This window comes from Pseudomonas sp. ADAK21 (assembly GCF_012935735.1).
Taxonomy (GTDB): Bacteria; Pseudomonadota; Gammaproteobacteria; order Pseudomonadales; family Pseudomonadaceae; genus Aquipseudomonas; species Aquipseudomonas proteolytica.
The window spans coordinates 5,615,247-5,668,089 of record NZ_CP052857.1 but is presented as its reverse complement, the minus strand read 5'-3'; the positions used below and the strand labels follow the sequence as shown (position 1 = coordinate 5,668,089).

The window sequence follows — 52,843 nt, the reverse complement described above, 5'->3', positions numbered from 1 at the left end:
GCCTGCGCAATCGCTGGTTGTTAGCGATCAGCCTGTTGTTCGCGGTGCTGGCCATCGGCATTGCCTGGCTCGGTGCGGCGGCGTCCGGGCAACTGGGCTTCACCTCGATCCCGGCGACCATCGCCAGCCTGGCCAGCCTTGCGACCTTCCTGATGCCGTTGATTGCGCTGTTGCTGGCCTATGACGCGATTGTGGGCGAGGACGAAAGCGGCACCTTGCTGCTGTTGCTCACTTATCCCCTGGGGCGCGGGCAGATCCTGCTGGGCAAGTTCGTGGGGCACGGGTTGATCCTGGCCCTGGCGACCTTCATTGGCTTTGGCTGCGCCATGCTCGCCATTGCGCTGCTGGTGGATGACGTCGAGTTCAGCCTGCTGCTGTGGGCGTTTGGTCGATTCATGCTGACGTCGACTTTGCTCGGCTGGGGCTTTCTGGGGCTGGCGTATGTGTTGAGCGCCGTCTCGGCAGAGAAGTCCACGGCGGCCGGGCTGGCCCTGGGGGTGTGGTTCTTTTTTGTCCTGGTGTTCGACCTGGCGTTGCTGGCGCTGCTGGTCATCAGCGAGGGCCAGTTCAGCCCGACGCTGCTGCCATGGTTGTTGCTGTTCAACCCGGCGGATGTGTACCGGCTGATCAACCTGTCGGGTTTCGATACCGGGCCGGCATCGGTGGGCGTGATGGCGTTGGCGGGCGACCTGGCAGTGCCGACGGCGGTGTTGTGGCTATGCCTGGCTTTATGGGTCGTAGGGCCACTGGCCTGGGCCTATTGGCTGTTTGGGCGGCGCGCAGCCTGAGTTTTTATTAGTGGAGCGGATGAGCATGAAAATCGGGTTGGTATTGCTGTTGAGCCTGCTGTTGGTCGGGTGTGACAAACCGGTGGCGGCGGGTGTGGGTGATGGGCCGGTGGCGTTTCATCCGGCCGATGAGTGCCATGTGTGCGGCATGGTGATCAGCGAATTCCCGGGGCCCAAGGGCGAGGTGGTGGAGCAGGGCGCGGCGAAGAAGTTTTGCTCGACCGCAGAAATGCTCGGCTGGTGGTTGCAGCCAGAAAACCATCATGCCCAGTCAAAGCTGTATGTGCATGACATGGGGCGCAGTCATTGGGACACCCCGGATGATGCCCATCTGATCGACGCCAAGACGGCGTACTACGTGCTGGGCACCGGGCTCAAGGGCGCCATGGGCGTGGTGCTGGCCTCGTTTGCCGAGCAGGCGGTGGCACAGAAAGTCGCGGCGGATACCGGCGGGCGGGTGTTGCGCTTTGAGGAGATTGACCTGGCACTGTTGCAGCAGCCGAGTGGCATGGCCCATAGCGGTCATTGAGGCTGCTCTCCTGTGGGAGCGGGCTTGCCCGCGATAGCGGCAGTTCAGTCAGCATTTCTGGCAGCTGACACACCGTTATCGCAGGCAAGCCAGCTCCCACAGCCTAGCGGTTGACCAACTTCGCCGGCAAGGCGATCACCAGCAAACAACTGAGCACCAGGCTCCCGGCAAAGAACCACATCGCCCCGGCGCTGCTGCCGGTCAGGTCGATGGCCAGGCCCATCAGCGAGTTGCTGACCAAGCCGGCGATGTTCGCCAGGGAACAGGCCAGGGCAAAGCCAGTGGCTGCCGCGGTGCCGGTGAGGAAGGTCGCTGGCAGGCTGAAAAACACCGGCACTGCGCCAAGGATCGCCGCCGAAGCCACGGCAAACAGGGCCACGGTGGCGACCACGTTATGGGTGAAGAAGGTGCTGCTGGCCATGGCCACGGCGCCCACCAGAAAGGGCACGATAATGTGCCAGCGGCGCTCACGGTATTTGTCGGAGCTGGCGCCGATCAGCAGCATGCCGGCCAGCGCGGCGACGCTGGGCAGGGCGGTGAGCAGGCCGATATGGAAGGTGTCGCTGATCCCCGCGTTACGGATCAGGGTCGGCATCCAGAAACCCATGGCATAGGCACTGAGCAGGATCGAAAAATCGATCCCGCCGAGCATCCACACCTTAATGTTGAAGAACCCATCACGAAAGCGCCGCGGGCTGTGGCTGGCCTGGCTGGCGTCGGCGTGCAATTGCTGTTGCAGCAGGGCCTTTTCCTCGGCAGACAACCATTTGGCCTGGTGATAGGTATTGGGCAGCGCCCAGAACGCCAGCACCCCCAACAGCACGCTGGGCAATGCTTCAAGCAGGAACAGCCATTGCCAACCGCGCAGGCCGGCCAGTTGGTCGAAGTGGCTCATGATCCAGCCAGACAACGGCCCACCAATCACACTGGACAGCGGCAGGCCGATCATGAACAGCGCAATCACCCGCCCCCGGCGATGGGTGGGGAACCAAGTGGTCAGGTAGTACAGCACCCCCGGCAGGAACCCCGCCTCGGCGACGCCGAGCAAAAAGCGCAGGACATAGAACTGGGTAGTGGAGGTGACCAGCAGCGTGCAGGCCGAGAGCAGGCCCCAGGTGATCATGATGCGGGCAATCCAGATCCGCGCGCCGACCCGCTCCAGGATCAGGTTGCTCGGCACTTCAAACAGGATATAGCCGACAAAAAACAGGCCGGCGCCCAGGCCGAACGCGGTTTCGCTGAACTGCAACTGGTCTTGCATCTGCAGCTTGGCAAAACCGATGTTGATCCGGTCCAGATAGGCGGCCAGGTAGCAGAAACACAGGAAGGGAATCAGCTTCCAGGTGATCTTGTGGTACAGCGCATGGATCGGGTCGGCGACCGTGGGCATCGGTGAGTCTCATGGCAAGGAGTGGGGCGGGGCGAATATAGCATTCCGGCACCGACAAGCTCTGTCTGAAACGCGCCACCTGACTGGGGTTGGCGTGCGAAAGCAGCTACGTTTAATGCTTCTAATAAAACAGAGTATCCACGGATGAACTACCAACCCTTTACCCGAACCTTGATCGCGACGGCCCTGGTCCTGACATTCAGCGGTGTGCAGGCGGCCTCCCAGGCCCCGGTGGCCGGTGAAAACGGCATGGTGGTGACGGCCCAGCATTTGGCGACCCATGTGGGCGTCGATGTGTTGAAGGCCGGCGGCAACGCCGTGGATGCGGCTGTCGCCGTGGCTTACGCCCTGGCGGTGGTTTATCCGGCGGCGGGTAACCTGGGGGGCGGTGGGTTCATGACCGTGCAACTGGCGGACGGGCGCAAGACCTTCCTCGACTTCCGCGAAAAAGCCCCATTGGCGGCCACCGCCGACATGTACCTGGACAAGGACGGCAACGTCGTCCCCGGCCTCAGCGCCAAGGGCCACCTGGCCGTCGGCGTGCCCGGCACGGTCTCCGGCATGGAGCTGGCCCTGAGCAAATACGGCACCCTCAAGCGCGCCCAAGTCATCGCGCCGGCAATCAAGCTCGCAGAAAACGGCTTCGCCCTCGACCAGGGCGATATCGACATGCTGCACAGCGCCACCGAAGAGTTCAAAAAAGACCAGGACCTGCGCGGCATCTTCCTCAACAAGGGTGAGCCACTGCAGGTCGGGCAGAAACTGGTGCAAAAAGACCTGGCCCGCACCCTGCGGGAAATCTCCGCCAAGGGCACCGATGGCTTCTACAAAGGCTGGGTGGCCAAGGCCATTGTCGATTCCAGTCAGGCCGGCAAGGGCATCATCGCCCAGGCCGACCTGGACAAATACCAGACCCGCGAACTGGCGCCCATCGAGTGCGATTATCGCGGCTACCACGTAGTCTCGGCGCCACCACCCAGCTCGGGCGGCCTGGTGATCTGCCAGATCATGAACATCCTCGAAGGCTACCCCATGGCCGAACTGGGCTACGGCTCGGCCCAGGGTACCCATTACCAGATCGAAGCCATGCGCCACGCGTACGTCGACCGCAACAGCTACCTGGGCGACCCGGACTTTGTACAGAACCCGGTGGAGCACCTGCTGGACAAGAACTACGCCGCCAAACTGCGCGCCGCCATCGAGCCGCAAAAGGCTGGCGACTCCACGGCCATCAAGCCCGGCGTCGCGCCCCATGAAGGCAGCAACACCACCCATTACTCCATCGTCGACAAGTGGGGCAACGCAGTCTCGGTGACCTACACCCTCAACGACTGGTTCGGCGCCGGCGTCATGGCCAGCAAGACCGGGGTGATCTTGAACGATGAGATGGACGACTTCACCGTCAAGGTCGGCGTGCCCAACATGTACGGCCTGGTTCAGGGCGAAGCCAACGCCATCGCCCCAGGCAAGGCGCCACTGTCGTCCATGAGCCCGACCATCGTCACCAAGGACGGCAAGGCTGTGATGGTCATCGGCACACCGGGCGGCAGCCGCATCATCACCGCCACCTTGCTGACCATCCTCAACGTCATCGACTACAAGATGAACATCCAGGAAGCCGTCAACGCCCCGCGCTTCCACCAACAGTGGATGCCCGACAGCACCAACCTCGAAACTTTCGCCCTGAGCCCCGACACCCAGAAAATCCTCGAAAGCTGGGGCCACAAATTCGCCGGCCCCCAAGACGCCAACCACCTGGCCGCGATCCTCGTCGGCGCCCCATCCCTGGACGGCAAACCCGTGGGCAACAACCGCTTCTACGGCGCCAACGACCCACGGCGCAACACCGGGCTGTCATTGGGCTACTAACCCCAGGCAGGGCAGGGGCCAGTCGCCCTTGCTCTGCTTCACAGAAGAATATTTTTTGAAATCAAGGGGTTGCCAGTCCCGGCAAATCAGTACATAATTGCCGCCATCGAACGCACTGAGGCATAAAAAACTTCAATGTTTTCAATGAGATAGAGTAGAGGCAAGCTTCACATAGCCCACTCAAGTTTATATGCGGTGAATGTCGGTGGTTTTGGCATTGATCGTTTGAGGCCGAGTAGCAAAATGGTTATGCAGCGGATTGCAAATCCGCCTACGCCGGTTCGATTCCGACCTCGGCCTCCACTCTTGAAAGCCCCGTAGATTAACGTCTACGGGGTTTTTTATTGCCTGGGATTTGAGAAGTGTTCCGCAACCCCATGCTTTTTTGATTGAAGTCCGAGTGCATAACAGCAACAGACGGAGAGAGTTACTTCGTGGGGTTCACGATCTCTCCTATTTGGCGGGTGAGCGTCAGCCGTTTCGGGCTGGCCTGTTAATCAGCTTTCCTGACGCTGCAGATCCAATGGCCAAGCAGGTGCAGTTGTGGGATTGGGGAAGACAAGCAAGGAACAAGATTGGTAGCATCAAGCCACTATTACTCGGAATGTTTCATAAGGATGTGAGCAGATGAACAAAAAACTGATCGTAGGCGTATTCGTTGGACTTGGGGTGATGCTCAGTTCGATGAGTGCGAACGCTGCAGACAACCTGTTCAAGAATTATGTGTATGGCTCTGCTTTGGCTGACTATAAAGAAGCAGATGGCTATTACGACTGCTCTGAGGACGTGGGGGGTGTTGCACTTTGCATTGATGACGTGAGCTTTATCGACCATAAGTTTACTGCTGCTTTGGTTTTCTCAGGCTCAAAGCTAATTATGGTTTCGTTAATCAGTGCTTTCGATCCTGATCTTTTCGCCACATCTGTTGGAACGTTGGCGCAAACCTTCAAGCTGACGACATTGTCCGACGGGCGTACTCAGTTTGACGTAATCCAAGCAGCCGCCACATCCACCAGAGATGAGCTCGCCACGAAGCTGGCAAATTTTGAAGGTGGAGCGATGAGTGGTGGAACAGTGTCGTACACGTTCTATGAAGGCGTAGATAAGGCCAAGAGGTATACCAGCATGGCTAGCCAAGTGACGGCGCTACCGGACAATACCCGTGCCGCTGAGGTATTGATTGCCGGTGAGGGTGCTGACGCAGGACTAGTTATCAGATTTGGTTTCCCTAAACTGGAAGCTAATAAAATTTCTGCTGCTGCAAAGAAACCCGCCGAGGCGTTCTAATCTTTTTATACCGAACAGCCTCGCTTATGCGGTAATGCCATTCAGTTAAGCGGATTCTGCTTTCTGTAGGAGCGAGCTTGCTCGCGAAGGACGTCAACGATAACGCGTGTTTGCTAGGTAAGCGCGGCGCTCTCAAGTTCTTCGCGAGCAAGAACTAGGCGTACCCTCGCTCCTACAAAAAGGCTCAACTGAACAGCATTACGCTTATGCGGGCCTTTTTTTACTGCAGAGCGCTGGAGCGCCAATCAGCGAATACTCCTGCCACCTTCAACCCACCTGCTCGAACCGCCGCCGCTTCAGGAACAACCCCACCCCCAGTGCAACGGCAAAGATCGACAGCAACCCCAGGTCAAACCCAAACAAGCGGGTTTGGCTCGCGGCAACGCAGCCGACTGCACCTATCGCTATCAGCAGTACCCCTAACCATTTGCGAAGGGGGTACGGCTTAACAAATCGGTCGAGCAGGAAGAACAGCACCAGTGCAACGACCAGTTGGGTAATGTCAGACATGTGTTTCTCCCGTCAGGTCTTGATGATCAGTGTCGAGGCGCTGCGTTGCGGGCCGATGCCGCCATTCACCTGCGCCTCAATGCTCACCAGTACGTCGCCTGCGTGATAGGTGGGCAGGGTTTCATTCACGTACATGCGCACACCGGCGCCGACAGGGGCGCCCACGTAGGGGGAGGCAACATAAGAGGTGGCGCCAGCGAACGCCGAGGCTGCAAGGTTGGCGATTTTGGTGCGTTGAGTGTTGAGAACATCGCCCTGTTGCCGGGTCAGTGGCTTGGAGATGCCGATCATCATCAGGCACGGAAGGTTCTTGGCCAGCATCTTGTCGTACACCTCGACGACCTTGCGGTTGACCTCGTAGTGAGCGCTTTTCGCCTCGCCAAAATGCAGCTCGCGCAGGCGTCCGCGTTCGCTGTCGGTGAGGGTGACCTGCGAGACGTTGAACACGATCCCGTGATTGCCCATGTATTGGAAAGTCCCTTCGAACTTCATCGCACGCATCCTTTCGAGCCAAAGGCGGGGATTGTCTAGAAAGCACGCGCTGGATTCAAATCATTTCACCTGGCCGATCAGCCTGGATGCCCGGCCAGGAACACGTTAGATTCAGCCTCTAAAGGATGACTCACCCCCCGTGGAGTAGAATTTTGCGCAAACTGATTGTGGTGCTCATGCTCGGGTTCCCGTGCAGTTTTCCGGTAATCGCGGGTGATGGCAGGGCGGTGGAAGTCTCGGCCTTTGGGGCGGTTGTTTCGTCGAGTCTTGCGGTGACTCTTTTCCCCGTCACGCTGACTGAAGACAGTCAAGGAAGTAGCCGCAATAGCTCAAAGGGAGGCGACTCCAAGATAGTTGCCGCTCGCAATGATGCTGCCGCTTTCGTCGCGAGTGATGGGGTTATTAGAGGCGCGAGCCTGGAGGCGGCGTTCGAGGTTTTGCGGATTGGGCATGAGCCGGCCACAGCCAGCGACATGACGCTGGCTGAAGCCGTTTTGGTTTACGAATCACGCTAGCGAAATAGGGCCTCGACCACTTTTAGCCAGTCTGCCCACTGGGTTTGTGCGTCCTGCAGTCCCGTGGTGCCGTGGGGTTAAATCTTGAATTGCTTCAACAGACCTTCAAGGCGATGACCTATGGCGTATAGCTCATCGACGGTTTGCACGCCGTTTTGGGTCTGGTCGGCGACGCTTTCAATCGCGCGGGCTATTTGATGGACGCTTCGGTTGATTTCCTCGGCCACTGACGTCTGCTCCTGCGCGGCACTGGCGATGTGTGCGTTCATCGCATTGATGGTAACGATCAGTTCGACCGCTTTGCCCAACGACTGGCCAGCCTGTTCTGCGTGCAGGCTGGCGCCATTGCCCGCTTCGCCGGAGTGGCTCATCGCGGTCACGACCTTGGTGGTGGCCTGGTTGAGCCGCTCGATCATGGCTTGGATCTCCTGGGTGCTGAGCTGCGTCCGGCTGGCCAATGCGCGCACTTCATCGGCCACCACGGCAAACCCGCGCCCGGCGTCGCCGGCCCGTGCCGCTTCGATCGCGGCATTGAGTGCCAGCAGGTTGGTTTGCTCGGCGATCGAGCGGATGACATCCAGCACGCTGACAATGCCTTCTACATCGCCTTGCAGGCTTTGCAGCGATACGCCGCCCGTGGACAGGTCTGCGGTCAGCGTGCCCAAGCGGGCGATGCTTTCATTGACGACCTGCCTGGCATGCTGGGCCTGTAGATCGGTTTCGGCGGCTGCATCTGAAGCGCTCTGGGCACTTACGGCCACCTCATGCGCAGCGGATGACATTTGATTGATTGCTGCGGCGACCTGATCGGTTTCCTGGCGTTGCTGCTCCATGACGTGGTCGATGCATTTGCTCTGTTCGGCCACTTGGGTGACGGACTCATTCAACTCACGGGCCATGCTGACGATCTGGCTGACCAGCCCATGAATCTTGTCGCAAAAGGCATTGAACGACACGGCTACCTGTCCGAACTCATCGTGGCTGGTGGGTAGACGCCGCGTCAGATCGCCTTCGCCAGCGGCGATTTCATCGAGGTGCTCGCGAATCCGTGACAGGGGGCGCAGGCTGTTTTTCACCAATACCCAGCCCAGCCCGCCGATGATGCCCAGTGCAATCAAGGCGATGACGGTTATCCCATAGACGAGGCTGCGCACCCGTTGATGGATTTCGGCGCGCACCTGGGCGACCTGGCTTTCGATGCTGTCGAGGTTGATCGCGGTGACTACCACCATGTCCCAGGCGGGCAGGTAAAAACTGTAGGCCAGTTTCGCAACCACATTGTCGGTATTGATCAAGGCCCCTGAATACGTGACGAAGTGGCTGCCGTTTTTCGCGGCGGCGACCATTTCCCGGTTCAGGTAAACCCCGTTCTTGTCTTTGCGGTCACTCATGTTGGTGCCGACGCCTTCGCTGCTGTCGCCACGAAACAGGCGCACGACCTGGCTGTCGTAACCGATAAAATAGCCGTCGTCGCCGTACTTCATCTTGGACAGTCGTGCGATCGCCAGCGCACGTGTGGCCTTTTCGCTCGTCTGGGCCTGCGCATAAAGGTCCGCCACCGAGGTTTGTGCAAGGGAGGCGTAGTCCTTCAGGCGGTCCCGACTTTCATCGAGCAAACGCTCGCGGGTCACCGTGACTTCCTGCTCGGCGCTCGCCAGCAGGTTGGCGCTTGTTGTCAGGGCCAGCACCGTGGACAACAGCACCACGGGGGCCAGCACCAGGATCAGTACTTTGTTCTTGAACAGCATGTGGGGATGTCCTTACCTGAACCGGTGGGAAAGCGGCCGCAAGGGCCGCGATCGTCGACTTACCAGAGGGCAATGTCATAGGTGAGGTAGAGGCGGTTGCTGTCGCGCCCGCGGGAAAAGTCAGAGCGGTAGACATAGTTGCGCATGCGCACACCCAGGCCCTTGAACGTGCCGGTCTGCACCACGTAGGCCAGTTCGGTATCGCGTTCCCACTCCTTGACCGTACTGGTGGACTTGCCGTCATTGCCGCTCAGGTAGCGCGCAGCGAAGGTCAGGCCGGGCACGCCGACGGCGGCAAAGTTGAAGCCGTAGTTGAGCATCCAGGTCTTTTCGTCTTCCTCGATGAACTTGCCAATGCCGGCGTTGCTGAACGAGTACACGGTGGCGCCGCTGATGTAGGGCAAGCCGGCATCGCCGCGCAGGGTCTGGTAGCCCCCGCCGACGGTATGCCCGGCGATCGCGTAGGACAGTTGCCCGCTGAGCATGTCGTTATCGATTTTGCCTGCGTAGGCCGAGCCGCTGTCTACGCTGTTGAAGTAGCGCAGGTCGCCGGTCAGTACGCCACCGGCCAGCGGCAGGTCGTGCTGGATGCCGGCGAAGTTCTGCCGGTAAAAATTCTCCAGCTCCCCGTAGTAGTAGTTCAAGCGGGTGTTCTTCCCCCATTTGTACTCGGCCCCGGCATAGTTGAAGTCTCCCGATTTTCCCCCGCTGTAGCCGTCAGGCACGATGGGTACGCTGTCGGTGGAGTCGCGTAATTTGAAACGGTCCAGGTGCCCGCCAGTGATGGTCAGGTTTTCAATGTCGTTGCTGCTGATCTGAGTGCCCTGGTAGGTCTGGGGCAACAAGCGTGCGTCGTTGTAAATCAGCACCGGCGTTTTGGGCAGCAGGGTGCCGTACTTGACGGTGGTGTTGGCGAACCTCGCTTTTGCGGTGGCGCCCGCGCTGGCAAATTCGCCGGCTGCGCGGCCGTCGTCATGCACCGGCATCAGCCCGGTGCCGCTGCGACCGCGTCCTGAGTCAAGCTTTACGCCGTAGAGCCCCAGGGCATCTACGCCGAAGCCAAGAGTGCCGGCGGTGAACCCGGACTGATAGTCGAGCAGCAATCCCTGGGCCCACTCGGTGCGCTCGCTTTTTGCCGTTCTCGCGGCGCGTGCGCTCATGCCGTGTTCGTCGCGAAAGTGCTCGTTGAAATACACATTGCGCAGTTGCAGCTTGAGTTTGCTGTCATCAATAAAGCCTTGGGCATTGGCACCGGCGATGGGTACCAGGCCGAACGCGCAAAAAAGGGCCCGACGGGTATACATAGGGTTCATGGCAAACGTCTCGTTGTTGTTATTGGGCGTGCAGGGCAGCACGCGCCCCGTGAGCGAGGCGCGTTGGAACGCAGCAGGAAGATGAATCAGGTAAACAGGCTGATAGCCCCGGTCAGCAGGGCCAGCGCGGTAACGACCAGGGAGGTCAGCACCGCCCATTTGACGGTGGCTTTCTGGAAGTCGCCGATGTCACGGTCGACCATGCCCACCAGCAACAGGGTCGAGGCCACCAGTGGGCTCATCAGGTGCACCGGTTGCCCGAGGATCGAGGCTCGGGCGATTTCCACTGGATCAATGCCGTAGGCCGCGGCGGCATTGGCCAGGATCGGCACCACACCGAAGTAGTAGGCGTCATTGGACAGCACGAAGGTCAGCGGCATGCTGGTGACCGCAACCACCAGTGGGAACAGATGGCCCCAAGACGGCGGGATCCAGTCGACCAGGGTCTGCGCCAGGGCGTCGACCATCTTGGTGCCGGAAAAAATCCCGGCAAAAATCCCTGCGGCGAACACCAGCAGCACGACCGTCATAGCGTTGCCCGAGTGCGCCAGGATGCGTTCTTTCTGAATGTCCAATTGCGGGTAGTTGATCATCAGCGCGAGCACAAAGCCGATCAGGAACAGGACCGCCGAGTGCATCAGGCCCATCACCAGGGCGATCAATACCGCAATCACCAGCACCAGGTTGACGTAAGCCAGCTTTGGACGTTTGTGTGGGGTGTCTTCAAGAATCGCGTTGATGTAGCAATCTCCGCCACCGCTTTGCAGTTGCACGTTGCCAATCCGCTTGCGCTCGGCACGCCCCAGTATGAAGGCGGTGAAGACCACCCACAGGGCGCCGCCGATCATGGTTGGCAGCAACGGCACAAAGTATTCGCCGGCATCCAGGCCCAGTGCGGCGATGGCCCGTGTCGCGGGGCCGCCCCAAGGGGTCATGCCGCTCATGATGCTCAACGACAGCATGGAGATGGTCGCCAGGATCATTGGGTTCATGCCGATGCGTTTATACAACGGCAACATTGCGGCGCAGGTAATCATGTAGGTGGTGGTGCCGTCGCCGTCGAGGGCGACCAGCAATGACAGCAGGGCGGTGCCGACCGCGATTTTCATCGGGTCGCCATTGACGCGCTTGAGGATCTTGCGGATCAGCGGGTCGAACAACCCCGCGTCGATCATCAGGCCAAAGAACAGGATGGCAAACAGCAGCAAGGCGGCAGACGGTGCGACCATTTTCAGGCCGTCGAGCATCATTTTGCCGGTGGTGCCGCCGAAGCCGCCAATAACCGCGAAGACGATAGGCACCACGGTGAGTGCGACGATCGGTGACAAACGCTTGGTCATGATGAGGAAGGTGAATACGACCACCATGGCCAAGCCAAGGAAAGCGAGCATAGGACGATTCTCTTGTTGTTATCGTAAGAATGGCTGACGCCGAGGCGCACGAGCCCTGACCCGCCGGGCGGCACAATGGCGCCTGGCGGGTAAGGGGTTCAGTCAAGTCAGGGGTAGGTGTTTGTGGTTTGCGCTAGACGCGGCTGGCGACCTTCTGGTCTTCCCAGGCTTGTGCCTGTGCCGCACCGGGTTTTGCGTCGAGCATCCGCGCCAGCGTTTCGCGGTGGCAGGCATTTTCGGACATCGAAATCACCACCGTCGCGACCGCGTTGCTGGCCAGGCTGGTCAGCGCCCGCGCTTCCGACATGAAGCGGTCAATGCCGATCAGCAGCGCCAGGCCGGCCAACGGGATGTCGTGAATGACCGTCAGGGTCGAGGCCAGTGCCACGAACCCGCTGCCGGTCACGCCGGCCGCACCTTTGGAGGACAGCAGCATGATCGCCAGCATGGTGATGATTTGCGTCAGGCTCAGGTCAATGTTGCAGGCCTGGGCAATGAAAATCGCCGCCAACGACAGGTAGATGGCCGTGCCGTCCAGGTTGAACGAGTAGCCGGTGGGCAAGACCAGGCCCACGACGCCTTTTTTGCAGCCCAGCGCTTCGAGTTTTTCCAGCATGCGCGGCATCACCGGTTCCGTGGAGGAGGTGCCGAGCACCACCAGGAACTCTTCGCGAAAGTAGCGCAGCAGTTTCCACAGGCTGAAACCGTTGGCGCGGCAAATGCTGCCCAAGACGACGAACACGAAGAAGCCGCAGGCGATGTACAAGGTCATGATCAGTTTCGCCAGCGAGCCCAGCGAGGTGATGCCGTACTGGCCGACCGTGAACGCCAGGGCCCCGAAAGCGCCGATCGGTGCAAAACGCATCAGGTACGCGAAGATCTTGAACACCATGTGCGAGGCGGATTCGAGTACATCGAGCACCGGCTTGCCACGTTCGCCCAGGGATGACAAGGCGAAGCCGGACAACACCGCGATAAACAGGACCGGCAGCACTTCCCCTTTACTGAAGGCACCGATAAAGGTGTCCGGGATGATGTGCATGAAAAACTCCACAACCCCAAGCTTCGCCGCCGACTCGGTGTACTGGGCCAGGCCTTTGGTGCTCAGTTGGGTGGGGTCGATGTTCATGCCGGCACCCGGCTGGAACACGTACACCGCCACCAGGCCAATCACCAGGCTGATCACCGTGAGGCCGAAAAACAGCAGCATGGTTTTGCTGAGCAGGCGGCCGAGCGAGCGTTTGTCGCTCATCCCGGCGATGCCGGTGACGATGGTGCAGAACACCACGGGAGCAATCATCATCTTGATGAGCTTGATGAACGCATCGCCCAGCGGCTTGAGTGCAACGGCCTGCTGGGCCCAGAAGTGCCCGACCACGATGCCCAGCACCACGGCGCATAGAATCTGGAAGTAGAGCGATTTTACAACTTTCATGGCATCACCCATTTTTAGTATTGTGCGGATGCAAAAATGCCAACGACCGCCGGAATTATCCGGCGAGGCGCTGAGAGTCCGTGGCATAGACGTAGCCGGAAAAAAGCCTGCGCGCGGTGCGAACGACCGAGGCCTGAATTGTCTCACCCTTGACGCCGGTGTAGGACAATACGACATCAATTCCTCCGCTTGGGTGCTCGATACGCACCGCTTCAAGGCGCGGCGTACTGATCCCGCCGAGCATCTGCGCGACGATGCTGCCTTCAACTACGCACGCGGTGGCCAACCCAATCGAGCCGGTAATGGCCAGCGCGCGGTGGCAGTTATGTGGCATGAAATAGCGAACCTGGATCGTACCGCCGGCTTTGGCGGGCGAGACCAGCACCGGCTTTGGAATCACTTTGTCGCTGACGTCACCCAGGCCCATGGCCCGGCCGGCCTGAAGTCGCAATGACTCAAGGCGTCGCAGGAAGTCTTTGTCGGCGTCCAGTTCGGCCGGGCTTTCATCGCCACGCTTGCCCAGTTGGCTGGCCTCGATCAGCACCATGGGCATTGCCATATCGATGCAGGTCACCGCAATACCGTCGATCACGTCTTGTGTATTGCCGGTCGGGAAGAGTTTGCCGGTCTTGCTGCCGGCCGCATCGAGGAATGTCAGTTGTACCGGCGCGGCGGTACCTGGCACGCCATCGATCGCGGTGTCGCCCTCGTAACTGACCTTGGCATCCGGTGTGTACACGTCGGAGTTGATGAAGGTCCCTGTGTTTACGTTGCGGATGCGGACCCGGGTGCGGCCCGGCGTGCCTTTGACCAGGCCCTGTTCGATGGCGAACGGGCCGACGGCGCACAGCATGTTGCCGCAGTTGGGCGCGCTGTCGACCCGACGTTGCGAAACCATCACTTGCACGAACAGGTAGTCAACGTCGGCGTCCGGGTGCAGCGATGGGCTGACAATCGCAACCTTACTGGTTTGTGGGCTGCCACCGCCGATTCCGTCGATCTCCAGTTCGTGGCCGGAGCCCATCAGGTTGAGCAGCAGTTCGTCACGGGCCTCAATGGCTGTCGGCAAATCCCAGTCGAGAAAGACTGGGCCTTTGGAGGTGCCACCGCGCATCAGCACACAGGGAATTCTTTGCATGATACTGACTCTTGTTGATCAATCGACGTAATTGATGTTCTTGGAGCAAGAGTCTCAAGCTTTAAAAAATGTATCAAATGCAAAAATTGAAGAGATTATTGCGTTTTGCGAATGATGAATTTACGCTGAGCCTTCTTCTAGCGCCTGCTGCTGATGAGATAAGACATGGACTATGAGCTGAACGATATTCGATCTTTCGTTAAAATCGCCGAACTTGGCAGCTTTCACGAAGCAGCTGATGCCTTGCATCTGTCCCAGCCTGCACTCAGTCGCCGGATAAAAAAACTGGAAGAGGGGTTGGGCACCTCTTTGCTTGATCGCACCACACGTAAGGTCAGCCTCACGAGCGTCGGGCGTGACTTTCTTCCCAAGGCGCGTCGTTTGTTGGATGACTTCGATGAGTCGATTCTCAATATCCGTGAACTGGCCGAACGCCAGATTGGCCGGGTAACGCTGGCATGTATCCCCACTGCCGCCTTCTATTTCTTGCCTTCAGTCATTCGCCTGTATAACGAACGCTACCCAAAAATCCGCATCCGACTGCTGGACTTGAGTGCCAATGAGGGACTTGAAGCGGTACTGCGGGGGGAAGCCGATTTCGGTATCAACATGATGAGTGGGCAGCACCCGGACATTGAGTTCGTACCATTGGTCAGCGAACCTTTTGTATTGGCGTGCCGGCGTGATCATGAATTGGCAGGGCGCAGTTCGGTCACCTGGTCTGAATTGAGCGATTACCGGCTGATCGGGGTAGGGCGCCTGAGCGGCAACCGCATGTTGCTCGACCACGCCCTGTCGGGCTTGAGTTGGCGGCCGCAATGGTTCTACGAAGTCCAGCACCTCTCTACTTCGTTGGGCCTGGTGGAGGCTGGTTTAGGGGTTTCGGCGATGCCGAGCTTGGCCATGCCGGCTGAAGATCATCCCACCTTGGTCAGCGTCCCTTTGATTGAGCCGGTTGTGAACCGCTCTTTGGGCTTGGTCTACCGCCGCGGCTCATCGCTTTCACCAGCGGCGGAAAAATTCGTCTCGATACTGCTTGAGCAATGGCCGCAGTGAGTCAGCGATGATCGGGCACAAAGGGGCAGACTTATTTATCTCGTTAATTACCTTGGGCTTGCATGGGCAGTAAACGGTCGGTGATCATCAAGGCGGCTTGCGCGGGTGAAATCAAAGCCGTGTCTATGCAAAACGCAGCCTCGTCCCACGCTTCATATTCATGCGCCAGCACAGACTGCCAGGTGGGTGGCATCAGCCCCGGAATATCCCCCGTCCTGGTTTCTACGCGCCGCTGATGTTCGTGTTTATCAGAGCAGATCACTTGAACATTGACTAACCGTACACCCGCTGTTGAAGCAACTTCGCTCCACGCCATTCGGCTTTCGCTCACCGGGTTTACCCCATCAACGATGACTGTGTGCCCAAGGCGAAGATTGCTCAGGGCAAGTTCATTGGCGACTAGGTAGCCGCTGCGCCCCACATCTTGAGCCAGAGCGCCGGAGTTTCGCAGCGCTTGCTCAATCGTATCGATCCTCAGGTAGACGGCGCCTGTCGTTGCAACGAGATCCTTGGCGATAGTGGTTTTGCCGGTGCCGGGGAGGCCGCTGAATACGATAAGCACGGTATGTCCTTTGATTAGTGAGGATTTGCGCGTTCGGCAAACTGGCGAGTTCGCCGGGGTGTAACTGAATCACCAAAAAACTCATCCCACCGCCTGCAACCATTCAAGCAGCTCCATTTCCACACTACCCGGCCTGAGCGCCGTGGGCGACAGCAGGCAGTACCGCGAACCATCTTCAACAAAGCCCAATGGTGCGGCCAGCACGCCGCTTTGGATATCGTCGCGTACCAGGTGCCACGGGCCGATGGCTACGCCAAGGCCAGCAACGGCTGCCTGGATGCTGAAATAGAAGTGTTCGAACGTTTGCATTTCCTTATCGGAAGTGGGCAGTCCCTTTGCGTAAGCCCATTCCTGCCATGCCGTAGGCCGGCTGGCTGTCTGCAGCAGCGGGGCAGAAGCGAGCAGGGTTTTGCCGTTTTTGCCAAACCACTGACCTGCCTTTTCTGGCCGGCAAACGGGGCCGACCTTCTCTGGGAATAGCGTCTCGGTATGGTAGCCGGGAGGGCAGGGGAAATCGTCGCGCCGGATGGCCAGGTCGATACCCTGGTTGAATGAGAATGGGCCACCGCCGGCAACCAAATGAATATCCAGACCTTTGTGACGGAGTTGGAAGTCGCTCCAACGAGGGATCAGCCAGCGCATCAGCAGCGTTGGCTCGCAGGACAAGACAAGCTGGCGAGCTCGACGGGCATCGCTGCGTATCTCGCGAACGGCGTGGCTCATCAACCCCAGCCCGTCACTGACCGCTTTTGCCAGGCGTCTTCCGGCATCGTTCAAAAACACTTTTCGGTTACGCCGCTCGAACAGCTCAACGCCCAAATCCTCTTCAAGCAGACGCACTGCGCGGCTAATGGCGCTGGGTGTCAGATGCAGCTCGTCAGCCGCCCGGGCGAAATTTTCCAGGCGTGCGGCTGATTCGAAGCAGCGCAAGCCAAGCAGCGATGGCAGGCGAGCCTCAGAAATCAGTGATTTATAGTCACTATTTTCTTCAGGAATCATCGTTATTACCCAAGCAAAGGATCTGTAAACATGGCCTATGCGACCGATAATTCAAAGGGTACAACATGAGCGAATGGATAGCAGTAATCACCATCACACTACTGGCGTGCATCAGTCCAGGGCCGGATTTCGCCATGGTCTCGCGCAACGGCTTGCTCCTGTCTCGAAGGGCTGGCGTGCTCACCGCTGTGGGAATTGGCCTAGGGGTGCTGGTTCACGTCTGCTACACGCTGCTTGGCTTGGGGTTGGTGCTGCAACAGACACCTTGGTTGTTCAATGTGTTGAAGCTGGCTGGAGCGGCTTATCTCGTCTACTTGGGGATCAAGATGCTGCGCTCCAAGCCGGCCGTTGAACAGCTGGACGCGCCACCTCCTGCCCTGTCGGATCTGGAAGCGCTGCGTACGGGGTTTCTGACAAATGCGTTGAACCCTAAGACATCGATCTTCATCGTCAGCCTGTTTATGGGCGTCGTAAGGCCGGATACTGGTTGGTCCGTACAAATCGGTTATGGGCTATTTATCGCCGGGGCACATGTAGTGTGGTTCAGCCTTATCGCGCTGTGTTTCTCCGCTGGGGCAGTGCGCGATAGGTTATTGGCCGCACGCCAATGGATCGACCGGATTTTTGGTGCCTTGCTGGTGAGTTTCGGCGTACTGCTGATAATGGCTTGAAGGCGCGCGCGTTGGGGAAGCCAGCTGACGCTTGAGGTTCTATACGGGATTGGCGGGTCTGCCATTGCTTCCGCGCTGGGTGCCTGGATCGCCTGGCGCTACAGTCGCGGCTCAGGCGTTTATGGGAAGCGTCGACAAGGAAGTGGCCGATGATCGGGAAGTTGCTAGTGAGCGTTGGTATCGTGTTTTACGCAGTAGTAGTGCCGGTTGTTGTGCTGCTAGATATCGCCGCGATGCACGATATGCACTTTGTTGCCGTCCGGATCGCGCAGGTAGGCGCCGTAGTAACCGTCGCCATAATGTGGACGAGGGCCGGGCTCACCGTCGTCGATTCCACCGGCCAAAACACCCGCGGCGTAGGCCACATCGACGGCATATGGCGAGGGTGCGGAGAAAGCCAGCATGCTGCCATTGCCCGCTGTGGCGGCCTGGCGGTCGTAGGGGGCGTAGACGTAGAAGCGCGGCAATGGCCTGCCTGGGGTGATCCAACATGCGGAAGACGGCCCACCATCCGGGGTCACATGGCGACGGCACAGACCCAGTGGGATCAGTATGGCGTCGTAGAACATGGCGGCTTTGTCCAGATCGTTGGTTCCGACAGTGACGTGGCTGAACATACCTACTCCTTGTGGGCTGTTGTGCAACAGCCGGGTTTTCAGATGACCGTACCCTAGCAGAGTAGGCGGTGACGCATTGCATCTTCGGTAGTAATCCCATTTACCCAAGCCCATTCTCTTTGGTATCCCGAGACCTGCTTACGTTGGACACCGGTATGCCCGGCTGCAATTCTTGGGCTCTACCCTCAAGGGGTTACTCTCAAGGATAAGGAATCGCCTGATGCTCGGTTACTACGCGCAATACAGCCAGTACTACATCACTACGCTGATGATCGTCACCACCCTGTTTTTTGCCTTGCCGATCTTTATCGCGCCGATTGCCTGGGCCCGCGCGATGCGCTGGACGATCCCCGAACATCAGCATCTGGCAATCTATTTTGGGCGCTGTTTGGGGGCGTTTATTCTGGTGGTGGAAGTGGCGATGTTGCGCTCTGCAACCACGGGCACCAGCTATAGCTATGCCTTCGATATGCTGTTCGTGGTTTTCTTGTTGATGTTTGTGGTGCATGTGTACGGCGCGTTGAAACGTATCCAGCCTATTACGGAAACCCTGGAGATCGGCTTCTGGATGATTCTGTTTGTGCTCAATATGCTCTTTTATCCTGCGACGGTAATTACCCTTTGAGAAGCACGCCTTGCAAAGCTCCCGTGCGCCTTGTAAGTGCTGTCGAGCCTACCTTTTTTCATCTGGAGTACTACGCTTATCGCAGCATAGGTATCTACACAACGTTCAAAAACTAACGAAAGTACCTGTGGCGAGCCCGCTCGCCACAACATCTCGATCTACTTGGATGTATGCGTTGCGGCAAAATTGTGTGGATGCCGATGCTCAACGCAGGACGACTCTGACTAGCTGTTCGACGTGATGCCGTCTGCTTATTCACTTGTCTCAAGGAGTTGTCCAATGAAACTCAAATACTTGGCGTGGTGTGGCCTCTGTCTCGCTTCGCTTGATGCTTATGCTGATATTGCCTTGCACACTGAAAAGCTGGACTCCGAGCAGTATGCGGTTGAAATCGTCTTGGGAAATACCTGTTCGAGCGCTGGCGGCAGGACGGTTTTGCTCCAGCCGGCGCAGGGATCCAAAGATAATGGCAGCGTGATCGTCTGCGAGGTGAAACATACTTCTGCGGGTAAAAGTCGTAGCTTTCTGCCTTTTTCTGTAAATGCCAAGGATGCCCCTCAACCATTAGGGTGTTCCATATCTAATGGGTCAAGGTCAGAAAACCAGGTTATTTGGCAACATAAGGGCAGTTATCGACCTGACGATCCGAAAAAACCTGAAGACACGCTCGTCAGACAGCTCTCAGGACATAACACGGCAATCATAAGAAACTACAATAAATTCAAATCGGTATGGATCAAGTACGACTATAACGGCCAAGTCCGTCAGGAGTTGATCGTACCTGAAGGGCGGCTGACTACAGGGCAGAGCGCGAAAATCCTGCAGGTCTGGTACCCCCATCCCTATGGTGATTTTGACTGCAGGGAGATGTAGGAAAAGGCGACTCTACGTCGCACGGCCAAAAACCTTTGGTTGCCCGCGAACAGGGCAGCCCTAGGTTGGCAGGCGCTCATGGCGTTAAGATGGCCCTTTGCAATCATGGAGGGCTTTTTCTTGGGGATACTTCTCGTCACCTTAGTGATGGTTGGGGTCAGCTACTTCTTCCTTCATTGGATAGGTAAGGTTTGCCCACCACTGGGCAACTTCATATTCAAGTACAGCAAGCTCATCGGGCCGCTTCTTGTGGCCTATTGGTTGTATTACATGTTGCATAAGGACACCAACGGGTCTGCCATGCTGATGTTGGCCGTAGGTATCGTTTTGACGTTGATGCCCAATAAGAAGAGGTTTGCCTGACACCCTTACGAGTAGACAAATAGCACTGCGCATTATCCGGATTCACCGGAATATGTTTCCCGGATCGGGGCGATTATCAAAAAATCCCTGGTAGATATTCTGTGGTCATCGAAACCACTGACTATCTACGAGGCGACACTGATGTCCAGACTTTTCACCCCAGGTATTGTTGGCCAACTGAACACGCCCAACCGCGTGGTCATGGCGCCCATGACCCGATCCCGCAGTACCCAACCTGGCGATGTGCCGAACGCCATGAACGCGGTCTACTACGCACAGCGGGCTTCGGCCGCTTTTATTGTTACTGAAGCCACGCAGATTTCGCCTCAGGGCAAGGGCTATTCCTTTACCCCAGGGATTTGCAGTGACGAACAGGTCGCCGGCTGGCGCTTGGTGACCGATGCGGTGCATGCCGCGGGAGGGCGAATTTTCCTGCAGCTGTGGCACGTAGGGCGTATGTCGCACCCTGACTTCCACAATGGTGATTTACCTGTCGCGCCGTCTGCGATCCCTTTCGATGGCAGCATCTGGAAAGTGGATGCCCAATCCGGTGTCGGCAGCATGGCACCATGCCCGACACCACGGGCACTGGAGCGCGACGAAATCCGCGCGATTGTCGACGACTACCGGACGGCTGCGGGTAATGCCATGACGGCGGGTTTCGACGGTGTTGAAGTGCATGGGGCCAACGGCTATCTGATTGACCAGTTCCTGCGTACCACCTCTAACGTTCGTACGGATGAGTACGGCGGGTCGCGTGAGAACCGTCTGCGCTTTCTCAAGGAAGTCATGGACGCGGTGATTGATGAAGTGGGCGCCGACCGTACGGCGATCCGTGTGGCGCCGTTTCTCACAGCGCGTGGCATGGCGTGCCCGGACATTCTGCCCACTTTGTTGGAAGCGACCAGCTATCTGCAGGGCAAGGGCATTGCCTACCTGCACTTGGTGGAAGCGGACTGGGATGATGCCCCCAAGTTTCCCGAGGATTTCCGCCAAGCCGTGCGCGAGCGCTTTCGCAATGCGATTGTGGTGGCCGGCAAGTACGACGTGGAGCTTGCAGAATGGGTCCTGGAAAAATGCTACGCCGACTTCGTGGCATTCGGACGTAAGTTTGTAGCCAACCCGGATCTGCCGCTGCGCCTGGAGAAGGGGTATCCATTGGCCGGCCTGGAAGGTGCCGAGTTGTTTGGTGGTACCGAGCGCGGTTACTCGGATTTTTCTGCCTGGGCCCAGTAGGGCGCAAACCCAAAAGCCATAGCCAGGAACATCTCCTTGACGCGCACTCAGGTCGCCAGCTTCAAGGAGATTTCGTCCATCAGCAGTTTGACCCGACGCGGCACCGCGTGGCCTGAAGGGTAGACAATCTGCAAATCCACGCCCTGCAACGAGTAGCTTTGCAGCACCTCGACCAGCCGACCTGCCTGCAAATCATCGCGTACATCAATGTAGGACTTGATACAAATGCCATGCCCGTCCAGGCACCACTGGCGCACCTGCTCGCCATCATTGGCAATACGCCTGCCCGATACCAGAACCTTGAACGTACGGCCCTCGGCACGGAACTGCCATTCCCGGTGGATGTTGCTGCCAAAGCGCATCAGGATGCACTGCTGTTGTGCCAGGTCGGATGGATGCCGGGGCGTCCCGTGGGCGGCAATGTAGGCGGGGGATGCGCATACGACCCTACGGCCCTCGCTGAGTTTTCTGACGCGCAGGGTGCTGTCGGACAAGGCGCCGTATCGAATAGCGAAATCAATCCCTTGCCCCGCGAGGTCCAGGTAGCCATCGGTCAGGTTCAGGTCGAGGCTTACGTTGGGATGTTCTTGCAGGAAATCGTCGAGGATTGGCACCACACGGTTGCGGCCCAGGTCTACGGGGGCGCTCAGGCGTATCAGGCCTGAAATGCGTTCGGTGCCCAGCTTGATATTGCTCTCGATATCTTCCGCTTCTGCCAGCAGGCGCCGTGCGCCGTCCATCAGCATCCGCCCTTCATCCGTCAAACTGATCGAGCGTGTGGTACGGGTCAGCAAGGTTGCCCCGTAATGCCTTTCCAAGGCCCCGAGCCGTTCCGACACAGACGTAGGCGAAAGCCCGACCTCGCGGCCTGCGGCCGACAATCCGCCTTTTTCGACAATCAGTAGAAACAACGCGAGGTTCTCGAAAAGCATTGTCCGGACTTCCCTGAATATGGCTGGGCTTTTCGCAGGATTCTACGTCAGTACTGGATAGCGCTCATGGCATTTATGGCGCAGGCGAAACCATCAGTGCGCGCCTGACGAATTGCGCGGTTTTCTCCAGGGTTATTTCCAGGTCGGGATGCTTGAGCTGATAGCGGCTCTCCAGCTCCCGGCTCTGAGACATATCGAATCGCGCAGTCTGGATGAAGTTCAGGGACTCCGGGCTGGTGCCCAAGTGCGTTGCCACCCCCGGTATTTTCAGTAGCCATTTGAGCAGGCCAAGGGGCAGGTGGTGGCGGGGCGCTTGCACTTGCAGGGTGCCGGCGATATGCGTGAGCAGGCCTTGCAGGTTCGGGGTGCGCTCGTCCAGTGCCAAGGCTTGTTGGTTTGCCATTGCCGGATCGAAGGCTGCTGCGACCATCAACGCAACCAAGTAATCAACACTGACCAAGGGCAGCCAGTGGCGTGGCGACCCTGGAATCGCTGTCAACTTGCCTGTCGCCAGGCTGCGAATCAGCTCGGTTACCGGCTGGCCCGCGAGGATATGCCCGCTTTCGCTATGCCCACACACCGTTGCAGGGTGCACGATGGTGTAGTCGGCCTGCTGCGCCTGCATGTCGCGGATGACCGCAAAGTGTGCCTCCAGCTTGCTCGCCTCGTAGCCACCCACGCGCTGGTACACGGCGGGCCAATCGGTGGTTTCGGGGCGTTGGTGGTCAATGCCAATACTGTTCAGGTGGGCGATGTTCTGCAGCATATAGCCGCCGACCATCAACAGCCGGCTACGCTGGCTTGCGGCCAATCGGGCGACCGCCAGGGCACCGTCCACGTTGACCGCGCGGGCTTGGTCCAAAGGCAGGCCCCAGGCGAATTGTGCGGCGAGGTGAAATACCACGCTGGCCGCGGCGATGCGCTGGCGGTCGGCCGCATTGAGCCCCAGTTCCTGCTGGTTAAGGTCGCCCTGAACGGCATGAATACGCGAAGGTTCTCCCCCCAGTTGCCGCACCTGTTCCCTGAGCGTCTCAAGGTTTGAAACGTGGCGCATCAGCACCCAGACCTTGTGCCCCGAAAAGGTCAGGCGAGCCAGCAAGTGTTGCCCGATAAATCCGCTGCCGCCGGTGACAAAACATTCCACGCTCATAGCGCACTCCTTGGTTGAATAAGGGGTGCAGGCTAAACTGTAGAGCCACCTCTACAGTCAAGGAGAATTTACCGTGAAAGTCGCAGAGCTGGAGCGTAGGAGCGGCCTCGGACGCCATACCTTGCGCTACTACGAGGAGCTGGGGTTGATCGCTGTACAGCGGGGGGCCAATAACTATCGCGCTTACAGCGAACAGACGGCACAGGATCTGGAGTTTATTCAGATGGCGCAGAAGATGGGATTTTCCCTGGCCGAAATCGGCGAGATCCTGGAGGCCAAACGGCAAAGTACGATCGACTGCGCCCAGGGTGCCGCGTTGGTGGCCGATAAAATGGCTGAGATTGAACTCAAGATCAGCCATCTCAAGGTATTGCATGGCTTTCTGGATAAGGAGCGTCTGCGGCTTGAGGCCAGTGCCCTGGCCCTGGGGCAGACCGTTACCTATCGTCAGGCGCCGATGCCGGTTTAAGTGCCAGTCCTTTCAGCGCCTCCCTTCAGGTACAGCTGACTTTGATCGTAAATTGTATCTCTCGATCTACCTCTAGCTGTACGGGGCGGCGCGTCACAGAACCCTCTACTGTCAGGGCGACAATAACTCGCCGGATGACGCACCATGTTTATGTCCACCAGCCTGCTTTCAGCCTTTGCGCTGTTTGCCTTCGTGTCTTCGATTACCCCAGGCCCCAATAACACCATGCTGTTGGCATCGGGCGTGAACTTCGGTTTTCGCCGCTCGATTCCCCATGCCCTGGGGATTAGCGTGGGCTTTATGGTGTTGGTGATTTCGGTTGGCCTGGGCCTGGGGGAAGTGTTCAAGGCGTTACCTTGGGCATACACCGCCCTGCGTTACATCGGCGCGGCGTACTTGTTGTACCTGGCGTGGAAAATTGCGACTTCCAGCGCGATGTCAGACGACACCGACCGCAAGAGCAAGCCCATGACGTTTTTTGCCGCCGCGGTGTTCCAGTGGGTCAACCCCAAGGCCTGGGTCATGGCGTTGGGGGCGATCACCACCTACACACCGGCGCAAGGTTACTTCACTAACGTGCTGGTCATTGCCGTGGTGTTTGCGGTGGTCAACCTGCCAAGTGTGTGCGTGTGGGCCGGGTGTGGCACCGCTTTGCGCAATGTCTTGCGTGAGCCGCGCTGGTTGAAGCTATTCAACTGGTCGATGGCGGCGCTCTTGGTGCTTTCGTTGTACCCGATGTTTTTTCTCGGGTGAGAGGTTCGGGATATAAACCCCCGGACCTATAGTGAAACACTCTAATGAACTGTGAAAATTGACAGTATCGGACAGTAACGTGCTTGCGCACTATAAACCGCTGCTCACGGTTTTCGGGCCTTCCAAAAAATGCTGTTTTATTCGGGGCATCGCTAAACCATCAATCTTGAGTCAATGGAGTGTCACCCCATGTCAAAGGAATTAATCAACCCGCCCGGCACGCAAGCGTTGCAAACCAATCCTGAAGTCGGAGGTGCTGCTGAGGCGTTGAAAGCCGCACCCTCTCAGTTGGCCTACCTCAAGGACAACTCCGTTAACCCGCCCAGATATTTGATGATGTCTAACGGATACGTCATTACGACCAAGGATGTTAACCAGGCCTCGAAATTCCTGGTTATCAGTTACGGCGACGGGAATTGGTACATCATGACCGTCGATACCGCAGAGTATCTGTCGTTTACCGATCGCAGCTATCTCTATGCCTATTCAGCGTGGAGCAATGCCAGGTACGTGACCCTTGATCCGGTGAGTTTTAAAAAATACCCCGGGCTCTACCTGCATGATGGCTACGTCTGTTGCAATGGGATGAAGGACAAGCCAGACAGCCTGATGAGCGTCCATCTCGAATTGATCCGTTAACGCCTTGAAAGACGCCAAACCGTGCGCTGGGTAACGCAATATCAGAAGTACCATTGTGCATCACGCGCACCTTGCCCCACCTACCGGTATCAGACCGGTGAAATCGTGGCCAGCAGGCCGATTCCAACGGTCAGTGCCAGAAACCCTAAAAGAAAAAATGCCATCTTAGCCATGGGACCTCCAAAAGGCGCAAGGGCGGCGGGAGAGTTCCTGCCGATAAGCCATTGTCGGGGCTAAGGTCTGTTCGGTACAGATGCAGGTGGTAAAGAAAAAAGCGTATCAGATGCAGCTTGCAGGCTGGTATGCCGGGGTTAGGGCTGGCGCCTGGAGGTACTGATCAGACTGTACGCGGCACCTTCGGCGCTCTTGGGGCTGGCTCAACTGCGGGCAGTACATATTTGAGCCATTCTGTTCGGGGTGAGCCGGGCAGGGCCGGTATCGGGTCGGCGGCTGTCGATTCAGCTTCATCGATCGGGTAGCAGTTGTCGCTGCTGCGCCTGCCGTCTGGGTAGACGATAAAGCCGCCGCGACCGGTTTCACATTCGTGCAGATACACCGGCGACAGTTCCCGCTGCTTATCAATGCGCGCATTCAGATGGACGATATAGGTCCCCATGGCAATCGACACCCCCATAATCAGGCCCAGGCACACCAGTAACTGCCAGGTGTAACTGGCGCCCGCGTTATCGCAACGCACTGGCGACACAGCACGCAGCTGCCTGCTCGATACTCTGGCCCACCAGGAACCGACTGCCGCCTCCCAGGTTTACCAATTGCCCGCGAGACGGCAGGATGCTGGCCATCAGGCCGAAGAGAATCAAGGCCAGCAAGACTCTTTTGACCATCGCGTAAAGGTTCATGAGGGTGATGACCTCTGGATATGAGAGCCCCAGCTTAGAGAGTGCCGGGTTAACGCCAGGTAAACATCGGCGGGAAATTGCTCGACTTCCGTTATCCTTCAGACCTCTGCGCAACACCTGTCCGAGGGGACTTTTCCGTGCATATTCACCTGCTGCTGGTCGAGGACAACCTTGACCTGGCCACCACCGTCATCGAGTACCTGGAGATCAGCGGCATGGTCTGCGACCACGTCAGCAATGGCCAGGCCGGCCTCAACCTGGCACTCGACCAGCATTACGACGTCATTCTCCTGGACATCATGCTGCCGCGCCTCGACGGCCAGCAATTGTGCGCGCGGCTACGCCAGCAAGGCAGCCAGACACCGATCTTGATGCTCACTTCACTGGATGCTCTTTCAGACAAGCTCGCAAGCTTTGCCGCGGGCGCTGACGACTACCTGGTCAAGCCATTCGAACTGGCCGAACTGGTGGCCAGAATTCGTGCCCTGAGCATGCGTCGCAGCAGCCAGAGCAGCCGCCTGCAGGTGGACGACCTGGTGATGGAACTGACCACCCGCAAAGTCAGCCGGGCCGGGCAGGAGCTGCACCTGTCGCCGATCTGCTGGACCCTGTTGGAATACCTGATGCGCGCCAGCCCTGAACCCGTCCCTCGGGAGCGCCTGGAAACCACCATCTGGGGCGACGAGCCACCAGACAGCAATACCCTCAAAGTCCACATGCACCGGCTGCGCAAGGCCGTAGACAAACCCTTCAGCCGGCCGCTGATCCACACCCTGCCCGGGGTCGGTATACAGGTGAAGTCGCATGCGTAATGGCCTGAGCCTGAAGTGGGTGATCAGCGGCAGCTTCCTGTTGCTGATTGCCGTGGTGTTACTGATCTACAGCCAGCTGCTGCCGGTGTACACCGTACGCGGCCTGCTCTACACCGCCAGCGCGATGATGGAAGAAGAGGCCCAGTACTTCGTCAGGCACTACAAGAAGGATCCGACCACGCCACCCCCTCATAACTACTTCTTCGAAGCGGTCATCGGCAAGGAAGCCCTGCCGCCAAGCGTGCGACAGATGCTGGAGGCCCCGCCGAGCATGTCCTTCGGTGCCGTTCAGGTGTTCGGTGATACAGACTCCGATGACGAAGACGCTGAAGTCCGGGCGGTCCTCTCCCAGCCCTTGGGGGACGGCAAGACCCTTTACATGTATGACATCGACCATGACCACGAAGAGGGCGGCGAGGTCGAGACGCCGCTGTCCGATGCCTACTTTGACCGGGTGCTGCAGGGCGTTGCGTTCATCAGCCTGGCGGTGTTCGTGCCGGCGCTGATCATCATCGCCCTGTTGGTCTGGTGGTTGGTGCGGCCATTGGGGCGCCTGGCGCAATGGTCCAGCACCCTGCAAAACCCGGATGCCATGGCCAGTGAGCGGCCTGATTTCAGCTTCAAGGAGTTCAACATGCTGGCCGATGCCCTGGCCCAGAGTGTGGAGCAGGTGCAGGCCGCCAGCCAGCGTGAAGGTCGCCTGTTGCGCTACACCAGTCATGAGTTGCGCACCCCGCTGGCAGTGCTCAAGGCCAATATCGAACTGCTGACCCTGCAGGCCGGCGGTGTCCTGCCGTCCTCCCTGCAGCGCATCGAACGTTCGGTGCTGAACATGCAGCTTATCGCCGAGACCTTGCTGTGGATGAGCCGCGAGCGTCCCGAACCGTTGCCTGAGGAAGACATTGACCTGAGCGAACTGGTGGGCGAGCTGATTGACAAACATCGCTACCTGATCGGCAACCGGGATATCGAACTGCTTGTCGACATCCACAACCAACCTTGCCGACTGCCCCCCACCGCGTGCCGCATCGTGATCGGCAACTTCCTGCGCAACGCGCTGCAATATGCCGAAGAAGGCCAGGTGGAAATCAGCTTCAAATATCCCCGGCTACTGATTGCCAACCACATCAGGGAAGCCAAGCCGCGGGAGGATTCCAGCGATTTTGGCTACGGCCTGGGGCTGCAGTTGATGCGCCAGTTATGCGCGAAATTGGGCTGGCAGATTGACGTGATTCTTGAGCAGCAGCGTTTTACGGTGGTTCTGGAGTTTACGAGTTTGCGGGACGCCGAGAGTCTGGGGGCGGGGGAATTGCGCAACAGCTAGAGCGTTGCGGCGCACACAAGACAAGGGCGCCCCCCATGCCCAAACCAATGCTTTAGATTGCATCGATGTGCTGAAGGCTGGCGTGACTGTAGTTTTTGACTTGCCAGCCAGCACAAAAAGTAAGTTTTCACAGATATGAAAAACCATCGGTATCGTTAAACTTCATAACTATATTTGACCACCCTATAGGCAATAAGCAAATAGTCCTGGGAAAGACGTGTCTTTATATTACAAAGCGAGGTGCGAATAATTTAGTTAAGGTGGTCTTGTTTTTAGCGTATATAACAGGATGTGCCGTGTGAAGCGCCCAGCGACAAACCCAAGATTTACCATTGTCTTAGCTGTTTTTTATACGCTGTCAATGGTTCTTGCGGTAAAGATAACTTATTTGATGATTTTTTCTCATGAGTTTCTGAGTGGCGAGGGTCGTAAACGGTCAACGCGCGTGACTGAAACAGTCCCCGTTCGCGGGACTATATTCGATAGATTCAATCAACCCTTGGCAGTTTCCACGCCGGTCAGCACCTTATGGGTAAACCCTAAGCAATTTGCGCCAACAAATCAGCAACAAGCAATATTGAAAAAACATCTTGATGTTGATGAGTCGCTGGCCAGAAGTCTAATGCTGAACACTCAAGATAAATCCTTTGCCTATTTGGCCAGAAAAATTGATCCCGAACTCGCGAACAAGGTAATAAAATTATCCATTCCTGGGGTTTATGAGCGTCAAGAATACAAACGATATTACCCTCAGTCTTCGATGCTTGCTCAGTCAATAGGCTTTACTAATATTGACCAGAAAGGTATCGAGGGCATCGAATTAATGTACAACCATAAACTTTCTGGTAAGCCTGGCGTAGAAGAGCGCACCTTGAACCTGCACAGGCGAGTCACCCGTGAAGTTCTTGTGCACAAGCCCATTACTCCAGGGGACAATCTGTATTTAACAATTGACTCGACGCTGCAGCATTACGTTGAAAAAGCATTACGCAAAGCACTCATAAACAACGCCGCCAAGTCTGCAAGCGCGATACTCATACACGCTAAGACAGGTGAGATATTGGCATTGTCGACAATGCCCTCATTCAATCCCAATGCTCGTAAAAGCTTCAACGCGGACCTCATTCGAAACCGGGTTTTTACTGATGTTTATGAGCCTGGCTCAGTGATAAAGCCATTCAGTATGGCCGCTGTGCTAACCGCAAAAATAATTGACAAAAACGCGATTATCCAAATAGCACCAGGCTTCGTAAAAATAAATGGATATACCATTAGAGATGTAGGCAGGGACAATCAGTTGGATTTGGCGGGGATTATCCGCCGATCTTCAAATGTTGGGATGAGCAAGGTCGCCATTCCCACAGGGGGAGAAGTAATTTCGCAATTACTTACTGAGTTGGGATTTGGAATCAACACGTCTATCCACTTTCCGGGGGAAAGCGTTGGGACCGTTCCAGTCAATAGGGTGTGGTCAGATATTGCTACAGCGAGCCTCTCATACGGATATAGTTTATCTGTCAACTTAGCGCAACTGGTTCAAGCATATACCGTCTTCGCGAATGAGGGCGATCTAGTTCCATTGTCAATAATCAAAGGCGAGCCAAACCTGCCACGCAATGTCATAAGCCCGGAAGTTGCCAACAGTGTTCTAGACATGATGGTGCAGGCAGTGGATGGCCCTGGCGCAGGTGGAAAGCGCGCAGCCATCGACGGCTATGTAATTGCGGGCAAAAGCGGGACGTCACGCAAGGCATCAAGCGGCGGATATGAAAGCAACAAATATAGAGCGATGTTCGTAGGTATCGCTCCGGCCAACGCGCCAGAATTCATCATGGCTGTCATCGTAGATGAACCAACTGCAGGAGGCTATTTCGGGGGGGCTATTGCAGCACCCATTTTTAAGGAAGTTCTCGAAGATGTTCTTCGGATCAGAAATATTCCTAGTGATGAAAGTCAATTCTCGCCAACAGCCACTATTAACTGATTGCCTTGGGTCGACAGTAGCTTTTCAGGCATGAAGGGCGTGCCGAGCGTGCCCAGTTTCGGTGTGACGGACAGCTCGTAACTGACGGCTGCGCATAAGCAGCTTCCTTGGTACATCTCTGTCATACGCTTTTGCTCGCTTGCGAAAAACGCCAGCGTAACCGTCCCACTCTAATCAGTCGATCGACAAACTCTGGATGAGCGCGACCATACGATGAGTCTCAGGACTCGTGGCCTGTCCGGTAGTTTGTGTTCGCTCGGGGGAGGGGTAATTGCGGAGCAGAAAAGATAAAGGCCTGCATGAAGTTCATCATGCAAGCCCTTGATATCTATGGTGCCCGAACCCGGAATCGAACCGGGACGCCCTTACGAGCGGGGGATTTTAAGTCCGCATTCAAAGCTATACAAATCAATACGTTATCGTCGTATCCGGTCCGCAATTGTTTGGAGAACGAGGCCTTGAAGGCCTTTGTTTTCAAGGGTGCCAAATTAATTGCGGAACGGATTTTCACTTGGTTGGAAGCACTTTCAGGCCCTTGCGGCGCCGAATATATTGCTCTGTCATTCCGACAGTTGTATGCCCGAGTTGGTCTCGTGCATCACGGATGCTGCCTGTCGATTCCTCCTTGTCCGTTGCAGCTTTTGCGCGCAGGTCGCGCATCTGAAACGCAGACTTTTCAATCCCGGCCTTCAACCTGGCCGCGTCAAATCTCCCTCTGAGCATGCTTGCCGTCATCGCCTGTCCGTTGTCCATTACAACGAGCTTGGTTGATCGAATCTTGTGCCCCTTTTTCCTTTCAAGAATACGGTCAATGACCACCTTCAGCTCACCAACAACCTCAATCCGGCGCTTCGCACTGGTCTTTCCCTGCTTGATGAGCAACTGACCATCGAGTAAGTCGCGCTCGTCCATCTTCAGTGTGTCGCCAATGCGCTGGGCGGTGAGGTAGAACAGATCTAGTGCATCCTTGAGTGGCTGGTCCGCATGCAGGTACACCGCAGCGAGCATCTCGTCTTCGACGTAGGTGTCCCGGCCGGTCTCCTTGTTCCCTTTGATGCCAGCACAAGGGTTTGCGAGTGACGTATAGCCGCTCTGGCGCGCGAAGTTCCAGATTGCGCTGAGTAGAGCCTTTTCCCGATTGGCTCGCACCTTTGCCGTTTTCGACCGATAGCGGAGGTACTGAACAACATGCTTCGGCTCGATTGCTTCTAACGGCCCGGGTGGGTCATTGAAGAAGACCAGCAGTTGCTTCAGCTCGCGAATGTTGTCTTTTTGGGTGGCCATGGACTTTGTCGGTACCACTTCATCCATGTATTTGTTCGCTACGTACTCAAATGTCAGCACCTGGGCGACGATTGCATTGGAGGCCCGGCTCTTTTCAAGTCGGGCATACTCAACAATTGCGGCACCGTAGTCAGATCCTAGAGCGATCTCCCGGCGCGGCTTATCACCAGCGTCGTAGTAGTAATAAACCCTTCCCCCGGGGCGCAGTCGCTTTCTCAATCGGGGAATGCTGCCGGGGTTAGTGGGTCGTCTTGCCATTTATTGAATTCCCATCCGAGGCTGCCATTCGACTTTCTCAGGCTGCCGGTCATGTTTTCCAACTAGTAGTGATGCGGAGATCACGCATGGCCATCCATTGCGTTTGATGGTGTGGCGAATGCCATTTCGGGACAGTACAAGTATCTGCCCGGCTTTTGTCTTGGCGCCTGTGAGCTCACAGACATCTTCATGCGACAGAAACTGAATGTCGTCCATGTCTACCTCCCGCCGCCCGCTGTAGGCCGCGCTGTCTTGATGATGTGGATGATGAAGCCGAAGGTGAGCAGCATCCAGGCGACGGTGCCGGCGAATGCTACGACCAGGGTTTGTTCGGTGCCGGTGGAGAGCAGCTCCGGCACCTGCCAGAAAAACCAGAACGTGGACCCCGCCACGTACAACACGATGGCCGTCAGGAGCAGGGTGATTTTCGTTGCGTACATGGGGTGTCCTTGCCGCGCTGGGCGGCAGAAGTTGATAGCGAAGTGCCTCGATGGCGAAGGGTGCAAAAAAGAGCTACAAATACTGTGCAACTTGCTCATGTGTCAGGGAGGGCGCGTGTCACACAATCTCGATGTTCCAGTCGTTCATGCCTATCGGGGGCATACGTTGTTTCTCAAGTTCGAATGGAGGCGGCCAAACGATGACGTACCCGCATTTGCGAGAATCATTGAGCCGGCATCCGTTGATGGGTTGGGCGAAGTCGCCGCCGAGCTGACTGGTCCATGGCCTGACTATCCGGCGGCACTGGGTGACGCAATGGCAGCAGCGGAGCGATGGATCGACAGCCAGTTACCGTGAGTTCGCTCACCGGCAGGCATGTAGGGGGATTGGGTTTTGGGTTATTCTTGCGTTTCAACTGAAGGAGGCATCGCATGGAAAGAGGCTTTTTTGGAGTGAAAAGAGCAATGCTGATCTTTGCGGTTATTTTGTGTGCAGGGATGCTGAGGGACGCCGGCCTAATAGGCTTTGGGGTAATGTTTTTGTTGGCGCTGTCGCCGAGTGCGATTTTTTTCCTATGGGATAAATTTCGCGCCAGCAAGGCCAATCTTGCGCAGCCTTGATTGGCGTGACTCCCGCCACTCATGGCCTCGGCCCCTGTAGATGAAGGCGTATCAGGTTCGCTATTCACCCCCAGCTTTCGAAAATGGAATTCGAGATATCACTATGAAAAGTTCTGTATTTTTTGGTTACAGTGCTGCCGTGGCGGTCGGGCTTTCAGCCATTGCACTTCACGGCGCGGATAAGATCGGCGTGTGGCCGATGTATTCGTTGAGTTTGGGTCCGATCCTCCTCGCGCTCTGGTATGAAACTAGGAGCCAAAGGGCTTGCCGAATCAGTTCGCCGCCGTGTAGATGAAGACGTAGGCGAACCAGAGGGGGGGGGGGCGGTCATGGCGTCACCCGCTTGAACTCGACCACCCAGACCCACGGGTTGGCGTCCCAGTTTCCGCCAGTGGACTCCCACAGCTCCCTCCAGGCCGCCGGGTACCAGTCTCGGTAATTCGGTGAAACGTCATCGCTTGCCAGCTCGGGCGGACACTGCAGGCCTTCCGCACGGATATCGGCGCGACTGATGTCCTGCAACCGCTCGACGCGCACGTCGGTGATCTCCAGCAGGATGCGGCACGCGGCGCGTGGCATATGAATGCTGGGCTTGTACTTCAAGCCGAAGTCTTGCCTTGCCTCGTCGCTGTGCGATCCGGGGCGGCAGTCTGCAGCGTAGGCGTAGCGCTGAAGCGGGCCGTCCGGGTCTGGGCGATGCTCAACACCGGTACCGCGCAGATCAATGAATGTCTCGCGCACCCACAGCCGATCACCGCGCCGCCCATATGGGCATCCGCCGTACATGGCAAGCTCCGCGGCGCATTCTTGTTCAGTCGCGCCAAAAGCGGCGAAACCCCAGCGTGGATGGTCTTGAACGACGGCAATCCACTGATGCTCCGGGGAGTCGGATTTGCTACGGCTCGGGATCTGATTGCCTTTGACCAGGCGCCGCGTGACTGTCTTTTGTCCGGACAGAATCGCGCGAACCATCGCGCCGTTGAAAAGAATGGGCCGCTCTTTATGGAGTGGCTCCGGCGCCGGACGCGGCTTGGCCATTTTCGCCTGGCACCGCTTACAGCTGACAAAGTCGCGTTGGTGTGTTCCGTCCCACGCTACTTCTGAATCTTCGTTCAGGCCACAGGCCGAGAGCGCCCAGCGCTCGTTATCCTGAGTGCACCCTGAGTCGACGATCAGGTGGTTTTTTCTGGGCATGACTTCGTCCTTGCCGCTATAGCAGCTGACTGTGATGGTGAGGATTATTTGAAAACGACCCTGGACGAAACCATGGATCGTTGCTAGAAATTACCTGTCGCTCAGGTATTTCAGATATGTGTTGTTGAAGTACTTCGGCGACTGGCGCTCTATCAAGTCATTGGAGCGCGCTCTTCATGCAGTGGGCAGTGAATCAGTGGACCGAAGTAGTTAGCTGAGAGTTAAACAACTCCCTTCCTCTGGGCTAGTAACTCAACGCCTTGGTCCGCTGGTCACATCCTCGCCTTGTGCTCGTATAGGCTGTTTCGTTATCAGGTCCTGGGCATTCTCAACCGGTTTCGGCGTGTAGGTCAGCGTGCCGTCGAGGATCGCTTCCTTGATGGCGTTGAACTCCCAGGCGTAGTACTGGGATTCGACGTAGATGCGCATGCCTTCGCGGTAGTCGTGCTTCTTGCGCTTGATGAACGCTTCGGCTGCAGCATGGGTGAAGTGAGCGTTGATATATTCCCAGCGCTCATCCCATCCGGTGACGGTGTGATCTTCCAGCTCGCCCAGGACATACCACTGATCCGACTCGTCGGCCTTCATGAACTGGCACTCAGACCAATCCTGCATCCGTTTATTGAGCTGGCTTTTCTGGTAGCTGGAAAGTTCGCTCCAGTACTCTTTTATCGAGTAGGCGGCTGATTCGCCGCTATCCCAATAAACCATGCGTTGTTGGGTGTAGTCCATGTCGAGCCCGCAGACGATGCGGCGCGCTTCGACAATAAAGATGGCGGCAGCCGTGCAGTGATCTCTGACACGTTCGCCGTTGCAGTCGTAGCGTAGGCGGGTCACGAAGTCGGCCCAGGTAGCAGCGTCGAGGCTGTGACCGGTTGCCAGGCTCGGCACGGGCTCAGCGATTAGGTTTTCTGTAGGCATGCCGGGTTCCTTGCCGCTATAGCGGCTGACTTTGAAGGGAAGGGGGCATATTTTTCAAAGAAAGCATGGCAAAATGCTATTTTTTTGAGAGGGAGTTCAAATGACAGTCATAAAAATCGGTGATAAATTACTTGTAGAATCGTGTCGGCTTATAGTTCCCGAGGGTGATGAGGCGAGAATTGAATTTTCTTTGCCCGAATCGGATCTACCTCTGAGGCTAACAATTAAGTTTGTTACAGAGGAATCGGACGATTCGAAGGGATCAATTGCGGTCAAGGGTAAAGCTCAAGATGCAGTGATCACTTTTCGTAACTGGAACTCCGTCCTTGGTGCGACTATGCAAAAGCAATTATCTTTTGCGGAGTCGCAAGATGGAGATGAAGTGTATTTTATAGCTTCCGCAAAAAAAGCTGGAAAAGTTTATTGTCTGGATATTCAGTTTCTGCTGAAGTATGCAGAGGTAAGCGCTGAAGAGATAGCCATCGAAAGTTCGGAGGTCCCAGCGCATGAATAATCCAACAGGAAAACAACCTAGACAGAAGCGGATAGATGTGTTCGAAGTTCATAGCAATGTTTCCGCGGAGGTCGTAGAAATTACTACAGAGAAACTGGAACTCATTTTGCGGCAGTATGTAGACTGTCTAAGCGGGAAAAATTCTTGGCAGGCTCCCTTAGGTATATGCTTAACCATAATACTTGTGTTGCTTACATCAAATTTCAATGCTAGGTTCGGACTATCTCCAGATACCTGGGTGGCGATTTTTGTCATTTCATTTATAATCTCATCAGTGTGGTTGGTGGTTTGCATTGTTCGCCTTCGGAAGGTTATTAGTGTTGATGATCTGATGGCAAAGGTTAAAAATAAAATTTAATTAGTTGTAGATTTTTGTTGAGCTTCTCTGGGTTTTTATTGAGCCAGCTACTACTAGTTGCTAAGTTAAACAGGTATTGTCCGACATACTTGCCCTAGCTAATATGGGGAGTGCCAGGAACCGCCGGAGTGATCCGGCGGTTTATTTGCGTGTTGCTGCTTGCGCGGGAAATGGTGGTCATCGCGTTTAAGACATCCAAATCTAGACCAAGCACACCGGTCATGGAACCGCTGAGGTAGATGCACTTCTTGCGGCCTCCTTGAGCGGCCGGCACACGCTCTTGCACTCGTCAAAATGGGCGATCACCTTTCCAGCGGCGTAAAAGTACTTCACGTTCCAGGTTGGGTGTGGCAATCATGTGTGTGCTTGCCGTACTGCAACTGGTTAGCGAACTGGACGTCGAGATTGGCGGAGCCATTCATTCCGACGATTGTGCCGAGGTCACTATCCACCTCCACCATTATGCCCAGCTTGGCAAACTCGATGCCGCGGCAGCGGATCATGCTGTCGACGAACTGCTGGGCTTTGATTTTTTTGGGGATGCGTTTTTCTATAGGCGTGGGGAGTCCTTGCCGGGCCATGCTCGGGCGGTGGAGTGGGGGAGTTACGCGGCGCGCGCTTGGCGTTGCTCAGTGCGCCACGGGTCGTTGGCTCGTGCGAGCGCAGCCATCGGCGGCGGGCTGACGCTGTTGCCGCACATGTGCACCTGTTGGGTCTTGGTGAAAGGCTTGCCGTCGGCGCCGTGGCTGATGATGTAGTCGGCCGGGAAGCCCTGCGCCTTGTACAGCTCGTCCGGTTTCAGCATCCGCAGGCAGATGTCGACGATCACGTAGGGGGTGCCCTTCACCATCACGGTGACCATTGCGAGCCGGTCCTTGGTGGTGATGGTCGGCGCCGGCGAGTCGCAAGCGCTGATGTTCTCGGTACCGTAGTAGCTGATCAGGAAAGCGGCTACGCGGAGGGCACCGGCTTCGTGTTCAGGCGAAAGGGTGAGCGACACCAGCGAGCTCTTTCCCCCGCCACCGGCAGTAATGGTCGGCGCCGGCTCCTCCAGGCCCTGGCCAATGCTCCCGCCGAATGCTCGCTCCATGAATGCGCTGACCAACCCGTGGTGCTGGCCACCGGCGCTGACGGTGTGCAGCGGGTCATTGACGTCCCGGGCATCGCAGTTGCCGCGCAAGCGCACCAGGTTCGCCGCCACCAGCTGTTGCTGGCTGCCGGTGTTGGTCACCGTGGTCATCGGGTCCTCGATGCTCTTGGCGTCGGTGGTGTTGAAGCCGCCATTCATCTGGGCCATGAACACAGTGGATATGCCCATGGCGTGAGCGGCACCAGCTGGGCGCTGATAGTTGCCGCCGCTGGTGATGGTCGGCAGTGGCTCGTCCAACGCCTTGCCCGCGTCGTTGAAGCGGAACTTCACCAGGTGCGCCGCCGCGATCGCGCGGTGGCTGCGCGTCATGAGCGTGCCGACTGGCTTATCCACTGCTACCGGTTCCCCGGCATAGACCGGGCCGCCGGCACCGACCATCACAGGGCTGATCAGCGTCAGCTCGCCGCGGTTCGCGCAGGTCACTGTCGGCAGCGGTTCAAGTGGGTCATTGATTCGGTCGCTGCCTTGGTGGGTTGCCGGGGCAATGATCGGGCTGACCACCGAGAAGGCGCCGCCCTTCGGGTAGGACGTGACGGTGCGCAGCGGCTCGTCGGCAGACTGCACCGTTTCCCCAGACCAGTTTGCAATCGGCACAATGAATGGCGACGCGCTGTCGATGACAAACTTCTTCATGCCCTTGGCAACGCGGCGCAGGGTGGCCGGGGCCAGGTCCTTTTTGCGACCGAAAATGCTCTTGCCCAGGTCGGTGAAGTCGATGCAGTCAGCGGCAGTTTTCCACTTTTGCTGACCCTTAACGGGGTTCTTGGCGTGGGTTGGCTCCGGCCACATAATCGGCTGGCCGTCGCACCGTGCGATCATGAACAGGCGTTCCCGGCTGGTCGGCGCGCCGAAGTCGCAGGCCTTGATCACCTTCCATTCAACGACGTAGCCCATGCCTTCCAGCAGGGCCACGAAACGGCGCCAAGTGCGGCCGCGCTGCTTGGGATCAGGAATCAGGAACTGCTGGCCCACTGGCACAACCTCACCAGGTGCGGCAACGTCGCCGCTGAGTTTCACCACGCGCCCGGTGGTCTTGTCGCGCTTGGCGATCAGTCGGCCCCACTGCAGGATCTGCTTCACGTTCTCCAGGCTGATCACCCGGGGCCGCTTCATGCCTGCCCACTTGAGGCCGATCCATGAAAGGTTGCGGATCTCGCGCTTGCGGGGCTGGCCGCCTGCCGCCTGGGAGTGGTGCGTGCAATCTGGCGACATGTGGAACCAGCCGACGGCCTTGCCGCCGCATTCGGTGTCCGGATCGCCCTCGAACACGTCGGTAGTGAAGTGCTGGGCGCCTGGGTGGTTCACCGTGTGCATGCTGATCGCTTGCGGGCTGTGGTTCTTCGCGACGTTCACTGTGCGGCCCAGGCCCATCTCCAGGCCGGTACCGGCACCACCACCACCGCAGAAGAAGTCGACAACGATCTCATCGTCCTGAGGGTTGAAGCCGAGTCCGTATTGGGTTTTGAAATCGAAGGGGTGCTTCTTCTGTTGTGCGGACATAGCGGGATCCTCGCCGGCTGGCGTGATTCGTAAATTGGGTTGATGATTTGCACTCAGCAAAGACCTAACGGTGACTGCGATGAGCACGAAAACCGATGTGGAAGCGATACGCCTGATCGGCGATGAGGTTGTCCGGCTGCTGAGCCTTCCTGATGAAGCTCTTGAGGCCGAGGCCCGCCAGGGGCTTAGGCTGATCGCTGATCTGGCACGATGGCGCGACCTGGCCGGCCTATCTGCTGCCGAGCCTGCTGGCGGAGTGCGTTGATATGGAGTATTACGGGTGACCGGCATGGAGCCGGATTAAGGAGATAGTGTGGCGATAGAAAACTTGATGGTGACTCTACATCGGCTTCCTGAGATTAAGGCTGTAGTTGATACTGGGACAGACCTGGTAACGCTTTTTGGATTCGTTCTCACCGCAATCGCGGTAATAGTTGGCGCTCTCTACAACACGCACACTTTTAAACGGTCTGTTGAAAGCCAAGAGCGCGTAGCAAAAGGAAGTGCCGAAGTCCTGAGAGCGCAAGGCCGATCCGAAGCAATTGCCATGAATCGTCAGCAGTGGATTAATGGCCTACGAGATGAATTGTCTCATTTTCTATCTCTAGGTTATGACGTGCATACACTCGCTCAGTTCATCAATGACACCGCTTGGATTGACTCATCGATGTCTGAAGATCGGGCGAAAAGTCTAGAGCTTTACCGACTGAGATACTCGGATTTTTCTGACAAGGTTGCGCGCTCACGTTTTCATTTTGCAAAAGTTGAGTTGTTATTAAATCCCGCAGAAGCCGAATCGCAGGAATTAGTTGGCATCATGAGCGAATACATCAGCGCAGCGGTTGCATACGGCGATATTTTGGATAGCGGAAACCGCGCGGTAGTGGCTGCACAAGTCATTCTCAAAAATGAGTGGGAAAAAGTAAAAAAAATGGAGTGACGGGACTTCCAATATTACGGGAGATGAATCTCGTCTTCATTCTCTCCGGGGTGCTTTTCTAAGTAGAGCAGCCCGGCGTCCCTCAACTGTCGCAACACCTTTTCACTAGGTTCGTAAGGTATCGTGACACTTCGAAGCATCCAAGCCTGTGTTTCGAAGTCGGCGCTGATCAGGTTTCGAATCAGATACTGGTGGATCTCTTGCTGATTGTTGAAGCCATGATCCTTCATGACCTTCTTCAGATCAGGCTTGAACACCCCGGCCACCTCAACCGTAAACTTCTCGACGCCCAATGCAGCGTCCTTTGCTGCTGCCTTCTCGCGCTTCCTGCGCTGCTTCAACGCTTCCGCTGTCGGCTGCTGCTGTTCCTCGGCCATGGCCTACCTCTTCTATTCCGCTGGCCGGCTGTGCAAGCCAGGCCTACCGGTGATTCGGATGTTGATTCGGCGCTGGCAGTAAGACCCACCCCTGCCAGCGCGCAATGGATCGTTAGGCCGTGGGTCTGACCCGGAAGGCTAGGAGCACTGGGCCGAATGGGAAGGTACTGACTTCCAGCTCATCTAGCGGGTTGAGCGTGCGCGTGCGACTCCCAGCATTGCTGTAGATCACATGGCTGCTCGATACGGCGATGTTGACCTTGCCGGCGGCCGCCTGGATCAGATTCACCTTGAACCCTTCAGTCACGTCATCACCAATTGTGAGCGTGACGTCAGTATCGCTGATGACCAGGATCGACTTACCTGAGTCTGCCATTGTCAGAGGCCTGCTGCCGGTGATGGATACGTTGGTGTGTACGTGGCCCCCAGCGTGGTAGCTGACCATTCGTGGGTCTGCGAAGACGCGGGCGAAGGCGCCGACATAATTGACACTGGCGCGCATGTCATCGAATTGCTCGACCACGTAGGTGCCGATGCTGCCTGATACCTCAGCGTTGGGATCCAGAACCCATTTGCGCCCTACCATCAGCCCGATCTGGGTGTTGGCACGTACGCCGGCACGCATCTCTTCGAGAAACAACTGACTGATCTGGCCACCGCCTTTGCCCTGGACATAGGTAAATCGGGCGATGGAGTGGCTGTCGCCAGTAGGGCTGCCCTGAGAGGTGTCGACCTTGTAGTCGACAAAGTCCGCTGAGACGGTGCTGGTCGTTGTGTTGGCGTTTGGCGCCCAGGTGAAATCCAATACCTTGCCGGTTTTAACCTGCTCTAACGAGGTGGTAGTTTGCGAGGTGGTAGTAGAGCCAGACTGCTTCAAATCATCGTTCATGATACTCATCCTTAAGTGAAGTGCGTATGAGTGCAGGCCGAAATGGCCCGAAGCGCATGACCGCCGTCACAACGCCACTTTTGCTACAAAATTACGGCGTCTTACTTGATCCGTATGGAGCTGTCACCGCGCTCGAGGTGTGCCCAGATGGGCTCTTCGAGTAGTTCGTGTTCGGAATCTTCACCGGCGGCCATGCGTTTTCGTACGGCTACATTGTGCTCTCGAATTTCCTTGAGCTTGGCCGCGATGGCGCGCTTGTCGGGAGAGAACACGGTTTTGGTGTCGATGAAGTCGTCCGGGATATCGTCCTCTTTATCGACGATGACCTTTTCTGGCGCTAGAGCCAAAGTGATCGTGAACAAGGGCCGCCTGATCGTTTTTATATCGGCGGCCTCCATGTTATTGCGCAGGTATTCGTCGAGCTTGCCGACGGTATTCTTCCGGATGCGCTTGAGCTCGTTCAGCCGATCAACCTCTTTTTCGATTGCGTCGATATCTCCCTGGATGTTCCGACTCAACATGACAACGCTTTCCGCTTTGTCGCTGAACTCACCTTGAATCTCGTCCATGGCGTGCTGCAAAGCTTCTTTCAGGCTTTCGTCATCGGTGTCGGCCATCGCTTGGAGTTCGGCGAGCTTGCCGGTGAGGGTGTAGAGCTGGGTCATGCTGCAGCCTCCTTATCGGCTTCGGTGATTCGCTTCCATTCCAGCGAGACGCGCTCGGCGCCCTTGGTGTCTTTGCGTAGGGTGAGTTTGCGCACCGCCACGTCATGGATCTTTTTCAGTTCCTGAGGAGACTGGGCACCGGCCATCGTGTCGATGACTGATTTGATGTAGTCCAGGCGTTCCTGCTGTTGGCGAGCTTTCTCGGCTTCTTGATCTTCAGCTTGCTCGATCAGTTCTTCATCCTTCAGTTGGTTGACGTACTCGGCGTCGTCAAACATCCCAAGGAACACGTCGGCACTGAAGCCAAGCATTGAGAGTGATTTCTTGATTGCGTCGGTGAGCGACTTCTTTGGCGCCTCGCCATCGGTAGTCGTACCGAACTTCGATTTGTAGAGGTAGCGCGTGCAGCCGTATTGCTCTATCTCGCCGCGTTTGCCATCCAACTCAAACCAGAAGCGGATCTTGATGGTGTGGTTCAGTTCGCGACCCAATATCAGGCGCTTGTCTCCTTCACCGCTGACCATTTCAGCGCCTTCGTCGAAGCGCTCCTCAATAACTGACCAGCCGAACCCGATCCCTACAGGACCGAACACTTCGGTCGCCTTCATGATCATCGCGGTACCGTTCAGACTGGTGATCTTCTGACCGCCAACCTCGGCAGGTTTCGTATAGCGGGTATCAGTCGTACTGACCTTTTCCCAAATCTGCATGTTCGTCGACATGAGGAGTCCTTGCCGCGTTGATCGCAGCGTTCAAAGTGACTGAGTGGGGGAGTTGAAAGGACCGGGTGTAAAGTCAGCGCTGCTGCTGAACCCTATAGCGGAGTACTTGAAGCACTCGACCGCCATAACCAGGTTCTGCGTACTGCTCAACTGGTGCGCCGAAGAAGCCGCGGCGTTCGGCCAGGCTGTAGGCCTCGCGAAGGTTGTGAGCGCTGATATCTTCGAGCTGCTCGTCGATCAGTGATTTAACCGGTGCGGTAGTCATGCCTTCTCCTTACGCCGCCGGCTTACATCCAGGAGGCGTGCGCTATACCAATGAAATTCTTCTGCGTTGATGGCGCCTGAGGTGAAGTGGCGCACGATCAAACCCTCGGCCAAGATCTCGTCGATGGCGGGCTTATCTGGATCTTCAAGCGCAAACAGCGCTTTATCGATCTCAACGTAGGGGCTCACAGTTCGTTGTCCTCGGCCTGGGCGATTAGTGCGTCATCTGCCAAAGGTTGAAGGAGGCGTTCGGCAATCTCGCCGAGCTTTCCCAGTGGATGGTCGCTCTGGCCGAGTAGCTCCAGTGCCTCCGACTTCACCCTTGAGCCCGCCATCCCAGCAATCAGCAAGTAGCCCAGGGCTGGAGCGTCGACGCCGCAGTCGGCAAGTAGGTTGTTGGCGTACTCATCGACAGCCAGTGCGAACTGGTAGGCCGTGACGCCTTGCTGCGGGTGCAGGTGGCGCTTGAACACCACGCTGCCACCTCTGGCCAGCTCTTCGGCTGCGTTGTACAGCCATTCGCTGCGAGCCAATTGCTGAGAGGTTTCGCTCACCGGAGGCGGTAGTTGTTCGTCGTGCTCAAACTGAGCCTTGCGTAGTGCTGACATGGTCGCCTCCAAAGTGGCGGGTTGTTCACCTGTATTCGTCAACACTCATGCCTCCCGCTGGTTGCCGATGGGCGCGGGGGAGGAGTGCTGATGGATAGAGGTGGGGAGGATATTGGTTACCCAAGCCACAAGTCCCCGTGTAATCATGTAAGGAACTACATCAATTTGAGGTTTTGGGTGGAAATGAAAGGGATTTGGGCAGGTGTCGAGAAGGGTTTCGAGCGAGTAATTAATTTTTTGTTTTCTCTCACCGGCATTCCCTGGGCAACGAGAACTGCCAGCGGCGCTCTTATGAGAAGAAACAAATTTTTTGCTGCAGCTGTATGTGAAACGCTCTTATCACTTGCCAGCATTGTCCTAATCGCTTGGGTGACACACGACGTTTGGGCTTCAGGCGAAAAACTCCGAATGACTGTGGTTGTGTTAGGGATTTTGCTGGCGACGATGAAATATTTGGTTGCCCTGCAGGAAAAATACGACCTTCTTCTGACCGGAGCGAAACAAGCAGGTAATCGGGTCTAAACAGCTGCATTGCAGTCAACCAGAGCGCCCTTTTATCCAGGCGCTCTATTCATGCCGTTATCTCGACACACTCAGTCCGGCGCACCATCCGCATCTGAGCCATTCGCCTTTCCGGCGCCCGGCGATCACGACGCAAGGAGTCGTCACTGATCATCGAGTGCAGGGCGATCAGCGCCGCCAGTACAAAGCAAACCGGCGTGATGATCTGGCGCTTCATGGCCTCAGCCACCAAAGCAGTGCGCTTCGTCACGCCCAGCTTGAACATCGCATTGGTCAGGCGCTTCTTGACGGTGCCTGCCTCAATGCCTGCTTCCCGGGCGATCTCTTTCGAGGTGAAGCCCTGGGCAATCCAAAGCAGAAACTGAAGCTCTCGCGGCGCCAGGCCACGTCCGAGGTGACCCTTCCATGCGCCGTTGATGATTGTTGCTTCCATCGTGGTGACCCTCGGTTGGTTTCCCGCTGCCACCGATGCGGTGACAGAAGTGAAAATTTCCGTTTAGTCGCTGAGCGCGGCCAGGGCTGCCTTGGCATCAATCTCCTCGTCAAATGAGCAGAGGTGCGGGGCCTTCGAGTACAAATTAAGCAGGCGCTCGCCTTCATCAGTTGACCAGGTATGGGCGGCTAGCGAGCTTTCCGCCTCTGTCGCGTAACTCTCTACAGCCGCTTCGATGACCGCCGTCAAAGATCGCCGTTGAGTTCGCCCCATTACATCCATGAGGTACCGCGTTCTTGGGCTGACTCGGACCCCGATTGGCTCTGTCTTGGTCGTTCTGCTCACTTTCTTGGCCATATATTTCTCCCGATTGGTTTCCCGTTAGGCCCTGCTGCCAAGGACTATCGGTGAAACCCCCGACCTCGCTACTGGCGACAGGCCGGGGTTGTTGCGTCAGCGGTGTGGCCCGTTGCCCGCTGCTGATTGCAGGGCTGGCCGTTCGTCTTCGTGGGTGGGCGGCGAGCTTCCTCCTCACAGCGTCAAACAGCATCTGTTCGCCATGGATCACAGGTCCTTACAACATGCACGCTACAGCTCTGAATGCCCTGGCTGAGTGGGGCAGGGTGCATGAGGTCCGGCGTTCCCAGCCGAGGCTATCGGGACCGCTAATTCTATTCAGTTGAATCTCCCTTCTGCCGCTGGGATTCGCGGGGCGCATTGCTTGCCAGGTCATTCGCACGGTTCGAGCGTTTCGCTCTCGATCAGCCGTACAGGGTTCTCCTGTCGTGGGCGGGCTATCTGACCCGTCTGATCGCCGGTCGCCGGTAGAGGCAATGCGGTCTGTTGGTATTTCTGTTTTGCGCTGACTGTTAAAGAGCGGCGCAGCTTGAGCTGCTGGCCCGCGGAGTTCGTCGCCGGCTTGAGGTGATAATCACAGAGTGTGTTTATTGTGTCAACACGAGATGTGTTTATTTTTGTCATGATCAAATCACGATATGTGGTTTTTGTTAGGGAGTTGGCCGAACACTTGGGCGGGATCGCTCACAGGCGGGCCGATTCAGGAATCGCAGTACTCGCGCCAGCCGATCCTTACGGCGCCGTCATCCAGATGCTCGATTCTGATGCCGGCTGTGTCGCCGATGTCTTGGATGACCTGGTGCCAGGCTTCAGGGCTTTCGTCGTCGCGCCTGGATACCTCGACCAACTGAATCCGCTGTACTCGAGGAGAGGCAATTATGCGTTGCAGGCGGCGCCCAACAAGCTCATAGGAATTGCGTGGTTTCGATGCGGGGTAGGGTGCCTGGCTCATGCTTCGCTCCTTGCGATAACTGTATAAATAAACAGTATTCCTGCTGGCATGCATTGGCAATAGGACGGCAACAGATTTTATGCATAAATGCATAAGTCATTTGCTAAGGAAATCCGGAGCTAGGAAAAGCTGGGCATGTATTGCTGCACGCGAGGAATTGCCTGAGCTTTCTCAAAGCAAAAAGGTGGAAGGCGATCTAGCCCGATCGGCGAGCGCAATCTAGATCCAAATCGCAGGCAAAGAAAAGCCCGCGATGGGGAGTAGCGGGCTTAAAAGGATGTTCTTTAGGAGCTGGAGTAACTATATGCGTTCAGCTGTGAAAGGTTTGTGAAATGCCGGGAGTCAAACTCTGCGAGATGAATTAATCATCAGCGCCCAGTTGGTCAGCTTTCAATGGAGGGACACGCAACTCTGGCAAAGCGACGGCTTCTGGCCATCGAAGCTCTTGCCGTGGGGCTTCAGTGCTCGTCGATCTGCTCACCTTCGCATGGACGTAAGCCACTTCTCGGCTCACGACATGGGCCACATAGCTCACGCTGGCGCATACACTCATGAGTGCGGTGATTTTGACGAGCTTGGTTGCGGTGGGTTTCATGCAGCCACCTCCATACGGATGCGATCACCGATCCTAACTGGTAAGGGCAGAAACAAGAAGCCCGGCGCTGGGCCGGGCTTCGATGTAATAGCGTAAGAAACTAACGATGTTTGTTCTTGTGCTTATGCTTGTTGTTGCCTTTGTGCTTCTTACCATCAGATCGATGATTGCCCTCATCGTCCGCCAGGTTGTTTCCTAGAGCACCACCCGCAGCGCCGCCGAGACCTGCACCGATAGTCGAGCCAGTTGTGCCGCCGAGGCGATTACCAATGAGCGAGCCACCAGCCGAGCCGATACCGCCACCTAATGCAGCTTCGGCTCTATTGCCTTTTTGAGCGCCAACAGCACTACCAGCAGCACCACCTACGCCTGCGCCTACCGCTGCGCCTGTCGAGCCTCCGAGCTGTTGACCTACGATATTGCCAAGTGCACCACCAACGCCGCCTCCAAGAGCGGCTGTGCCATCTCCGGCTGCCATCGCTCCTTGCGAAATGAGGACACCCAAAGCTAGGGCGGGTAGTGTCATTTTCATTTTGTGAACCTCTATGGGTTGTCAGCAGGCGCTCACGGTTTAAAGCACGCCTAGCATTAGGACTAGGGTGAAAGTTTGAAGTTCTCTACGGGGGCTGCCTACGGGCGAATGGTTGTAACAAGGTATGCCAGGATGAATTCGGCTGGGGAGGGGGGGCTTAAGCGGGTTCACTAGGAATTGGGACGGCCAGAGAAGCCCAGATGCGAAATGGCAGATACAAGAAGCCCGGCGCTGGGCCGGGCTCTTCCTAATCAGGCAACCGATCGCAATCGTACGACTATGGATTCTTTTAAATCATTTGGCAGCGTTTCTAAAATTGCACCAATTACCGTTGGCGAAATTCCTGCGCTAGCAAGTACATCAGTAACATTTCGTATTGCGATTGCTACTGCACTAATTCTGCACCACTGAACGTTGAACTTTCTAGTACCGATTTTCTGCTCTATCAGTACTAAGTAGCGATCTGAGTTGTAAGTGTATCTCATACTGATTTTCTGGGGGAGTTCATCTGTTTCTTCCATATAGGACAGATCTAAAATCAGCGCACCATTTTTTTTCTTGATATTGAAGTCTACGTATTCCTGATCAAACAAATTGTTCGAAAGATCGGAGGGCTGAACCCCTTTCGTGAGGTGGAGGTTAAGCAGGCCCTGAATCGCTTCATCCATAATATTTTTCATCGGAGCATACCTCTCAACTCTTCAACAATTGCCGGAACATATTCTAATGCTTGCATCAAAGTCTTGTTTTCTAAGGCTTCACGCTTGCCAAAGCGGGAGTATAGCTTGTGATTTATGTAAATTACAAGCACTCCATCATTTGGAGCGTCGAGCTTGATGTAACTAATAATTCTTTTGAATGAACCGCACAGCTCCGTTCCTTTGTCGCTTAGCCCTCGGTCGCTTAATAAACTTGCAGTTTCATCTTGAATTTTTTTAGCTAATATTTTGCGTAGTTCTTGACGAGCTAGCGCTGGTCGCTTTTCGACTAGGTTTGGATCTATATATTGTGAGGCTTCCTTGGTTTTTGTTTCGACTAGCACTTCCTTAAAGCGTTTTAGTGTTTCTTCGTCGAAGTTTCCGGATTTTTGGATTTCACTAAGTTGCGCTTCGGCAGCTTCATTTATTTCCTTTCTTTTTTGTTTAAAAAGTTCATTGAAGTCAAGATCTGCTAAGTAGGATTCTGCATTTCCTGAAAACGTCTCTACGGTAACAACTCCCCCTAGAGAATTGTCGCGCTCTACATAGTCGCGCTCCAGGAATTCGTACTCTCGTGTACGCTGGTGCTTAGCCCTGTCTACTTCTGTTTGAAATATACGCCACATTTCATCAAGTCCGGTTTCTTGATGGTAGATAATTAGTGCGTTGTTATCTATTTCAAACGCACTGATCTCTTCCGGAGGTATTGCTCGTAAGACTCGACCAACGATTTGAGCGAAGGCATTGATGCTGCGATAAGGCCGGAACAGAGCAAGAATAGTCAAATATTTATGATCGTAACCTTCCATTAGCATATTAACGGAGACTACTACTTCGACCTCATGTCCATCTATTCTTCTAAACTCTGCTAGTACGTCGTCAGCATCCATCATGCTGTGGACTAAGGCAACTGATAAACCCCTTTCCAGATACCAAGCTTTGAGATCTTCCGCGTGCGATATGCTGCATCCGATTGCTAGAATTTTATGCGGAACCTTAGGGGATTGCTGTTTTAGTTCTGCTAGTCTTCCAATGCTATGTTCGATTACGTCTTTGGAACACTCTTCGGATAGCGCGACACTTCGCTCGACCCATTCTTTATCTTTGAGGTCTATAACCTCATCAATAGTGAACTTTTTTCCGGGGTGGTCTGCAACTGTAAAAAATAAAGAATGCGCGTTGACAGTCTCTTTTCTGAGCCATTTTACGTATCTATCTCGCATGACTTCCGAGAGCTGTGTTTCGTGTATCAGAGTGCCTGGGAGCTTTTGTCCGTCCCCACGGTACGGGGTTCCCGTAACATATAATTTTTTTGCTTTGGCAAAGTACCCTAGGAGCTGTACCCAACTATCCGCTGGTGCATGATGTGCTTCGTCTATTATGATTACATCAAAGTAGTCATTGGGGACGGTGTTTATTAATGCATTGCCTCTGTTGTTTGATAGTTGCTGAATGTTTGAATATACAATATTGCTGTCATCTAAATGCTGTCGGAGCAGTCCCGCAGAATACTCAACTGTTATTGGTAGGTCTTTATGGCTGAAGAGGATGTCGTAGTTTATCCAGAAGTTATCATGTAACGCTTCTTGGGTCTTTCTTATGCTGTCTTTGGTTACTAGTCCGGGGGTTACTATAAGTACGCGTCCGGACGATGTGCCAAAGGGTGCTATTGAAATTAAACCGCTTTTTCCCGTACCTGTTGGAAGTACTACTAACGCTTCGGTGTTATCTGTGGATGAAAAAAAAGACTTGATTTTTAAGTAGGCTTCAATTTGTGGGGTTCTTAGCTTATTGTTGCCTTCAATATTGACAGCTGTACTTAAAAAATAACTCATGAGTTTTCTAATCCCTGAAATTTTAGTTAAAAAATATATGGGTTTTCGGATACTGCTTTACGTACCCTGCAACCCCTCACCGACCGCGTGCCGTCCTTCTCAGTCTCCCTCATCCTCGCGCACTATAGAAGTGGTTCAGCGCTATCAGCTCAAACACAGCCATGAAAACGCACAGAGCAATGAAATTAGGGCTGAACACCCGCTTGAAGCCGGATGAGCCTCCGCCCAGTCCAGCTACGTCGGAATACCCGGGGAGCATCATAAGGAAAGCCAGGCAAGCAATGACCCCAGCCTTACTCCAGAAGCTCTGCTCTCGCCATGCAGTCATTGGTTCACCTAGGGCAGCAGCATCAGGAAAACCAGCCATACCCAGGGCACTTCATGGCTCTGAGGCGACGTTTAAGCGCTAAAGTTTTCGTATAGTCATAATCTGGGGTGCGGAGATTGGGGCTCTGTGCGTATTGCAAGATGTCGCCAAGCTCCTGGCTTTCTGCAACTCGCTTAAAGTTACGACATTGTTCTAAACGCTCAGCATCCGTAACGGGCATTGGTACTGCGTCGATCTGTTTTTCGTACTCGGTTTTTTCTTTTGGCATGCTGTAGCAGCCGGCGAAAAGAAGCGGCGCAGCTATGAGAGCGGCTATCCGTAAGGCATTCATCACTACATTCCCTTGCGCATACGAGCCTTGCTCAGCCCGCGGTAGTTCGATTTAGGTTGTCGCGCCCGACCAGGTGTCTATTCGGGCTTGTTTCGATTTATTTGCCCCGCCTTCACCTCATCCGCATAACCCACCAGCCTGTCAGCTTCCTCATAGAGCGTACCCACCAGTCCCATCAGGGCTATGGCGTCTGCATCGCTGAGTTTTTCTGAGAGCTTACCCAGGTCGATACAGGACTCCTCAAGGTTTGAGGCGATCGCCTTCAGGTCGCGGCGCAGTTGCTGGTTTGGCTTCTTGAGGGACATGGTGGCCTCCGAGGTGATAGACGCTGGATATTGGCGCCTGCTCAGTATAACGATGAGACGAAGGCCTCAATCGGCTCGGGCAGTAAATCCTGTGGGTGATCCCCGCCAAATGTTGCAATACCGCTTTCACCAGACGCGATCCCGGAGCTGATTACAGCCCCTGAAGAAACCTGAATTACGCTTATTTTGACCTCTACCTGGTCAGGGATCATCGACCATTCAGTTGCGCGATCTTCCCAATGCAGGATGGTCGGAAGAACTAGGATGTCTTGCCCGCTGCGCTTCGCTTTCTCTAAGGCCAGATCATAGCTCAAGGCTTCTGAATCCACCGTTACTCCTGCCGATCGCCTCGCAAACGCCGCGTAGAGGATTTGAGCTGTATTACGACCGGAGCCTTTGTAAACGTGGTCGCCGTATTCACCATCTACCGGAGTAGCGATGATTATCTTGTCCGTTCGATTGAGCTGCTGAGTTGAGACAGACTGACTTGGTAGCCATTGATGGGAGTCGGCACAGCCAGAAAGCGCTGCTATCAGGATTAGAACTGCGGGCATTCGCATCTCGATTTCCTTTTCAGATGTTCTGCAAAATGGAATCAAATCCCTTGATTAGTAAAACTTCTGCAGCGCCTGAACAACCACGCCCACGATCCGGCAGTTCTCGTCCACCGCCTCAATTGGGTAGCTCGGGTTCAGTGGCTTCAGGAACAGTCGGCCGCCGTCGCTGACCAGCTTCTTGAATGTGGCTTCATTGCTGTCTGGCAGCTTGGCCACCACCAGCTTACCTGGCGCGACCTCAGCCTCGGTGTCCACCAGGATCAGAGTGCCCTCGGTGATGCTCTGGCCGGCGGGCGCTGTCATCGAGTCACCTTTCACCTTCAGCCAAAAAGCTGTGCCCTTGGAGTCGTACTCCGAGAACTCGTAGGTGTCCGAGAAACCGGCCGGGTAGGGCTCGACGGCCTCCGCCCAGGCTCCGGCGGCAACCCAGCTGATTACCGGGTAACGGAATGATTTGGTGGGCTGGGCGGCAATAGAAATGTTTGAAGAACTTTCGCTTGGGAGAAGCAGCGCCGCTGGGTCGACTTTTAGCTCATGCGCAATTTTGGCTATGTCTTCGAGGTTTGGCTCCCGAGCGTCCTTTTCATAATTGCCGATGCGCGACTGTGATTTCCACCCGCACGCTTTTGCCAAGGCTGCCTGAGAAAGCCCTGCGATTTCTCTGTAGTGCGCGATGCGCGATCCGAGTGTCTTCATACCTCGAATTTTAATCACGGAGTGAAATAAAATCCGCCCACTTATTGTGTTTGCCAATAACACGATATGTGTTTATCCTTGATTTATTGATATTAGGAGCAACGCAATGAACCTCATAGCAGAGATTCGCGAGGGTGCCGGCATTACCCAGGCGGCCTTGCACCGAAAGCTCAACTGGAAGCAGTCGCGGCTCGCTAACTACGAGTCAGGGGCTCGCCCATTGAAGCTTGAAGACGCCCGGAAAATTGTCCAGGCGTTAAATGACTTGGGCGCGAAGTGCACCTTGGATCGAGTTTTCCCGCAACGATCAACCGCGAATTCCAGGGCCGCCTAAGCGAGGTGCCCAGTATCGGTGTAACCGGTCTGCGAAGTAAGAAACCTGAAGGCGCTGGAGTTATATCCAGTAGAGGTTTGAGAGTTGGAAACGGGGGGAGTAGGGCGGGGAGGTTGGCGCAGACGCGCTGAATTACAGGCACAAAAAAGCCGACGGTCGAGGTCGGCTAATTCGATAACACTTTGTGAGGCCAATTATATGCAAACCCAACCAAATATCAACAGCGCTACAGATCTCGCGCCACGTTTTCCGCAATCTGAAAACGTGGCGCGTATTAGCTCACATTCAGACCCCTTGGCGGCCTGATATGCAATACACCGTCACGATTAACCAGGTGAAGGCGCTGGAGTGGGGGCTGAATGCTCAGCAGGCCCTACTGTTCGCTTTCGTCTACGGCTGTCCGAGCTGGACCAAGCCAATCAAGACCGATGACGGGATCTTCTTCGCGCTGAGCAAGGCCAAGATCACTGAGGAGCTGCCGCTACTCACTGATAAGCCCGACACCGCTTACCGCATGCTGAAGGCCCTGGAAGAGGCCGGCTTGATTGAGCTTTCCAGCACTTCGAACATCACGCTTTTTCGCCTTACCGAGAAGGCCATCGAGTGGAACCAGAAGCTTGATGGGTCGGAAAAATATCCGACCCCGCCAAAAAACAAAGGTCGGAAAAATATCCGATCTACCTCGGATAAATCTCCGAGCAAGGTCGGAAAAAAATCCGAGCAAGGGTCGGATAAATCTCCGACAAATCAGGATACCAATCATCAGGGTACCAATCAGGACACCAGTCAGGACTTGCAGGACGCCACCGGCAAGCCGGCTCAGTCCCGTGGCTTGGTTCTCGTGGTTGATCGTATCGACGCCCCGCGGGTTGAGATCCCTGCCGACATGCCGGGACCCAAAGACCAGACCTGCAAAACGTTCAAGGTCTGGGCGAACTACGCAATGGCTTACCGCAAACGCTACCTCGGCGCATGGCCTGTTTGGAATGCCAAGGTTGGTGGTCAGCTCGGCCAATTGGTCGACCGCCTCGGCGCTGATGTCGCTCACCACGTCGCCGCGCATTACCTGAAAACTAACGATGCCGCCGTTTTGCGCAAATGCCACAGCCTCAACGAGCTACTGGCCAACGCCGAGAGCTACCACACCCAGTGGGTGACCGGGCAGCGCGTCAACGGCACAACCGCCCGCCAGATGGAACGAACCGAGGCCAACCTGTCCGCAGCGGAACAGGCCGCTCAGATGGTTTTGGCCAAACGCCAAGCAGGTGACCGCAATGAATACCTCTGAAATGAATGACCAGCAGGTCGCCGGACTAGCCGCTGCCATCTGCGC

65 protein-coding genes, 1 tRNA gene and 1 pseudogene (2 of these 67 only partly in view) are annotated in these 52,843 nt (G+C 56.1%); 25 read left to right on the top strand and 42 right to left on the bottom strand.

From position 1 onward, the window contains the following. Positions 1-788, top strand: partial view of an ABC transporter permease gene (locus HKK57_RS25575; RefSeq protein ID WP_029294854.1) — the 3' portion only. The gene continues 43 nt to the left of window position 1, outside the view; only the last 788 of its 831 coding nucleotides appear in the window; its start codon lies beyond the left edge, outside the window; its stop codon occupies positions 786-788. 25 nt (positions 789-813) lie between these two features. Next, a complete protein-coding gene (locus HKK57_RS25570; RefSeq protein WP_237150420.1) occupies positions 814-1,317 on the top strand; it encodes a nitrous oxide reductase accessory protein NosL in 504 nt (167 codons plus the stop codon). A 103-nt stretch (positions 1,318-1,420) separates the two neighbouring features. Here HKK57_RS25570 and HKK57_RS25565 read toward each other — a convergent pair whose 3' ends face one another. Further along, positions 1,421-2,707 (bottom strand): MFS transporter, encoded by a 1,287-nt coding sequence (locus HKK57_RS25565; protein ID WP_154907426.1) that lies wholly within the window; start codon positions 2,705-2,707, stop codon positions 1,421-1,423. Positions 2,708-2,851: 144 nt separating this feature from the next. Between HKK57_RS25565 and ggt the strand changes: the two genes are divergently transcribed. The 3 genes from ggt to HKK57_RS25550 all read left to right on the top strand — a co-directional run bounded on the left by ggt (position 2,852) and on the right by HKK57_RS25550 (position 5,863). Next, on the top strand, positions 2,852-4,576 hold the full coding sequence (gene ggt, locus HKK57_RS25560; RefSeq protein ID WP_169391079.1) for a gamma-glutamyltransferase: 1,725 nt from the start codon (positions 2,852-2,854) through the stop codon (positions 4,574-4,576). A gap of 229 nt (positions 4,577-4,805) precedes the next feature. Next, positions 4,806-4,879, top strand: a tRNA-Cys gene (locus HKK57_RS25555). Positions 4,880-5,203: 324 nt separating this feature from the next. Next, positions 5,204-5,863 (top strand): hypothetical protein, encoded by a 660-nt coding sequence (locus tag HKK57_RS25550; protein ID WP_154907427.1) that lies wholly within the window; start codon positions 5,204-5,206, stop codon positions 5,861-5,863. Between the two features lie 267 nt (positions 5,864-6,130). Here HKK57_RS25550 and HKK57_RS25545 read toward each other — a convergent pair whose 3' ends face one another. Both HKK57_RS25545 and HKK57_RS25540 read right to left on the bottom strand, forming a co-directional pair. Continuing rightward, the gene (locus HKK57_RS25545; RefSeq protein ID WP_029294865.1) at positions 6,131-6,373 is read right to left on the bottom strand and encodes a hypothetical protein; all 243 of its coding nucleotides are present in this window, start codon (positions 6,371-6,373) and stop codon (positions 6,131-6,133) included. Between the two features lie 12 nt (positions 6,374-6,385). Then, positions 6,386-6,865, bottom strand: a complete 480-nt coding sequence (locus tag HKK57_RS25540) for a hypothetical protein (RefSeq protein ID WP_070994994.1) — start codon at positions 6,863-6,865, stop codon at positions 6,386-6,388. A 152-nt stretch (positions 6,866-7,017) separates the two neighbouring features. Here HKK57_RS25540 and HKK57_RS25535 point away from each other — a divergent pair, with 152 nt between their 5' ends. After that, positions 7,018-7,380: a DUF2388 domain-containing protein gene (locus tag HKK57_RS25535; RefSeq protein ID WP_237150421.1), complete on the top strand. Its 363-nt coding sequence runs from the start codon at positions 7,018-7,020 to the stop codon at positions 7,378-7,380. 77 nt (positions 7,381-7,457) lie between these two features. Here HKK57_RS25535 and HKK57_RS27465 read toward each other — a convergent pair whose 3' ends face one another. The 6 genes and pseudogenes from HKK57_RS27465 to HKK57_RS25510 all read right to left on the bottom strand — a co-directional run bounded on the left by HKK57_RS27465 (position 7,458) and on the right by HKK57_RS25510 (position 14,405). Next, a complete protein-coding gene (locus tag HKK57_RS27465) occupies positions 7,458-8,213 on the bottom strand; it encodes a methyl-accepting chemotaxis protein (protein ID WP_442962271.1) in 756 nt (251 codons plus the stop codon). A gap of 108 nt (positions 8,214-8,321) precedes the next feature. Beyond that, positions 8,322-9,128, bottom strand: a pseudogene (locus tag HKK57_RS27460) (cache domain-containing protein); the annotation flags it as partial. A 59-nt stretch (positions 9,129-9,187) separates the two neighbouring features. Continuing rightward, positions 9,188-10,432 carry an OprD family porin gene (locus HKK57_RS25525; RefSeq protein ID WP_169391258.1) on the bottom strand — a complete coding sequence of 415 codons (1,245 nt, stop codon included), beginning with the start codon at positions 10,430-10,432 and terminating at the stop codon, positions 9,188-9,190. A 95-nt stretch (positions 10,433-10,527) separates the two neighbouring features. Further along, the gene (locus HKK57_RS25520) at positions 10,528-11,832 is read right to left on the bottom strand and encodes a CitMHS family transporter (RefSeq protein WP_029294875.1); all 1,305 of its coding nucleotides are present in this window, start codon (positions 11,830-11,832) and stop codon (positions 10,528-10,530) included. 133 nt (positions 11,833-11,965) lie between these two features. Then, positions 11,966-13,279: a dicarboxylate/amino acid:cation symporter gene (locus tag HKK57_RS25515; protein WP_169391077.1), complete on the bottom strand. Its 1,314-nt coding sequence runs from the start codon at positions 13,277-13,279 to the stop codon at positions 11,966-11,968. Positions 13,280-13,322: 43 nt separating this feature from the next. Further along, on the bottom strand, positions 13,323-14,405 hold the full coding sequence (locus HKK57_RS25510) for a 4-oxalomesaconate tautomerase (protein WP_029294879.1): 1,083 nt from the start codon (positions 14,403-14,405) through the stop codon (positions 13,323-13,325). Positions 14,406-14,570: 165 nt separating this feature from the next. Between HKK57_RS25510 and HKK57_RS25505 the strand changes: the two genes are divergently transcribed. Then, positions 14,571-15,461 carry a LysR family transcriptional regulator gene (locus tag HKK57_RS25505; RefSeq protein ID WP_029294881.1) on the top strand — a complete coding sequence of 297 codons (891 nt, stop codon included), beginning with the start codon at positions 14,571-14,573 and terminating at the stop codon, positions 15,459-15,461. Between the two features lie 43 nt (positions 15,462-15,504). On the opposite strand, the gene HKK57_RS25500 is transcribed toward HKK57_RS25505, so the two are convergent. Both HKK57_RS25500 and HKK57_RS25495 read right to left on the bottom strand, forming a co-directional pair. Continuing rightward, positions 15,505-16,023, bottom strand: coding sequence for an AAA family ATPase (locus HKK57_RS25500; RefSeq protein ID WP_159907259.1), 519 nt, complete (start codon positions 16,021-16,023; stop codon positions 15,505-15,507). 81 nt (positions 16,024-16,104) lie between these two features. Next, a complete protein-coding gene (locus tag HKK57_RS25495; RefSeq protein ID WP_169391076.1) occupies positions 16,105-17,022 on the bottom strand; it encodes a LysR family transcriptional regulator in 918 nt (305 codons plus the stop codon). Between the two features lie 65 nt (positions 17,023-17,087). Here HKK57_RS25495 and HKK57_RS25490 point away from each other — a divergent pair, with 65 nt between their 5' ends. Further along, positions 17,088-17,693 (top strand): LysE family translocator, encoded by a 606-nt coding sequence (locus HKK57_RS25490; RefSeq protein WP_029294887.1) that lies wholly within the window; start codon positions 17,088-17,090, stop codon positions 17,691-17,693. 218 nt (positions 17,694-17,911) lie between these two features. Here the strand turns inward: HKK57_RS25490 and HKK57_RS25485 are convergent, their stop codons facing one another. Beyond that, positions 17,912-18,310 (bottom strand): VOC family protein, encoded by a 399-nt coding sequence (locus HKK57_RS25485; RefSeq protein ID WP_169391075.1) that lies wholly within the window; start codon positions 18,308-18,310, stop codon positions 17,912-17,914. 220 nt (positions 18,311-18,530) lie between these two features. On the opposite strand from HKK57_RS25485, the gene HKK57_RS25480 reads away from it, so the two are divergent. The 3 genes from HKK57_RS25480 to HKK57_RS25470 all read left to right on the top strand — a co-directional run bounded on the left by HKK57_RS25480 (position 18,531) and on the right by HKK57_RS25470 (position 21,407). Continuing rightward, a complete protein-coding gene (locus tag HKK57_RS25480) occupies positions 18,531-18,935 on the top strand; it encodes a hypothetical protein (protein WP_070994988.1) in 405 nt (134 codons plus the stop codon). 279 nt (positions 18,936-19,214) lie between these two features. After that, positions 19,215-19,808: a hypothetical protein gene (locus HKK57_RS25475; RefSeq protein WP_029294893.1), complete on the top strand. Its 594-nt coding sequence runs from the start codon at positions 19,215-19,217 to the stop codon at positions 19,806-19,808. 504 nt (positions 19,809-20,312) lie between these two features. Further along, positions 20,313-21,407 carry an alkene reductase gene (locus HKK57_RS25470; RefSeq protein WP_169391074.1) on the top strand — a complete coding sequence of 365 codons (1,095 nt, stop codon included), beginning with the start codon at positions 20,313-20,315 and terminating at the stop codon, positions 21,405-21,407. Between the two features lie 47 nt (positions 21,408-21,454). Here the strand turns inward: HKK57_RS25470 and HKK57_RS25465 are convergent, their stop codons facing one another. Next, positions 21,455-22,339 (bottom strand): LysR family transcriptional regulator, encoded by an 885-nt coding sequence (locus HKK57_RS25465; protein ID WP_070994984.1) that lies wholly within the window; start codon positions 22,337-22,339, stop codon positions 21,455-21,457. A gap of 73 nt (positions 22,340-22,412) precedes the next feature. Then, positions 22,413-23,489, bottom strand: coding sequence for an SDR family oxidoreductase (locus HKK57_RS25460; protein WP_169391073.1), 1,077 nt, complete (start codon positions 23,487-23,489; stop codon positions 22,413-22,415). A 73-nt stretch (positions 23,490-23,562) separates the two neighbouring features. Here HKK57_RS25460 and HKK57_RS25455 point away from each other — a divergent pair, with 73 nt between their 5' ends. The 3 genes from HKK57_RS25455 to HKK57_RS25445 all read left to right on the top strand — a co-directional run bounded on the left by HKK57_RS25455 (position 23,563) and on the right by HKK57_RS25445 (position 25,350). Further along, positions 23,563-23,958, top strand: coding sequence for a MerR family transcriptional regulator (locus HKK57_RS25455; protein WP_104912183.1), 396 nt, complete (start codon positions 23,563-23,565; stop codon positions 23,956-23,958). Between the two features lie 144 nt (positions 23,959-24,102). After that, positions 24,103-24,711 (top strand): LysE family translocator, encoded by a 609-nt coding sequence (locus HKK57_RS25450; protein ID WP_070994982.1) that lies wholly within the window; start codon positions 24,103-24,105, stop codon positions 24,709-24,711. A gap of 189 nt (positions 24,712-24,900) precedes the next feature. Next, a complete protein-coding gene (locus HKK57_RS25445) occupies positions 24,901-25,350 on the top strand; it encodes a hypothetical protein (RefSeq protein ID WP_029294908.1) in 450 nt (149 codons plus the stop codon). Positions 25,351-25,687: 337 nt separating this feature from the next. On the opposite strand, the gene HKK57_RS25440 is transcribed toward HKK57_RS25445, so the two are convergent. Together HKK57_RS25440 and HKK57_RS25435 are read right to left on the bottom strand one after the other, a co-directional pair. Next, on the bottom strand, positions 25,688-26,056 hold the full coding sequence (locus HKK57_RS25440) for a hypothetical protein (RefSeq protein WP_070994981.1): 369 nt from the start codon (positions 26,054-26,056) through the stop codon (positions 25,688-25,690). Beyond that, complete coding sequence (locus HKK57_RS25435; protein WP_166647853.1) at positions 26,034-26,210, bottom strand: hypothetical protein; 177 nt, start codon at positions 26,208-26,210, stop codon at positions 26,034-26,036. The genes HKK57_RS25440 and HKK57_RS25435 overlap by 23 nt, the downstream gene beginning before the upstream one ends. Before the next feature lie 137 nt (positions 26,211-26,347). Here HKK57_RS25435 and HKK57_RS25430 point away from each other — a divergent pair, with 137 nt between their 5' ends. The 3 genes from HKK57_RS25430 (at position 26,348) to HKK57_RS25420 (ending at position 30,330) form a co-directional block, all read left to right on the top strand. Next, positions 26,348-27,022 carry a response regulator transcription factor gene (locus HKK57_RS25430; protein WP_029294912.1) on the top strand — a complete coding sequence of 225 codons (675 nt, stop codon included), beginning with the start codon at positions 26,348-26,350 and terminating at the stop codon, positions 27,020-27,022. Next, entirely contained in the window at positions 27,015-28,346 is a 1,332-nt protein-coding gene (locus HKK57_RS25425; protein WP_070994980.1) for a sensor histidine kinase, read from the top strand. The genes HKK57_RS25430 and HKK57_RS25425 overlap by 8 nt, the downstream gene beginning before the upstream one ends. 298 nt (positions 28,347-28,644) lie before the next feature. Further along, on the top strand, positions 28,645-30,330 hold the full coding sequence (locus HKK57_RS25420; protein WP_169391072.1) for a peptidoglycan D,D-transpeptidase FtsI family protein: 1,686 nt from the start codon (positions 28,645-28,647) through the stop codon (positions 30,328-30,330). Positions 30,331-30,837: 507 nt separating this feature from the next. On the opposite strand, the gene HKK57_RS25415 is transcribed toward HKK57_RS25420, so the two are convergent. The 3 genes from HKK57_RS25415 to HKK57_RS25405 are packed head-to-tail and all read right to left on the bottom strand — an operon-like array spanning position 30,838 to position 32,312. Then, positions 30,838-31,872, bottom strand: coding sequence for a tyrosine-type recombinase/integrase (locus tag HKK57_RS25415; RefSeq protein ID WP_169391071.1), 1,035 nt, complete (start codon positions 31,870-31,872; stop codon positions 30,838-30,840). Further along, positions 31,873-32,088 carry a DUF4224 domain-containing protein gene (locus HKK57_RS25410; protein WP_029294919.1) on the bottom strand — a complete coding sequence of 72 codons (216 nt, stop codon included), beginning with the start codon at positions 32,086-32,088 and terminating at the stop codon, positions 31,873-31,875. Between the two features lie 2 nt (positions 32,089-32,090). Then, the gene (locus tag HKK57_RS25405; protein WP_169391070.1) at positions 32,091-32,312 is read right to left on the bottom strand and encodes a hypothetical protein; all 222 of its coding nucleotides are present in this window, start codon (positions 32,310-32,312) and stop codon (positions 32,091-32,093) included. Positions 32,313-32,744: 432 nt separating this feature from the next. On the opposite strand from HKK57_RS25405, the gene HKK57_RS25400 reads away from it, so the two are divergent. Next, positions 32,745-32,933, top strand: coding sequence for a hypothetical protein (locus HKK57_RS25400; RefSeq protein WP_169391069.1), 189 nt, complete (start codon positions 32,745-32,747; stop codon positions 32,931-32,933). 327 nt (positions 32,934-33,260) lie between these two features. Here the strand turns inward: HKK57_RS25400 and HKK57_RS25395 are convergent, their stop codons facing one another. Next, on the bottom strand, positions 33,261-34,127 hold the full coding sequence (locus HKK57_RS25395; RefSeq protein ID WP_169391068.1) for a hypothetical protein: 867 nt from the start codon (positions 34,125-34,127) through the stop codon (positions 33,261-33,263). Between the two features lie 252 nt (positions 34,128-34,379). Then, positions 34,380-35,048: a hypothetical protein gene (locus tag HKK57_RS25390; protein WP_178121971.1), complete on the bottom strand. Its 669-nt coding sequence runs from the start codon at positions 35,046-35,048 to the stop codon at positions 34,380-34,382. Between the two features lie 100 nt (positions 35,049-35,148). Here HKK57_RS25390 and HKK57_RS25385 point away from each other — a divergent pair, with 100 nt between their 5' ends. Continuing rightward, positions 35,149-35,562 carry a hypothetical protein gene (locus HKK57_RS25385; protein ID WP_169391067.1) on the top strand — a complete coding sequence of 138 codons (414 nt, stop codon included), beginning with the start codon at positions 35,149-35,151 and terminating at the stop codon, positions 35,560-35,562. Positions 35,563-36,249: 687 nt separating this feature from the next. Here the strand turns inward: HKK57_RS25385 and HKK57_RS25380 are convergent. Next, positions 36,250-36,501 (bottom strand): hypothetical protein, encoded by a 252-nt coding sequence (locus HKK57_RS25380; RefSeq protein WP_169391066.1) that lies wholly within the window; start codon positions 36,499-36,501, stop codon positions 36,250-36,252. Positions 36,502-36,524: 23 nt separating this feature from the next. Continuing rightward, on the bottom strand, positions 36,525-38,570 hold the full coding sequence (locus tag HKK57_RS25375) for a DNA cytosine methyltransferase (RefSeq protein ID WP_169391065.1): 2,046 nt from the start codon (positions 38,568-38,570) through the stop codon (positions 36,525-36,527). Between the two features lie 79 nt (positions 38,571-38,649). Here HKK57_RS25375 and HKK57_RS25370 point away from each other — a divergent pair, with 79 nt between their 5' ends. Further along, positions 38,650-38,835: a hypothetical protein gene (locus tag HKK57_RS25370; RefSeq protein WP_169391064.1), complete on the top strand. Its 186-nt coding sequence runs from the start codon at positions 38,650-38,652 to the stop codon at positions 38,833-38,835. 48 nt (positions 38,836-38,883) lie between these two features. Continuing rightward, a complete protein-coding gene (locus tag HKK57_RS25365) occupies positions 38,884-39,510 on the top strand; it encodes a hypothetical protein (protein ID WP_169391063.1) in 627 nt (208 codons plus the stop codon). Between the two features lie 14 nt (positions 39,511-39,524). Here HKK57_RS25365 and HKK57_RS25360 read toward each other — a convergent pair whose 3' ends face one another. From HKK57_RS25360 to HKK57_RS25330, 7 genes are all read right to left on the bottom strand, one after another. Next, positions 39,525-39,887: a hypothetical protein gene (locus tag HKK57_RS25360; RefSeq protein ID WP_169391062.1), complete on the bottom strand. Its 363-nt coding sequence runs from the start codon at positions 39,885-39,887 to the stop codon at positions 39,525-39,527. A 112-nt stretch (positions 39,888-39,999) separates the two neighbouring features. Continuing rightward, positions 40,000-40,776, bottom strand: a complete 777-nt coding sequence (locus HKK57_RS25355; protein ID WP_169391061.1) for a hypothetical protein — start codon at positions 40,774-40,776, stop codon at positions 40,000-40,002. Positions 40,777-40,877: 101 nt separating this feature from the next. Then, complete coding sequence (locus tag HKK57_RS25350) at positions 40,878-41,441, bottom strand: siphovirus Gp157 family protein (protein ID WP_169391060.1); 564 nt, start codon at positions 41,439-41,441, stop codon at positions 40,878-40,880. Continuing rightward, the gene (locus HKK57_RS25345; RefSeq protein WP_169391059.1) at positions 41,438-42,163 is read right to left on the bottom strand and encodes a hypothetical protein; all 726 of its coding nucleotides are present in this window, start codon (positions 42,161-42,163) and stop codon (positions 41,438-41,440) included. The genes HKK57_RS25350 and HKK57_RS25345 overlap by 4 nt, the downstream gene beginning before the upstream one ends. Positions 42,164-42,236: 73 nt before the next feature. Then, positions 42,237-42,428, bottom strand: coding sequence for a hypothetical protein (locus tag HKK57_RS25340; RefSeq protein ID WP_074851756.1), 192 nt, complete (start codon positions 42,426-42,428; stop codon positions 42,237-42,239). Beyond that, positions 42,425-42,616 carry a hypothetical protein gene (locus HKK57_RS25335; protein ID WP_057959985.1) on the bottom strand — a complete coding sequence of 64 codons (192 nt, stop codon included), beginning with the start codon at positions 42,614-42,616 and terminating at the stop codon, positions 42,425-42,427. Before HKK57_RS25335 ends, HKK57_RS25340 begins: the two co-directional genes overlap by 4 nt. Next, positions 42,613-43,035 carry a hypothetical protein gene (locus tag HKK57_RS25330; protein WP_089042277.1) on the bottom strand — a complete coding sequence of 141 codons (423 nt, stop codon included), beginning with the start codon at positions 43,033-43,035 and terminating at the stop codon, positions 42,613-42,615. The genes HKK57_RS25335 and HKK57_RS25330 overlap by 4 nt, the downstream gene beginning before the upstream one ends. A gap of 90 nt (positions 43,036-43,125) precedes the next feature. On the opposite strand from HKK57_RS25330, the gene HKK57_RS25325 reads away from it, so the two are divergent. Further along, positions 43,126-43,557 carry a hypothetical protein gene (locus tag HKK57_RS25325; RefSeq protein WP_169391058.1) on the top strand — a complete coding sequence of 144 codons (432 nt, stop codon included), beginning with the start codon at positions 43,126-43,128 and terminating at the stop codon, positions 43,555-43,557. Positions 43,558-43,606: 49 nt separating this feature from the next. Here HKK57_RS25325 and HKK57_RS25320 read toward each other — a convergent pair whose 3' ends face one another. From HKK57_RS25320 to HKK57_RS25270, 12 genes are all read right to left on the bottom strand, one after another. Further along, positions 43,607-43,990, bottom strand: a complete 384-nt coding sequence (locus tag HKK57_RS25320) for a response regulator transcription factor (protein WP_169391057.1) — start codon at positions 43,988-43,990, stop codon at positions 43,607-43,609. 63 nt (positions 43,991-44,053) lie between these two features. Beyond that, a complete protein-coding gene (locus HKK57_RS25315) occupies positions 44,054-44,347 on the bottom strand; it encodes a hypothetical protein (protein WP_090291391.1) in 294 nt (97 codons plus the stop codon). 700 nt (positions 44,348-45,047) lie between these two features. Continuing rightward, positions 45,048-45,299 carry a DUF1654 domain-containing protein gene (locus HKK57_RS25310; protein WP_169391056.1) on the bottom strand — a complete coding sequence of 84 codons (252 nt, stop codon included), beginning with the start codon at positions 45,297-45,299 and terminating at the stop codon, positions 45,048-45,050. A gap of 361 nt (positions 45,300-45,660) precedes the next feature. Further along, positions 45,661-45,894, bottom strand: a complete 234-nt coding sequence (locus HKK57_RS25305) for a hypothetical protein (RefSeq protein ID WP_090291389.1) — start codon at positions 45,892-45,894, stop codon at positions 45,661-45,663. Positions 45,895-45,994: 100 nt separating this feature from the next. Further along, positions 45,995-46,426 (bottom strand): hypothetical protein, encoded by a 432-nt coding sequence (locus HKK57_RS25300; protein ID WP_169391055.1) that lies wholly within the window; start codon positions 46,424-46,426, stop codon positions 45,995-45,997. Between the two features lie 251 nt (positions 46,427-46,677). After that, positions 46,678-47,106 carry a hypothetical protein gene (locus HKK57_RS25295; RefSeq protein ID WP_169391054.1) on the bottom strand — a complete coding sequence of 143 codons (429 nt, stop codon included), beginning with the start codon at positions 47,104-47,106 and terminating at the stop codon, positions 46,678-46,680. After that, positions 47,103-48,959: a DEAD/DEAH box helicase gene (locus HKK57_RS25290; protein ID WP_169391053.1), complete on the bottom strand. Its 1,857-nt coding sequence runs from the start codon at positions 48,957-48,959 to the stop codon at positions 47,103-47,105. Before HKK57_RS25290 ends, HKK57_RS25295 begins: the two co-directional genes overlap by 4 nt. Before the next feature lie 109 nt (positions 48,960-49,068). Then, positions 49,069-49,287, bottom strand: coding sequence for a hypothetical protein (locus tag HKK57_RS27125; RefSeq protein ID WP_237150447.1), 219 nt, complete (start codon positions 49,285-49,287; stop codon positions 49,069-49,071). A 22-nt stretch (positions 49,288-49,309) separates the two neighbouring features. After that, positions 49,310-49,618, bottom strand: coding sequence for a hypothetical protein (locus HKK57_RS25285; RefSeq protein WP_169391052.1), 309 nt, complete (start codon positions 49,616-49,618; stop codon positions 49,310-49,312). Between the two features lie 77 nt (positions 49,619-49,695). Next, positions 49,696-49,923 carry a hypothetical protein gene (locus HKK57_RS25280; protein ID WP_169391051.1) on the bottom strand — a complete coding sequence of 76 codons (228 nt, stop codon included), beginning with the start codon at positions 49,921-49,923 and terminating at the stop codon, positions 49,696-49,698. 41 nt (positions 49,924-49,964) lie between these two features. Continuing rightward, the gene (locus HKK57_RS25275) at positions 49,965-50,477 is read right to left on the bottom strand and encodes a DUF4823 domain-containing protein (protein WP_237150422.1); all 513 of its coding nucleotides are present in this window, start codon (positions 50,475-50,477) and stop codon (positions 49,965-49,967) included. A 54-nt stretch (positions 50,478-50,531) separates the two neighbouring features. Beyond that, entirely contained in the window at positions 50,532-51,176 is a 645-nt protein-coding gene (locus tag HKK57_RS25270) for a LexA family protein (protein WP_442962261.1), read from the bottom strand. A gap of 106 nt (positions 51,177-51,282) precedes the next feature. Here HKK57_RS25270 and HKK57_RS25265 point away from each other — a divergent pair, with 106 nt between their 5' ends. The 3 genes from HKK57_RS25265 to HKK57_RS25255 all read left to right on the top strand — a co-directional run. Then, positions 51,283-51,510, top strand: a complete 228-nt coding sequence (locus HKK57_RS25265) for a helix-turn-helix domain-containing protein (protein WP_029294980.1) — start codon at positions 51,283-51,285, stop codon at positions 51,508-51,510. Between the two features lie 307 nt (positions 51,511-51,817). Then, positions 51,818-52,798: a phage replication protein gene (locus tag HKK57_RS25260; RefSeq protein ID WP_169391048.1), complete on the top strand. Its 981-nt coding sequence runs from the start codon at positions 51,818-51,820 to the stop codon at positions 52,796-52,798. Next, positions 52,785-52,843 carry the beginning of a hypothetical protein gene (locus tag HKK57_RS25255; protein ID WP_169391047.1) on the top strand. Its footprint extends 739 nt past the window's final position, so the window shows 59 of its 798 coding nt (coding positions 1-59); it begins with the start codon at positions 52,785-52,787; its stop codon lies off the right edge, out of view. Before HKK57_RS25260 ends, HKK57_RS25255 begins: the two co-directional genes overlap by 14 nt.

What these genes read in the sequence shown, in the direction of transcription:
- HKK57_RS25570 (WP_237150420.1), top strand. Translation starts at nt 814, where the DNA reads ATGAAAATCGGGTTGGTATTGCTGTTGAGCCTGCTGTTGGTCGGGTGT.
- HKK57_RS25565 (WP_154907426.1), bottom strand. Translation starts at nt 2,707, where the DNA reads ATGCCCACGGTCGCCGACCCGATCCATGCGCTGTACCACAAGATCACC.
- ggt (WP_169391079.1), top strand. Translation starts at nt 2,852, where the DNA reads ATGAACTACCAACCCTTTACCCGAACCTTGATCGCGACGGCCCTGGTC.
- HKK57_RS25550 (WP_154907427.1), top strand. Translation starts at nt 5,204, where the DNA reads ATGAACAAAAAACTGATCGTAGGCGTATTCGTTGGACTTGGGGTGATG.
- HKK57_RS25545 (WP_029294865.1), bottom strand. Translation starts at nt 6,373, where the DNA reads ATGTCTGACATTACCCAACTGGTCGTTGCACTGGTGCTGTTCTTCCTG.
- HKK57_RS25540 (WP_070994994.1), bottom strand. Translation starts at nt 6,865, where the DNA reads ATGAAGTTCGAAGGGACTTTCCAATACATGGGCAATCACGGGATCGTG.
- HKK57_RS27465 (WP_442962271.1), bottom strand. Translation starts at nt 8,213, where the DNA reads ATGGAGCAGCAACGCCAGGAAACCGATCAGGTCGCCGCAGCAATCAAT.
- HKK57_RS25525 (WP_169391258.1), bottom strand. Translation starts at nt 10,432, where the DNA reads ATGTATACCCGTCGGGCCCTTTTTTGCGCGTTCGGCCTGGTACCCATC.
- HKK57_RS25520 (WP_029294875.1), bottom strand. Translation starts at nt 11,832, where the DNA reads ATGCTCGCTTTCCTTGGCTTGGCCATGGTGGTCGTATTCACCTTCCTC.
- HKK57_RS25515 (WP_169391077.1), bottom strand. Translation starts at nt 13,279, where the DNA reads ATGGGTGATGCCATGAAAGTTGTAAAATCGCTCTACTTCCAGATTCTA.
- HKK57_RS25510 (WP_029294879.1), bottom strand. Translation starts at nt 14,405, where the DNA reads ATGCAAAGAATTCCCTGTGTGCTGATGCGCGGTGGCACCTCCAAAGGC.
- HKK57_RS25505 (WP_029294881.1), top strand. Translation starts at nt 14,571, where the DNA reads ATGGACTATGAGCTGAACGATATTCGATCTTTCGTTAAAATCGCCGAA.
- HKK57_RS25495 (WP_169391076.1), bottom strand. Translation starts at nt 17,022, where the DNA reads ATGATTCCTGAAGAAAATAGTGACTATAAATCACTGATTTCTGAGGCT.
- HKK57_RS25490 (WP_029294887.1), top strand. Translation starts at nt 17,088, where the DNA reads ATGAGCGAATGGATAGCAGTAATCACCATCACACTACTGGCGTGCATC.
- HKK57_RS25485 (WP_169391075.1), bottom strand. Translation starts at nt 18,310, where the DNA reads ATGTTCAGCCACGTCACTGTCGGAACCAACGATCTGGACAAAGCCGCC.
- HKK57_RS25480 (WP_070994988.1), top strand. Translation starts at nt 18,531, where the DNA reads ATGCTCGGTTACTACGCGCAATACAGCCAGTACTACATCACTACGCTG.
- HKK57_RS25475 (WP_029294893.1), top strand. Translation starts at nt 19,215, where the DNA reads ATGAAACTCAAATACTTGGCGTGGTGTGGCCTCTGTCTCGCTTCGCTT.
- HKK57_RS25470 (WP_169391074.1), top strand. Translation starts at nt 20,313, where the DNA reads ATGTCCAGACTTTTCACCCCAGGTATTGTTGGCCAACTGAACACGCCC.
- HKK57_RS25465 (WP_070994984.1), bottom strand. Translation starts at nt 22,339, where the DNA reads ATGCTTTTCGAGAACCTCGCGTTGTTTCTACTGATTGTCGAAAAAGGC.
- HKK57_RS25460 (WP_169391073.1), bottom strand. Translation starts at nt 23,489, where the DNA reads ATGAGCGTGGAATGTTTTGTCACCGGCGGCAGCGGATTTATCGGGCAA.
- HKK57_RS25450 (WP_070994982.1), top strand. Translation starts at nt 24,103, where the DNA reads ATGTTTATGTCCACCAGCCTGCTTTCAGCCTTTGCGCTGTTTGCCTTC.
- HKK57_RS25445 (WP_029294908.1), top strand. Translation starts at nt 24,901, where the DNA reads ATGTCAAAGGAATTAATCAACCCGCCCGGCACGCAAGCGTTGCAAACC.
- HKK57_RS25435 (WP_166647853.1), bottom strand. Translation starts at nt 26,210, where the DNA reads ATGAACCTTTACGCGATGGTCAAAAGAGTCTTGCTGGCCTTGATTCTC.
- HKK57_RS25425 (WP_070994980.1), top strand. Translation starts at nt 27,015, where the DNA reads ATGCGTAATGGCCTGAGCCTGAAGTGGGTGATCAGCGGCAGCTTCCTG.
- HKK57_RS25415 (WP_169391071.1), bottom strand. Translation starts at nt 31,872, where the DNA reads ATGGCAAGACGACCCACTAACCCCGGCAGCATTCCCCGATTGAGAAAG.
- HKK57_RS25410 (WP_029294919.1), bottom strand. Translation starts at nt 32,088, where the DNA reads ATGGACGACATTCAGTTTCTGTCGCATGAAGATGTCTGTGAGCTCACA.
- HKK57_RS25405 (WP_169391070.1), bottom strand. Translation starts at nt 32,312, where the DNA reads ATGTACGCAACGAAAATCACCCTGCTCCTGACGGCCATCGTGTTGTAC.
- HKK57_RS25400 (WP_169391069.1), top strand. Translation starts at nt 32,745, where the DNA reads ATGGAAAGAGGCTTTTTTGGAGTGAAAAGAGCAATGCTGATCTTTGCG.
- HKK57_RS25395 (WP_169391068.1), bottom strand. Translation starts at nt 34,127, where the DNA reads ATGCCCAGAAAAAACCACCTGATCGTCGACTCAGGGTGCACTCAGGAT.
- HKK57_RS25390 (WP_178121971.1), bottom strand. Translation starts at nt 35,048, where the DNA reads ATGCCTACAGAAAACCTAATCGCTGAGCCCGTGCCGAGCCTGGCAACC.
- HKK57_RS25385 (WP_169391067.1), top strand. Translation starts at nt 35,149, where the DNA reads ATGACAGTCATAAAAATCGGTGATAAATTACTTGTAGAATCGTGTCGG.
- HKK57_RS25380 (WP_169391066.1), bottom strand. Translation starts at nt 36,501, where the DNA reads ATGGCCCGGCAAGGACTCCCCACGCCTATAGAAAAACGCATCCCCAAA.
- HKK57_RS25375 (WP_169391065.1), bottom strand. Translation starts at nt 38,570, where the DNA reads ATGTCCGCACAACAGAAGAAGCACCCCTTCGATTTCAAAACCCAATAC.
- HKK57_RS25370 (WP_169391064.1), top strand. Translation starts at nt 38,650, where the DNA reads ATGAGCACGAAAACCGATGTGGAAGCGATACGCCTGATCGGCGATGAG.
- HKK57_RS25360 (WP_169391062.1), bottom strand. Translation starts at nt 39,887, where the DNA reads ATGGCCGAGGAACAGCAGCAGCCGACAGCGGAAGCGTTGAAGCAGCGC.
- HKK57_RS25355 (WP_169391061.1), bottom strand. Translation starts at nt 40,776, where the DNA reads ATGAACGATGATTTGAAGCAGTCTGGCTCTACTACCACCTCGCAAACT.
- HKK57_RS25350 (WP_169391060.1), bottom strand. Translation starts at nt 41,441, where the DNA reads ATGACCCAGCTCTACACCCTCACCGGCAAGCTCGCCGAACTCCAAGCG.
- HKK57_RS25345 (WP_169391059.1), bottom strand. Translation starts at nt 42,163, where the DNA reads ATGTCGACGAACATGCAGATTTGGGAAAAGGTCAGTACGACTGATACC.
- HKK57_RS25340 (WP_074851756.1), bottom strand. Translation starts at nt 42,428, where the DNA reads ATGACTACCGCACCGGTTAAATCACTGATCGACGAGCAGCTCGAAGAT.
- HKK57_RS25330 (WP_089042277.1), bottom strand. Translation starts at nt 43,035, where the DNA reads ATGTCAGCACTACGCAAGGCTCAGTTTGAGCACGACGAACAACTACCG.
- HKK57_RS25325 (WP_169391058.1), top strand. Translation starts at nt 43,126, where the DNA reads ATGGATAGAGGTGGGGAGGATATTGGTTACCCAAGCCACAAGTCCCCG.
- HKK57_RS25320 (WP_169391057.1), bottom strand. Translation starts at nt 43,990, where the DNA reads ATGGAAGCAACAATCATCAACGGCGCATGGAAGGGTCACCTCGGACGT.
- HKK57_RS25315 (WP_090291391.1), bottom strand. Translation starts at nt 44,347, where the DNA reads ATGGCCAAGAAAGTGAGCAGAACGACCAAGACAGAGCCAATCGGGGTC.
- HKK57_RS25310 (WP_169391056.1), bottom strand. Translation starts at nt 45,299, where the DNA reads ATGAGCCAGGCACCCTACCCCGCATCGAAACCACGCAATTCCTATGAG.
- HKK57_RS25305 (WP_090291389.1), bottom strand. Translation starts at nt 45,894, where the DNA reads ATGAAACCCACCGCAACCAAGCTCGTCAAAATCACCGCACTCATGAGT.
- HKK57_RS25300 (WP_169391055.1), bottom strand. Translation starts at nt 46,426, where the DNA reads ATGAAAATGACACTACCCGCCCTAGCTTTGGGTGTCCTCATTTCGCAA.
- HKK57_RS25295 (WP_169391054.1), bottom strand. Translation starts at nt 47,106, where the DNA reads ATGAAAAATATTATGGATGAAGCGATTCAGGGCCTGCTTAACCTCCAC.
- HKK57_RS25290 (WP_169391053.1), bottom strand. Translation starts at nt 48,959, where the DNA reads ATGAGTTATTTTTTAAGTACAGCTGTCAATATTGAAGGCAACAATAAG.
- HKK57_RS27125 (WP_237150447.1), bottom strand. Translation starts at nt 49,287, where the DNA reads ATGACTGCATGGCGAGAGCAGAGCTTCTGGAGTAAGGCTGGGGTCATT.
- HKK57_RS25285 (WP_169391052.1), bottom strand. Translation starts at nt 49,618, where the DNA reads ATGAATGCCTTACGGATAGCCGCTCTCATAGCTGCGCCGCTTCTTTTC.
- HKK57_RS25280 (WP_169391051.1), bottom strand. Translation starts at nt 49,923, where the DNA reads ATGTCCCTCAAGAAGCCAAACCAGCAACTGCGCCGCGACCTGAAGGCG.
- HKK57_RS25275 (WP_237150422.1), bottom strand. Translation starts at nt 50,477, where the DNA reads ATGCCCGCAGTTCTAATCCTGATAGCAGCGCTTTCTGGCTGTGCCGAC.
- HKK57_RS25270 (WP_442962261.1), bottom strand. Translation starts at nt 51,176, where the DNA reads ATGAAGACACTCGGATCGCGCATCGCGCACTACAGAGAAATCGCAGGG.
- HKK57_RS25265 (WP_029294980.1), top strand. Translation starts at nt 51,283, where the DNA reads ATGAACCTCATAGCAGAGATTCGCGAGGGTGCCGGCATTACCCAGGCG.
- HKK57_RS25260 (WP_169391048.1), top strand. Translation starts at nt 51,818, where the DNA reads ATGCAATACACCGTCACGATTAACCAGGTGAAGGCGCTGGAGTGGGGG.